The organism is Mycobacterium sp. UM_Kg27, assembly GCF_000972905.1.
Classification (GTDB): domain Bacteria; phylum Actinomycetota; class Actinomycetes; order Mycobacteriales; family Mycobacteriaceae; genus Mycobacterium.
Map to the genome: position 1 here is coordinate 1 of NZ_JRMM01000017.1, position 43,419 is coordinate 43,419.

The 43,419-nt window shown below is 68.5% G+C and carries 40 protein-coding genes and 2 pseudogenes; 13 read left to right on the forward strand and 29 right to left on the reverse strand.

Going from position 1 to position 43,419, the window contains the following annotated elements; all coding sequences use genetic code 11:
- The 5 genes from LI94_RS04825 to LI94_RS04845 all read left to right on the forward strand — a co-directional run.
- Positions 1-412: transaldolase family protein (locus tag LI94_RS04825; RefSeq protein WP_046300489.1), on the forward strand; the 412-nt coding region annotated here is incomplete at its 5' end.
- Between the two features lie 4 nt (positions 413-416).
- On the forward strand, positions 417-1,973 hold the full coding sequence (gene zwf / locus LI94_RS04830; RefSeq protein ID WP_024443523.1) for a glucose-6-phosphate dehydrogenase: 1,557 nt from the start codon (positions 417-419) through the stop codon (positions 1,971-1,973).
- Entirely contained in the window at positions 1,970-2,881 is a 912-nt protein-coding gene (gene opcA / locus LI94_RS04835) for a glucose-6-phosphate dehydrogenase assembly protein OpcA (protein WP_046300490.1), read from the forward strand. Before zwf ends, opcA begins: the two co-directional genes overlap by 4 nt.
- On the forward strand, positions 2,878-3,621 hold the full coding sequence (gene pgl, locus LI94_RS04840; RefSeq protein ID WP_046300465.1) for a 6-phosphogluconolactonase: 744 nt from the start codon (positions 2,878-2,880) through the stop codon (positions 3,619-3,621). Before opcA ends, pgl begins: the two co-directional genes overlap by 4 nt.
- Positions 3,621-4,016, forward strand: coding sequence for an ATPase (locus tag LI94_RS04845; RefSeq protein ID WP_046300466.1), 396 nt, complete (start codon positions 3,621-3,623; stop codon positions 4,014-4,016). Before pgl ends, LI94_RS04845 begins: the two co-directional genes overlap by 1 nt.
- A gap of 236 nt (positions 4,017-4,252) precedes the next feature.
- Here the strand turns inward: LI94_RS04845 and secG are convergent, their stop codons facing one another.
- The 14 genes and pseudogenes from secG to LI94_RS04915 all read right to left on the reverse strand — a co-directional run bounded on the left by secG (position 4,253) and on the right by LI94_RS04915 (position 18,842).
- Complete coding sequence (gene secG / locus LI94_RS04850; protein WP_024443527.1) at positions 4,253-4,486, reverse strand: preprotein translocase subunit SecG; 234 nt, start codon at positions 4,484-4,486, stop codon at positions 4,253-4,255.
- 43 nt (positions 4,487-4,529) lie between these two features.
- The gene (tpiA, locus tag LI94_RS04855) at positions 4,530-5,315 is read right to left on the reverse strand and encodes a triose-phosphate isomerase (RefSeq protein WP_046300467.1); all 786 of its coding nucleotides are present in this window, start codon (positions 5,313-5,315) and stop codon (positions 4,530-4,532) included.
- A complete protein-coding gene (locus LI94_RS04860) occupies positions 5,315-6,547 on the reverse strand; it encodes a phosphoglycerate kinase (RefSeq protein WP_046300468.1) in 1,233 nt (410 codons plus the stop codon). Before LI94_RS04860 ends, tpiA begins: the two co-directional genes overlap by 1 nt.
- A gap of 7 nt (positions 6,548-6,554) precedes the next feature.
- Positions 6,555-7,577: a type I glyceraldehyde-3-phosphate dehydrogenase gene (gap, locus tag LI94_RS04865; RefSeq protein ID WP_024443530.1), complete on the reverse strand. Its 1,023-nt coding sequence runs from the start codon at positions 7,575-7,577 to the stop codon at positions 6,555-6,557.
- A 47-nt stretch (positions 7,578-7,624) separates the two neighbouring features.
- Complete coding sequence (locus LI94_RS04870; RefSeq protein WP_046300469.1) at positions 7,625-9,376, reverse strand: DUF3556 domain-containing protein; 1,752 nt, start codon at positions 9,374-9,376, stop codon at positions 7,625-7,627.
- Positions 9,377-9,438: 62 nt separating this feature from the next.
- A pseudogene (locus tag LI94_RS04875) lies at positions 9,439-10,798 on the reverse strand (DUF222 domain-containing protein).
- 98 nt (positions 10,799-10,896) lie between these two features.
- Positions 10,897-11,874 carry a DNA-binding protein WhiA gene (gene whiA / locus LI94_RS04880; RefSeq protein ID WP_082105658.1) on the reverse strand — a complete coding sequence of 326 codons (978 nt, stop codon included), beginning with the start codon at positions 11,872-11,874 and terminating at the stop codon, positions 10,897-10,899.
- Positions 11,871-12,950: a YvcK family protein gene (locus LI94_RS04885; RefSeq protein ID WP_024443534.1), complete on the reverse strand. Its 1,080-nt coding sequence runs from the start codon at positions 12,948-12,950 to the stop codon at positions 11,871-11,873. Before LI94_RS04885 ends, whiA begins: the two co-directional genes overlap by 4 nt.
- A gap of 49 nt (positions 12,951-12,999) precedes the next feature.
- Positions 13,000-13,935, reverse strand: a complete 936-nt coding sequence (gene rapZ / locus LI94_RS04890) for an RNase adapter RapZ (RefSeq protein WP_024443535.1) — start codon at positions 13,933-13,935, stop codon at positions 13,000-13,002.
- Entirely contained in the window at positions 13,932-15,890 is a 1,959-nt protein-coding gene (gene uvrC, locus LI94_RS04895; RefSeq protein ID WP_046300471.1) for an excinuclease ABC subunit UvrC, read from the reverse strand. Before uvrC ends, rapZ begins: the two co-directional genes overlap by 4 nt.
- A gap of 10 nt (positions 15,891-15,900) precedes the next feature.
- Positions 15,901-16,380, reverse strand: coding sequence for a PH domain-containing protein (locus tag LI94_RS04900; protein ID WP_024443537.1), 480 nt, complete (start codon positions 16,378-16,380; stop codon positions 15,901-15,903).
- Positions 16,377-16,859, reverse strand: coding sequence for a 6,7-dimethyl-8-ribityllumazine synthase (gene ribH / locus LI94_RS04905; RefSeq protein WP_036458529.1), 483 nt, complete (start codon positions 16,857-16,859; stop codon positions 16,377-16,379). Before ribH ends, LI94_RS04900 begins: the two co-directional genes overlap by 4 nt.
- The gene (locus LI94_RS04910) at positions 16,860-18,137 is read right to left on the reverse strand and encodes a bifunctional 3,4-dihydroxy-2-butanone-4-phosphate synthase/GTP cyclohydrolase II (RefSeq protein WP_046300491.1); all 1,278 of its coding nucleotides are present in this window, start codon (positions 18,135-18,137) and stop codon (positions 16,860-16,862) included.
- Positions 18,138-18,233: 96 nt separating this feature from the next.
- A complete protein-coding gene (locus LI94_RS04915; protein WP_024443540.1) occupies positions 18,234-18,842 on the reverse strand; it encodes a riboflavin synthase in 609 nt (202 codons plus the stop codon).
- A gap of 52 nt (positions 18,843-18,894) precedes the next feature.
- Between LI94_RS04915 and LI94_RS04920 the strand changes: the two genes are divergently transcribed.
- Positions 18,895-19,593, forward strand: coding sequence for an LppX_LprAFG lipoprotein (locus LI94_RS04920; RefSeq protein ID WP_046300473.1), 699 nt, complete (start codon positions 18,895-18,897; stop codon positions 19,591-19,593).
- Complete coding sequence (locus LI94_RS04925) at positions 19,593-21,131, forward strand: MFS transporter (RefSeq protein ID WP_046300474.1); 1,539 nt, start codon at positions 19,593-19,595, stop codon at positions 21,129-21,131. Before LI94_RS04920 ends, LI94_RS04925 begins: the two co-directional genes overlap by 1 nt.
- A 13-nt stretch (positions 21,132-21,144) precedes the next feature.
- Here the strand turns inward: LI94_RS04925 and ribD are convergent, their stop codons facing one another.
- The 6 genes from ribD to LI94_RS04955 all read right to left on the reverse strand — a co-directional run bounded on the left by ribD (position 21,145) and on the right by LI94_RS04955 (position 27,713).
- Complete coding sequence (ribD, locus tag LI94_RS04930) at positions 21,145-22,176, reverse strand: bifunctional diaminohydroxyphosphoribosylaminopyrimidine deaminase/5-amino-6-(5-phosphoribosylamino)uracil reductase RibD (RefSeq protein WP_046300475.1); 1,032 nt, start codon at positions 22,174-22,176, stop codon at positions 21,145-21,147.
- Positions 22,177-22,225: 49 nt separating this feature from the next.
- Positions 22,226-22,903 (reverse strand): ribulose-phosphate 3-epimerase, encoded by a 678-nt coding sequence (gene rpe / locus LI94_RS04935; RefSeq protein WP_024443544.1) that lies wholly within the window; start codon positions 22,901-22,903, stop codon positions 22,226-22,228.
- A 4-nt stretch (positions 22,904-22,907) separates the two neighbouring features.
- A complete protein-coding gene (locus LI94_RS04940; RefSeq protein WP_036458531.1) occupies positions 22,908-24,314 on the reverse strand; it encodes an RsmB/NOP family class I SAM-dependent RNA methyltransferase in 1,407 nt (468 codons plus the stop codon).
- Positions 24,311-25,243: a methionyl-tRNA formyltransferase gene (gene fmt / locus LI94_RS04945; protein WP_046300476.1), complete on the reverse strand. Its 933-nt coding sequence runs from the start codon at positions 25,241-25,243 to the stop codon at positions 24,311-24,313. Before fmt ends, LI94_RS04940 begins: the two co-directional genes overlap by 4 nt.
- Positions 25,244-25,252: 9 nt before the next feature.
- A complete protein-coding gene (locus LI94_RS04950) occupies positions 25,253-26,758 on the reverse strand; it encodes a bifunctional aminoglycoside phosphotransferase/ATP-binding protein (RefSeq protein ID WP_046300477.1) in 1,506 nt (501 codons plus the stop codon).
- Between the two features lie 70 nt (positions 26,759-26,828).
- Positions 26,829-27,713, reverse strand: coding sequence for a universal stress protein (locus LI94_RS04955; protein ID WP_046300478.1), 885 nt, complete (start codon positions 27,711-27,713; stop codon positions 26,829-26,831).
- 521 nt (positions 27,714-28,234) lie between these two features.
- Between LI94_RS04955 and LI94_RS04960 the strand changes: the two genes are divergently transcribed.
- Complete coding sequence (locus LI94_RS04960; RefSeq protein ID WP_046300479.1) at positions 28,235-29,122, forward strand: DUF732 domain-containing protein; 888 nt, start codon at positions 28,235-28,237, stop codon at positions 29,120-29,122.
- Positions 29,123-29,141: 19 nt separating this feature from the next.
- Here LI94_RS04960 and LI94_RS04965 read toward each other — a convergent pair whose 3' ends face one another.
- Entirely contained in the window at positions 29,142-31,085 is a 1,944-nt protein-coding gene (locus LI94_RS04965; RefSeq protein WP_046300492.1) for a primosomal protein N', read from the reverse strand.
- Between the two features lie 167 nt (positions 31,086-31,252).
- Here LI94_RS04965 and LI94_RS04970 point away from each other — a divergent pair, with 167 nt between their 5' ends.
- Positions 31,253-32,611, forward strand: coding sequence for an alpha/beta hydrolase (locus LI94_RS04970; RefSeq protein WP_046300480.1), 1,359 nt, complete (start codon positions 31,253-31,255; stop codon positions 32,609-32,611).
- A 23-nt stretch (positions 32,612-32,634) separates the two neighbouring features.
- Here the strand turns inward: LI94_RS04970 and LI94_RS04975 are convergent, their stop codons facing one another.
- Positions 32,635-33,357 carry a lysoplasmalogenase gene (locus tag LI94_RS04975; RefSeq protein WP_192830908.1) on the reverse strand — a complete coding sequence of 241 codons (723 nt, stop codon included), beginning with the start codon at positions 33,355-33,357 and terminating at the stop codon, positions 32,635-32,637.
- Between LI94_RS04975 and LI94_RS04980 the strand changes: the two genes are divergently transcribed.
- The 3 genes from LI94_RS04980 to LI94_RS04990 all read left to right on the forward strand — a co-directional run bounded on the left by LI94_RS04980 (position 33,356) and on the right by LI94_RS04990 (position 36,227).
- Positions 33,356-34,282 carry an alpha/beta hydrolase gene (locus LI94_RS04980; RefSeq protein WP_046300482.1) on the forward strand — a complete coding sequence of 309 codons (927 nt, stop codon included), beginning with the start codon at positions 33,356-33,358 and terminating at the stop codon, positions 34,280-34,282. The genes LI94_RS04975 and LI94_RS04980 overlap by 2 nt on opposite strands.
- Before the next feature lie 4 nt (positions 34,283-34,286).
- Positions 34,287-34,673, forward strand: a complete 387-nt coding sequence (locus tag LI94_RS04985; protein ID WP_046300483.1) for a VOC family protein — start codon at positions 34,287-34,289, stop codon at positions 34,671-34,673.
- Positions 34,674-34,742: 69 nt separating this feature from the next.
- Positions 34,743-36,227, forward strand: coding sequence for an NAD(P)/FAD-dependent oxidoreductase (locus LI94_RS04990; protein ID WP_046300484.1), 1,485 nt, complete (start codon positions 34,743-34,745; stop codon positions 36,225-36,227).
- A 77-nt stretch (positions 36,228-36,304) separates the two neighbouring features.
- Here the strand turns inward: LI94_RS04990 and metK are convergent, their stop codons facing one another.
- From metK to mihF, 7 genes are all read right to left on the reverse strand, one after another.
- On the reverse strand, positions 36,305-37,516 hold the full coding sequence (metK, locus tag LI94_RS04995) for a methionine adenosyltransferase (RefSeq protein ID WP_024443556.1): 1,212 nt from the start codon (positions 37,514-37,516) through the stop codon (positions 36,305-36,307).
- A gap of 200 nt (positions 37,517-37,716) precedes the next feature.
- Entirely contained in the window at positions 37,717-38,331 is a 615-nt protein-coding gene (locus tag LI94_RS05000; protein WP_046300485.1) for a TetR/AcrR family transcriptional regulator, read from the reverse strand.
- Entirely contained in the window at positions 38,328-39,686 is a 1,359-nt protein-coding gene (gene hpnE / locus LI94_RS05005) for a hydroxysqualene dehydroxylase HpnE (protein WP_046300486.1), read from the reverse strand. Before hpnE ends, LI94_RS05000 begins: the two co-directional genes overlap by 4 nt.
- 92 nt (positions 39,687-39,778) lie before the next feature.
- On the reverse strand, positions 39,779-41,026 hold the full coding sequence (coaBC, locus tag LI94_RS05010) for a bifunctional phosphopantothenoylcysteine decarboxylase/phosphopantothenate--cysteine ligase CoaBC (protein WP_046300487.1): 1,248 nt from the start codon (positions 41,024-41,026) through the stop codon (positions 39,779-39,781).
- Between the two features lie 28 nt (positions 41,027-41,054).
- Positions 41,055-41,375 (reverse strand): DNA-directed RNA polymerase subunit omega, encoded by a 321-nt coding sequence (gene rpoZ / locus LI94_RS05015; RefSeq protein WP_024443560.1) that lies wholly within the window; start codon positions 41,373-41,375, stop codon positions 41,055-41,057.
- A 66-nt stretch (positions 41,376-41,441) separates the two neighbouring features.
- Complete coding sequence (gmk, locus tag LI94_RS05020) at positions 41,442-42,044, reverse strand: guanylate kinase (RefSeq protein WP_024443561.1); 603 nt, start codon at positions 42,042-42,044, stop codon at positions 41,442-41,444.
- A 7-nt stretch (positions 42,045-42,051) separates the two neighbouring features.
- On the reverse strand, positions 42,052-42,369 hold the full coding sequence (gene mihF, locus LI94_RS05025) for an integration host factor, actinobacterial type (RefSeq protein WP_003932123.1): 318 nt from the start codon (positions 42,367-42,369) through the stop codon (positions 42,052-42,054).
- Positions 42,370-43,157: 788 nt separating this feature from the next.
- Here mihF and LI94_RS05030 point away from each other — a divergent pair.
- Positions 43,158-43,419 (forward strand): annotated as a pseudogene (locus tag LI94_RS05030) (hypothetical protein); the annotation flags it as partial.

The window sequence follows — 43,419 nt, forward strand, 5'->3', positions numbered from 1 at the left end:
GTGTATAAGAGACAGGGCCTACGCGGCCTACGAGGAGGTGTTCGCCGGCGAGCGCTTCGCCGCGCTGGCGGCCGACGGTGCGCGGGTGCAGCGGCCGTTGTGGGCGTCGACCGGGGTGAAAAACCCCGACTACCCGGACACCCTGTATGTCACCGAGCTGGTCGCGGCGCACACCGTCAACACCATGCCGGAACCGACGCTGGACGCCGTCGCCGACCACGGCGACATCACGGGTGACACCATCGCCGGAACCGCGGCAGCATCCCAGCAGGTCTTCGACGAACTCACCGCAGCAGGCATCGACCTGACCGACGTGTTCTTGGTGCTGGAGAACGAAGGCGTCGAGAAGTTCGAAGCGTCCTGGGGCGAACTGCTGGACGCCACGGCGACGCAGCTCGAAGAGGCCAAGTGATCTGATGGCCGGCGCCGGGGCAGCGCGAAACACCTCCTCGGGGTGGCAGAACCCGCTGCGAGACAAGCGAGACAAACGCTTGCCCCGCATCGCCGGCCCCTGCGGCGTGGTGATTTTCGGGGTCACCGGCGACCTGGCCCGGCGCAAGCTCATGCCGGCCATCTACGACCTGGCCAACCGCGGTCTGCTGCCGGCGACCTTTGCGCTGGTCGGTTTCGCCCGCCGCGACTGGGCCGACGAGGATTTCGCCGAGGTGGTCTACCAGGCCGTCAAAGAGCACGCCCGGACCCCGTTCCGGCAGGTGGTGTGGGACCGGCTGGCGTCCGGCTTCCGGTTCGTCACCGGCACCTTCGATGACGACGAGGCCTTCGCCCGGCTGGCGCAGACCCTCGAGGACCTCGACGCCGAGCGCGGCACCGGCGGCAATCACGCCTTCTACCTGTCGATTCCGCCCCACGCGTTCCCGGTGGTCTGCGAGAAGCTGCACTCGACCGGACTCGCCCGGCCGCGGGATGGCCGGTGGAGCCGGGTGGTGATCGAGAAGCCGTTCGGTCACGACCTGACCAGTGCGGTCGAACTCAACAGCGTGGTCAACAGCGTGTTCCCCGAGGAAGCGGTGTTCCGGATCGACCACTACCTGGGCAAGGAGACCGTCCAGAACATCCTGGCGCTGCGCTTCGCCAACCAGTTGTTCGACCCGATCTGGAACGCCCACTACGTCGACCACGTGCAGATCACCATGGCCGAGGACATCGGTTTGGGTGGGCGAGCCGGCTACTACGACGGCATCGGCGCTGCCCGGGACGTGATCCAGAACCACCTGCTGCAGTTGCTGGCCCTCACGGCGATGGAGGAGCCGGTGAGCTTCTCCCCTGCCGAACTGCAGTCCGAGAAGATCAAGGTGCTCTCGGCCACCAGGCTGGCGCAGCCGCTGGATGAGACCACCTCTCGCGGTCAGTATGCCGCCGGGTGGCAGGGCGGCGAGCGCGTCGTGGGCCTGCTCGACGAGGAGGGGTTCGCTCACGATTCACGGACCGAGACCTTCGCGGCGATCACGCTGGAGGTCGACACGAGGCGCTGGGCCGGCGTCCCGTTCTACCTGCGCACCGGGAAGCGCCTGGGCCGGCGGGTCACTGAGATCGCACTGGTGTTCAAGCGCGCACCGCACCTGCCGTTCGACGACACCATGACCGACGAATTGGGCAAGAACGCGTTGGTGATTCGGGTGCAGCCAGACGAGGGCATCACACTGCGATTCGGGTCCAAGGTGCCCGGCCACCTGATGGAGGTCCGTGACGTCAACATGGACTTCTCCTACGGCTCGACGTTCTCCGAGGATTCACCGGAGGCCTACGAGCGTCTGATCCTGGATGTGCTGCTGGGTGAGCCCTCCCTGTTTCCGGTCAACGCCGAGGTCGAATTGTCTTGGGAGATCCTCGATCCAGTCCTCCAGAACTGGGCTGAGCACGGCAAGCCCGAGCCGTATGTGGCCGGAAGTTGGGGACCGCGGTCGGCGTTCGAGATGCTGACCCGCTCCGGCCGGGAATGGCGGCGCCCATGATTGTCGAGTTGCCGAACACCACCACCACCGCGATCAACAAGAAGCTCAACGCGATCCGCGAGCAAGTCGGTGCGGCGACGACGGGGCGGGTGCTGACGCTGATCATCGCGCTGGAAACCGACGCCCTGCTCGATGAGTCCATCGCGGCGGCCAACATCGCCAGCCAAGAACACCCGAGCCGGGTGATCGCGGTGGTCGGCGGAGACCCCGACACCGGTGAATCGCGCTTGGACGCCGAGGTGCGAATGTTCGGCGATGCCGGCGCCAGCGAGGTGGTGGTGCTGCGGCTCTACGGTCCGCTGGCCGGCCATGCTGACGCGGTCGTGGTGCCCTTCCTGCTGCCCGATATTCCGGTGGTCGCGTGGTGGCCCGACGTCGCGCCCGCAGCCCCGGCCACCGACCCCCTGGGGGCCCTGGCGTTGCGGCGCATCACCGACGCCACCAACGCCCCCGATCCCCGGGCGGCGATCAACAGTCGCCGAGACGGCTACACCGCCGGCGATACCGACCTGTCGTGGAGTCGCATCACCTACTGGCGGGCGTTGCTCGCCTCCGCACTGGATCAGCCACCGTTCGAGCCGATCCGCTCGGCGGTGGTCTCCGGGCTGGCGACCGAACCGGCCCTGGACATCCTGGCCGGCTGGCTGGCCAGTCGCATCGACGGTCCGGTGCGGCGTGCGGTCGGCGAACTGAAGATCGAATTGACCCGCGACAGCGAGACCGTGGCGCTGAGCCGCCCCCAGGACGGGGTCACCGCCACTTTGAGCCGCACCGGGAGGCCGGCGGCGCTGGTGCCGCTGCCCCGCCGGGTGACCGCGGAGTGTCTGGCTGAAGATCAGCGCCGGCTGGATGCGGACGTGATTTACGGTGCCGCGCTGACGGGCCTGGAAGAAGTGGAGTATCTGTGATCGTTGCGACCTACCCCGACACCGACGCACTGGTCGCCGCTGCCGGTGACCGCCTGGCCGATGCCGTCGAATCGGCGATCGCCGCCCGAGGCCGGGCGTTGGTCGTGCTGACCGGCGGCGGTACCGGCATCGGGATCCTCCGCCGGCTCCGCGAGCATGCTGCGCGGATCGACTGGGGTTGCGTGCAGGTGTATTTCGGCGATGACCGGTTCGTGCCGAGCGACGACGACGAACGCAACGAGAAGCAGGCCCGCGAGGCTCTGCTGAACCACGTCGGGATCCCCGCCGGCAATGTTCATGCGATGGCGGCCAGCGACGGCGCGTTCGGCGACGATCTGGATGTGGCCGCGCTGGCCTACGAGCAGGTGTTGGCCGATCATGCCGAACCCGGCGAGCGCACGCCGGACTTCGACGTGCACCTACTGGGCATGGGGGGTGAAGGCCACGTCAACTCCTTGTTCCCGGACACCCCGGCGGTCGCCGAGTCCGCCCGGCTGGTGCTGCCGGTCTACGACTCGCCCAAGCCTCCCCCACGCCGAATCACCCTGACAATTCCTGCGATCCAGCGCTCCCGCGAAGTGTGGCTGGTGGTGGCCGGTGAGCCCAAGGCCGAGGCGGTCGCCGCCGCGGTCGGTGGTGCGGACCCGGTCGCGGTGCCCGCCGCCGGGGCGACGGGGCGCGAACAGACGGTGTGGTTGCTCGATGAAGCAGCCGCCTCGCTGCTGCCCGCCACGTCATAATGAGCGCTATGGCAGACAGAAGCTCAGGATCCGGCACGGAACGTAAGCGACTCAAGACCCTGGCTCAGGCTGCCCTGAACGCCGACGTGACGGTCGGGCAGCTTGAAGATGTGCTGGACGGTCTGGGCGGCACCATGAATGAGCTCAACAGCTCATTGTCCAATCTCAACGCGACGATCGAACGCCTCGGCGGCGGCCTGGATCACCTTGAGGACACCATGTCCAGCCTCGATGACCTGGCCCGCCGCTTAGTCACGCTGATCGAACCGGTGGAGGCCATCGTCAATCGCATCGACTACCTGGTCGAAGTCGGCGAGACGGCGATGTCTCCGTTGACAGCGACCGAAAACGCGGTGCGCGGCATATTCAATGCCATGCGCAACCGGGTGCGCTGAGCCGTCAGGGTTTCATACTCCCTGCCTCCCTGCGCATTCAGAGGCGTCGGAGAATTCGACCCACCAAAGCACCGTGATCGACTGCCCGCCACCGAACCGCGACACCCAACGCGATCTACGAGCAGTTCAAAACAGACCAGGACACCGTTATGCATCGCCCTTCTGCCCCGCTGTCGGCGCCGCCTCCGGGCGGCGACCACCAGCCCCAGCCGGTCTAAGCCGGGCTGGGGGGCAGATCACGCGTACTTGATGAGCAGGCCGACCGCGATGATGCAGGTCAGCCAGATCGCGATGACGAAGTAGGTCAGCCGGTCCAGGTTCTTCTCGACCACGGTCGAGCCGGACAGGCTGGACTGCACACCGCCACCGAACAGAGTCGACAGGCCGCCACCCTTGGCGCGGTGCAGCAGCACCAGCAGAATCACCAGCAGGCTGGTGATCACCAAGAGAATCTGCAGCGTCAAGATCATGGGAGTTACCCTACCGTTCGCCTTGGTGCGTCAAGGCTCTGGGTCAAGGGAGCGGCCCGCCGGCAGCCAGCGCCGCCAGCATCGCGAACTGCTCACCGTCCAGCGACGCTCCGCCGACCAGCCCGCCGTCCACGTCCGGCTGGCCGATGAGTTCTCCGACGTTCTTGGCGTTGACCGACCCGCCGTAGAGCACCCGGACGGTGTCGGCGATCTGGGGCGAGGCGAGCTTGCCCAGCTCGCCGCGCACGGCCGCACACACCTCCTGCGCATCCGCCGCACCGGCCACCCGGCCGGTTCCGATGGCCCACACCGGCTCGTAGGCGATGACGCTGGCACCGATCTGCTCGGCGCTCAGGCCGGCCAGCGAGCCACGCAACTGCTCCAGGCAGTGCTCGACGTGGCTGCCGGCCTCCCGGATCTCCAGGTGCTCGCCGATGCAGATGATCGGGGTGAGGCCGTGCTTGAGGGCGGCGGCGGCCTTCGCGGCGACCAGCGCGTCGTCCTCACCGTGGTAGCTGCGCCGCTCGGAGTGCCCGACGACGACGAAGGTGCAGCCCAGCTTGGCCAGGAACGCCCCGCTGATCTCGCCGGTGTAGGCGCCCGCGTCGTGCTGCGAGACGTCCTGGGCGCCGAAGGTCAGCCGGAGCTTGTCGCCGTCGACCAGGGTCTGCACGCTGCGCAGATCGGTGAACGGCGGCAGCACCGTGACATCGACCTTGTCGAAGTACTTGTCCGGCAGCGCGAAAGCCACCTTCTGCACCAGTGCGATGGCCTCGAAGTGGTTGAGGTTCATCTTCCAGTTGCCGGCGATCAGCGGCTTACGACTCATTACGAACCTCCGGTTTCCAGAACTTGCAGGCCTGGCAGTGGTTTGCCCTCAAGGTATTCCAGGGACGCTCCGCCGCCGGTGGAGATGTGCGAGAAACCGTCCTCCGGCAGACCCAGCGCCCGTACCGCCGCGGCGGAGTCGCCGCCACCCACAACACTGAACGCACCCTTGGCGGTGGCGGCTGCGATCGCCTCAGCCACTCCCCTGGTGCCGGCCTCGAACGCCGGGAACTCGAACACGCCCATCGGCCCGTTCCAGAAGATGGTCTTGGCGTTGCCCAGCAGTGCGGCGAACCGCTCCACCGAACCCGGGCCGACATCCAGGCCCATCTTTGCGTCCGGAATGGCGTCCGCGGCGACGACCTCGCCGGTGGCGGCGGCGTCGAACTTGTCGGCGACGACGATGTCCACCGGCAGCCGCAGCACATCGGCGTAGTCATCGAGCAGTTGCCGGCAGGTGTCCACCATGTCGGCCTCCAGCAGCGACGTCCCCACCGCAAGGCCTTGGGCGGCCAGGAAGGTGAAGCACATCCCGCCGCCGATCACGATGCTGTCGGCCTTGGTCGCCAGCGACTTGATCACGCCCAGCTTGTCGGACACCTTCGAACCGCCCAGCACTACGGCGTAGGGCCGCTCGGTGGACTCGGTCAGCTGCTGCAGCACCTGGATCTCCGCGGCGACCAGCGTCCCGGCGTACGACGGGAGCAGCGTGGCGATGTCGTAGACCGAGGCCTGCTTGCGGTGCACCACACCGAATCCGTCGGAGACGAACGCCCCCGGCGAACCATCCGGCGCGGCCACCAGCTCAGCCAGCGCCCGGGCCAGCGCCAGCCGCTCGCCGTCGTCCTTGCTGGTCTCCCGCGCGTCGAAGCGGATGTTCTCCAGCAGCAGCACGTCACCGTCGGTCAGGCCCTCGGCGCGGGCCAACGCGTCGGTGCCGACCACGTCACCGGCCAACTGGACGTGGCGGCCCAACTGTTCGCCGAGCGCGGCCGCGACCGGCGCCAGCGACAGTTTGGGGTCCGGACCGCCCTTGGGCCGGCCCAGGTGGGCGGTCACCACGACCTTGGCGCCGGCGTCGACCAGCGCGCGCAGTGTGGGCACCGACGCGGTGATCCGGCCCAGGTCGGTGATCTTTCCATCGTCGAGCGGGACGTTCAGGTCGGAGCGCACCAGCACGCCCCGCCCCGCCACACCCTCGGCGATCAGGTCTTCGACTGACTTGACGGCCACGATCGCGTTACAGCGACTTGCCGACGAGAGCGATCAGGTCGACCAGACGGTTGGAGTAGCCCCACTCGTTGTCGTACCAGGAGACCACCTTGGCCTGGTTGTCGATGACCTTGGTCAGCCCGGAGTCGTACAGCGACGAGTGCGGGTCGGTGACGATGTCGCTCGACACGATCGGGGCGTCGTAGTACTTCAGGATGCCCTTCATCGGCCCCTCGGCGGCGGCCTTCATGGCGGCGTTGATGTCTTCCACCGACGCCGACTTGCTCAGCTCGGCGGTCAGGTCGGTGACCGAGCCGGTGGGGATCGGCACCCGCAGTGCGTAGCCGTCCAGCTTGCCCTTCAGCTCGGGCAGCACCAGGCCGATCGCCTTGGCGGCACCGGTACCGGTGGGCACGATGTTGATCGCGGCGGCGCGGGCGCGACGCAGGTCGCTGTGCGGGCCGTCCTGCAGGTTCTGGTCCTGGGTGTAGGCGTGGATGGTGGTCATCAGACCCTTGACGATGCCGAACTCGTCGTTGAGGACCTTGGCCAGCGGGCCGAGGCAGTTCGTGGTGCACGACGCGTTGGAGATGATGTTCTGGCTGCCGTCGTACTTGTCGTCGTTGACGCCCAGCACGATGGTGATGTCCTCATCGGTGGCCGGCGCGGAGATGATGACCTTCTTGGCTCCGGCGTCCAGGTGGCCCTTGGCCTTGGCGGCGTTGGTGAAGATACCGGTGGACTCGACGACGACGTCGACACCCAGGTCACCCCAGGGCAGGGCCGCCGGGCCTTCCTTGACCTCGAGGGCCTTGATCTTGGTGTTGCCGACGACGATGGTGTCGTCGCCTTCGAGGCTGACGTCGTGGGGCAGCCGGCCCAGGATCGAGTCGAACTTCAGCAGGTGCGCCAGGCTGGCGTTGTCGGTCAGGTCGTTGACCGCGACGATCTCGATGTCGGTGTTGTTGCCCAGAGCTTTTTGTGCGTCCAATGCCCTGAAGAAGTTCCGCCCGATGCGGCCGAAGCCGTTCACGCCTACCCGGACCGTCACTGGTCTCTCCTCGTGTTTCTCAGTTTGCTGGTGTAGTGGTAGCCAGCCTAGTGCGTGACGGACCCCACAGAACCTTCGGTACGGCGGACCGGCAACTCGTCGCCGGGTTCGGGCCACGGCTGGCGGCTGAGCAAGTCGGCCACAGCTACGTAACCGGCTTCGATCAGCCCCGATTTGGCGTCGACAATCCGGTAGGCCTGCTCTTTCCGGTGGATGGGTTGGCCTTCGAGCACGATCACCCGCAGCTCGCCCTCGGCGAAGTGGCAGCGGCGCTGCACCGCCGCGAGCAGCTGCTCATTGTGCAGGTGGCCTTCGCCGAAGTTCCACCCGATCAGCGGGCCCGCGATGATCTCGCCGTCGCGGATGTTGTAGTCGGCCACGTTGTCGAGCGCTCGGGCCAGCAAGCCGTTCAGTGCCCGCCCCTGCAGGTGCATGGCACGGAACGCCCCCGGGACTTTGTCGGCGACAAGATCGGCGGTGGACTGGTCGTAGAACTTCGCCAACTGGTTGATGACCAGTGCGGAGCTCTTGACCACGTTGGCCTCCACGATGTCCTCGGTGCCGGCGCGGAAGCACCAGAAGCTGGCCGCCCAGTTTCCGGCGTAATAGCGCATGGCGGGAAGGAACGAAATCTGCTGCGGAAACATGTTCCCGGCCACCGGGATAACGATGAGTCCGGTGAACAGGATGGCCATCAACAGCGGCGACCGCAGTTCGTAGACGCTGACTTCGGGATGCTGTCCGAACAGGAAGAACAGCGAGAATCCGAAGAAAACATTCCATTCCAACGGGACTCCCATCGGGAGGTTGGACAGGATGTTGAGGTGAAAGATCACCATGAACGCGATCAAGAACCACCGCCACGGGTGATCACCGGCGACGAGCACCAATAGCGCCGGCACGACGAATTCGGCTGTGGTGCCGCCGACGTGCGCCATGAGCTGCGGAATCCGGGTGGGGCGCAGGTCGTTGACGTGATCGCGGTACATCAGGTGTTTGAGGCCGGTGAAGATCTTGGAGCGCAGCAGGGCATTGTTGCTCGTCATCACCGCGACCACATAGGGAAAGTGGTGGTTGAGCTTGGAGGTGGCCGCACCCCACCACAGCCCGAGGATGATGAGCTTGAACGCGGCCATCTGGTCGACGTAGGGAAAGAAGAAGACCAGCAGCGTCAGGCCGTAGTGCTCGGCGCGGGCGGCCAGAAAGATCGTCTTGTCCCGCAGGCCCAGCAGCACCAGTGCGACGACCATCGGCGCCACCACCATCGGGTCCAGCAGACCCACCGGGCCGGGATCGCCGTGCCCCGCTGACAGCAATGCCCAGACACCGCAGCCCAGGACGGCGGCATACAAGGCGATGTCGACCACGGTGCGGGTGTCGCCGCGGGTGAGCGGGACCTTGCCGGGCCACGGTGGCAGGCGGATTGTGTTGGGCCGCAACCAGTACAGAACACCGCCGATGGGCGGCCAGAACCGGGCGGTCAGCGGACCGGATCCGCAGCCCAGGCCCAGGATCTCGAACAGCAGGCTGAAGACGACGAGTTTCTGATAGACGATCGGCTGGGTCCACCAGTCGGCGATGCGGCCGAGTTCGCCCAGGCCCGGAGTCAGCGCGATGACCGCTGCGGCGCCTGCGGCGTAGGCCGCGATCTTGATCAGGTAGATCAGGTAGACCCCCGATGGGGTGCCGAAACCCTGTTCGGCCCAGTGCCTGCTGCAGACCTGGATCCGGGTCGCCCACGGGGTGGCGCGCCACGTTTCAGGGTCGACGTCGGGAACCGACGGTTTGATGAACCCCATACTGTCCTCACTCCCTGCCGTGTGCCCGTTCTGTTATAGCGGCAAGTGCAGGCGTGCGACGGTCATTCGGGCGGGTCGGAATCACCGCGCAGGAGTTCTTCTCCGGTGGTGGGCGTGGTTGACCTGTGGTGGGGTGGTGCCGTCGGTCCAGCCGAGGCGTCCGGTGGTGGTGATGATGGTGTTTGGCGGCCGTCGGTGGTGTCGGTGTGGTCGCTTCCGCAGGCGAAGAACAGTTCGTCGGCGTTGGTGCGCCCGCCGTGCGACCAGGGCCGCTGGCCATGGTGCACTTCGCAGTGATAGCCCGGTTCGAGGCAGTTTGGTCGGGTGCAGCCGCGGTCGCGGGCGTAGCAGATCAACCGCTGATCAGCGGTGGCGATTCGTTTTTGGCGGCGGAGGTAGAGCGGGCGTTTGGTGTGGTCGTCGAAGACGGCCAGGTAGTGGATCGCCTGGGCGGCCATGGTGATCAGGTCGCGCCTGGGCAGCCGGGATCCACCGCCGGTCAGGGCTGGTGGTGGGATGGGCAACGAGGGATCGCATGCGGCGTGGGCGGCTTGGTTGAGTTCGGCCAGGGTGGTGGTGACGATGACGGTGACGGGGTGGCCGCGGTGGGTGCCGAGTTTGCCGGAGGCAATGGCGGTGGACATCGCGAGTTTGAACGCGTCGTGGCAGCGCTGCCCGGGGCTGCGGTCATCGCGCCCCGCAATCCCGTCGGGCACATGCCGTCCGGGGCGCACGGCGGCCGCAACCGCTTCGAAGTAGGCACGCGTTTGGGGGTGTGAGTTTGGACATGCCGTCGGGACCTTGGCGGCCCAGCGTCAGGCTGCGCCGTCGTGCCCGGTCGCGGTCACTGAACAGCCCATCGGGGTTGAGGTGATCGGCGATGCGCTGCCCGATCTTGGTGACCACCCCGGCATCGACTCGGGTGGCATGCGAGACCAACGCCGTTTCGGCAGCGGCGACGTCAGCAGGTGGCACCGAGGTGGGCAGCACGTCGACGGCCTGGCAGACCGCGCGGATGTGGTCCTCCCCGACCGCACCCGACTGCACCGTGGTGGCCAGGGCTGGTAGTTCAGGAGGCAGAACCGCCCCGGTCAGGGAGCGGCGGGGCCGGATGCGGGCGGCCACACGGCAGCGGCGGGTGATCTCGCGTGGGGTGATCCGCAGCCGTTTCCATAGGGCGGCCCGTGCTGCGGCGATCGAACCGCAACCATCGGGCGGGTCGGCGAGTTCGCCGAAGATCCGGTACATCAACCCGCGATTCACCCGGTCCTGGGTTTCCAGCCGCTCGGCGATGTCGACCCGAAAGTCGTTGCCCACCAGATCCGTCGAGGTCGCCCGCAACACGTCCTGGGCGGCATCAATGGCATCCAGAGCAGCACAGACCTGCTCCCGCGCCGCCACCACGCCCAGTGCTGTTGCCATACCCCGACGCTAAAAACCAACCCCGACACCGACCCCCAACCGGAGGTCGCCGGCAACCCGGGCTGTGGATCAACCCCCAACTGGGGATAAGCACACCGCTAGGCGTCTTCGAGCAGCTCCGGGGTGACCGCAGACTCGGTGTCGGGAATGCCGTCCTGCTTGGCCTTGCGGTCGGCCATCGACAACAGCCGTCGGATGCGTCCTGCCACCGCGTCTTTGGTCATCGGCGGGTCAGCCAGCCGGCCCAGTTCCTCCAGCGAGGCCTGCCGGTGCTCGACCCGCAGTTTGCCGGCCGAAGCCAGATGATCAGGCACGGTGTCGCCGAGGATCGCCAGTGCGCGTTCTACCCGCGCCGCCGCCGCCACGGCCGCCCGCGCGGAGCGGCGCAGGTTGGCGTCATCGAAGTTGGCCAGCCGGTTGGCCGTTGCCCGTACCTCGCGGCGGATCCGGCGCTCCTCCCAGACCAGCCGGGTGTCTTGGGCACCCATGCGGGTCAGCAGCGCCCCGATCGCCTCGCCGTCGCGCACCACCACCCGGTCCGCTCCACGCACCTCGCGGGCCTTGGCGCCGACCCCGAGCCGGCGCGCCGCGCCGACCAGCGCCAGGGCGGCCTCCGGTCCGGGGCAGCCGACCTCCAGAGCCGATGAGCGTCCCGGTTCGGTGAGGGAACCGTGCGCCAAAAACGCTCCCCGCCAAGCAGCTTCGGCGTCAGCGACACTGCCACCGACGACCTGGGCCGGCAGGCCCCGCACCGGGCGCCCGCGCAGATCCAACAGCCCGGTCTGACGAGCCAGAGCTTCCCCGTCCTTCGTCACGCGCAGCACGTAGCGGGTGCTCTTGCGCATCCCGCTGGCGGTCAGCACGTGCACGATCGCGTTATAGCCGTACAGGTCGAAGATGTCCTTGCGCAGCCGCCGCGCGATGACCCCCAGGTCCACCTCGGCTTCGACTACGACCCGACCGGCCACGATGTGCAGTCCGCCGGCGAAGCGCAGCAGCGCCGCGACCTCGGCGCGGCGAGCACTCACCGAACTGACCACGAGACGGCTCAGCTCGTCCTTGACTTCGGCCGTCATCGCCACGACTTGTCACCTCCCGGCCCGAGCCCGCTCGGTCCACTCACGCCGGATTGCCGGCCCCCGCCCTCGGCATGCGTCGCGACCGGTGTCGGAGCGATCAACGTCGATGCGTCGATGTTCCGAACCCCGTCCAGCGCCGCCGCCAACTTTCCTGGGTCATGTAAAGGTGTACCAGGTCGAGCCACGTCCACGAACCGAACCTCGGCAGCGAACAATGTGGCGGCACGCCGCAGTTGTTCGCGCTCGCGTTCACTGGGCACTCGGCCTGCGTCGATGATGATGTGGTCCACCGTGAAATCGGGTGCGTGTTGCGCCAGTACGTGCAGGTGTCGCTCCACGGAGAATCCCGCGGTCTCCCCCGGCTCGGCCACCAGGTTGAGCACCAGAGCACGACGGGCGGTGGTCTTCTGCAGCGCCCAGGCCAGACCCGGTACCAGCAGGTGTGGGATCACACTGGTGAACCACGAGCCCGGGCCGAGCACCACCAGATCCGCGGACATGATGGCGTCCACCGCTTGGCGGGTAGCCGGCGGATTGCCCGGCAACAGCCGTACCCGGCGTACCTTTCCCGGGGTGGTCGCGATGGCCACCTGCCCCCGGATCACCCGGAACAGTCGCGGGTCGGCCTCCAATCCGGACACATCGGCTTCGATCTGCAGCGCGATCGGGCACATCGGCAGCACCCGCCCCTTGACCCCCAGCATCCGGCCGAGCTCGTCGAGTGCGGCGACCGGGTCGGCCAGCACTTCGTTGAGGCCGGCCAGCAGCAGGTTGCCGATCGGATGCCCGGCAAGGGCGCCGCTGCCACCGAAGCGGTGCTGCAAGATGGTCGCCCACAGCTGGCCGGTCGGGGTATCGGAGGCCAGCGCCGCCAGTGCCATCCGCAGGTCCCCGGGTGGTATCACGTCGAGCTCGCCGCGCAACCGACCCGAGGAGCCACCGTCGTCGGCAACGGTCACCACCGCGGTGACGTGTGGGGTCAGCCGGCGGGCAGCCGACAGCGTCGCGTACAGGCCGTGCCCACCACCGAGCGCGACGATGCTCGGATTGCCTTGCGCGGGCTCAACACTCATTGGCGCCGCTTCTCCTCATCGCTTCGCACTGCACTGCCGCCGGCGCAACTCATTCGCGACCCAGATCCCGGTGCAGCACTCGAACCGACAGTTGGTCGTTGTCGTCTTGGGCATCCAACAGGCGCGCCAACGCCTCGGCGATAGCCACGCTGCGGTGCTTGCCGCCGGTGCACCCGATGGCCAGCGTCATGTACCGCTTTCCCTCTCGCCGATAGCCGCTGACCACCAGGGCCAGAAGCCGGTGGTAGCCGGCCAGGAATTCGTCCGCGCCCGGTTGGCTCAGCACGTAGTCGCGTACCGCCGGGTGCTGCCCGGTGTGCGGGCGTAGTTCGTCGATCCAGTGCGGGTTGGGCAGAAAGCGCACGTCCATGACCATGTCGGCGTCCATCGGCAGGCCGTACTTGAAGCCGAAAGACTCGACCGTGATCGACGTGGGGGCCAGTACGGCGTCACCACCGAACATCCCCTCGATGCTCTCCCGCAGTTCGCGCACGCTGAGCACTGAGGTGTCGATGACGAGGTCGGCCACCGCGCGCACCGGCGCCAGCATGATCCGTTCAGCCGTGATGCCCTCGGTGAGGGTCTGCTGGCCCTGCAGGGGGTGACTGCGGCGGTTGTGCTCGTAGCGCCGGATCAGTACGTCGTCGCTGGCCTCCATGAACAGCACGCGCGGGTTGATGCCGCGGGTGGCCAGTTCGGTGCGCACCGAGTCCAGGTCGCCGGTGAAGCCGGCCGAGCGGACGTCCATCACGACTGCCAGCCGGGTGATCCGGGATCCCGCCGCCAGCCCCAGGTCCACCATGCGGGTGATCAGGTCTGGTGGCAGGTTGTCGGCGACGTACCAGCCCAGGTCCTCCAAGACCTTCGCCGCGGTGCCGCGCCCCGCGCCGGACAGTCCGGTCACCAGCACCACGTCGATACCGGCGCCGTCTGACGGGCCGGCGACATCGCGTTCCCGTACGCCCTTCGGTGATTCCGTGGTCATCCCGACATCCGTTGCTGGTCAGCGGCGCCCGCCGCGCCGTCGGCTCCCAGCGCCTCGAGGACGGCCGCGGCGGTCGCCGCGCCGATCCCCGGGATCGAAGTGAGCTCTTCGACGGTAGCCCCTTTCAGTCGCGCCACCGAACCGAAATGGGAGATCAGCACCTTGCGCCGATGCTCACCCAGCCCAGGCACCGCGTCCAGCACCGACTCCGTCATCCGCTTGGACCGCTTGCTCCGGTGGTAGGTGATGGCGAACCGGTGCGCCTCATCCCGAATTCGCTGCAAGAGGTAGAGCCCTTCGCTCTGCCGGGGCAGGATGATCGGGTCCGGCTCAGAGGGCACCCACACCTCCTCCAGTCGTTTGGCCAGGCCGATGGTCGCGACGTCAGTGATGCCGAGCTCGGCCAGCACCGCGGCCGCAGCGTTGACCTGCGGTGCACCGCCGTCCACCACGTAGAGATTGGGCGGATAGGCGAACTTACGTGATTTCCCTTCGGGGGCAAGCACTTCGGCATCCAAGTGCCGGCGGAACCGACGACGCGTCACTTCGGCGATCGAGGCCACATCGTCCGAGCGCCCCTCGCCGGCGGCTTCCCGAATCGCGAAATGGCGGTAGTCCGACTTGCGGGGCAGTCCGTCCTCGAACACCACCAGCGACCCGACGACATCGGTGCCCTGCACGTGACTGATGTCGACACACTCGATGCGCAGCGGGGCGTCGGACAGGCCCAGAGACTCCTGAATATTCTGCAGCGCAGCCGATCTGGCGGTGAAATCGCCGGCGCGTTTCATCTTGTGTTGCTGCAGCGCATCTTTGGCGTTCCGCTCGACCGTCTCGGCCAGCGCCCGTTTGTCGCCGCGCAGCGGCACCCGCAGCGAGACCCGCGAACCCCGCAGCTCGGAGAGCCAGCTGGTCAGCTCATCGGCGTTGGCCGGCAGACAGGGCACCAGCACCTCACGCGGCACCGGGTTGGTCGGCTCGTCGGCGGCGCCTTCCAATTCGGCCTGGTCACCGTAGAACTGGGTGACAAACTGCTCGACCAGCTGTCCCAGGGAGCTGTCGGCGTCGCCGGGGTCACCGGGCTTCTCGACGATCCAGCCGCGCTGCCCGCGCACCCGCCCGCCGCGCACGTGGAACACCTGAACCGCCGCTTCCAGATCGTCCTCGGCAAACGCCACCACGTCGGCATCGGTCCCGTCGCCGAGCACCACGGCCTGCTTCTCCAGGGCGCGTTTCAGGGCGGCGACGTCGTCGCGCAAACGCGCGGCGCGTTCGAAGTCGAGCTCATCGGAGGCGGCCAGCATCTGCTGCTCGAGGCTGCGGACCAGCCGGTCGGTCTTACCGGCCAGGAAGTCGCAGAAGTCCTCCACGATCCGCCGGTGTTCTTCGGTGCTGACCCGACCGACGCATGGTGCGGAGCACTTGCCGATATAGCCGAGCAGACAAGGCCGGCCGATCTGCTGGTGGCGCTTGAACACACCCGCCGAGCAGGTGCGGGCCGGAAAGACCCGCAGCAGCAGATCCAGGGTCTCGCGAATCGCCCAGGCGTGTGAGTAGGGCCCGAAGTAGCGCACGCCCTTACGGCGCGGCCCGCGGTAGACCATCAGCCGCGGGTACTCTTCGCCTCTGGTGACCGCCAAAACCGGGTAGGTCTTGTCGTCGCGGTAGCGGACGTTGAACCGCGGGTCGAACTCCTTGATCCAGTTGTATTCCAGCTGGAGAGCCTCGACCTCGGTGTTGACCACCGTCCACTCCACCTTGGCGGCGGTGGTCACCATCTGGCGGGTTCGCGGGTGCAGGCCGGCGATGTCGGCGAAGTACGACGTCAGTCGTGACCGCAGGCTTTTCGCCTTGCCCACGTAGATGACCCTGCCGTGCGGGTCGACGAACCGGTAGACGCCGGGCGCGACGGGAATGGACCCGGGCGCCGGACGATAGGTCGCGGGGTCTGGCACGGTAACCAGGCTAGCGACGATCGGGGGGTTGTTGCGCGGGCCGGTAGCGCGACAGCAAGGCCCGCAGCGCCCGCATGGCCTCGACGGCGTGCTCTTTGTCGGCGGACTGGATGGCCACCAGCGGAATGTATTCGTCGTCGGGCAACTCCAGCCGGGCCCAGCGCTTGCCCGGCGGGAACGTGACGCCGACGACCTCCGACCACGGAATCAACCGGTCTGAAAGCGCATTGCGGACCGACACACCGGACTCGCCCGCCCGCACCCGGGCCCGAGTCAACAGCAGCAGCGCGCCGGCGACGATCAGGCCCAGCACCACCACCGCCACCCGGTCATAGGTACGGAAGATCACGCCGCTGGCACGGATGGTCAGCAACACGCTCACCACGACATGGATGGTCACGATCAGGATTGCGACGATCCATACGCCCAGGCGCATCATGCGCGGACGTACCTGAAGATCCCAGCGCGGGGATCCGGCCGGGGGCGTCACAGTGCGGCGCGAAGCTCGCGCAGCCTCAGCGCCGTATCGAGTGCTGCGGCAGCCGCCTGAGCACCCTTGTCCTCGGTCGAATCGGGCAGTCCAGCGCGGTCCAGCGCCTGCGCCTCATCGTTGACGGTGAGCACGCCGTTGGCCACCGGGGTCGCCGCGTCCAGCGAGACCCGGGTCAGGCCCTGCGTCACCGCATCACACACATAGTCGAAATGCGGTGTGGCACCGCGGATCACGACCCCCAGCGCGACGACGGCGTCATGGTTTCGGGAAACTTCCTGCGCCACGACCGGGATCTCGATAGCCCCGAGCACCCGTACCACCGTCGGCTCGGCGATGCCCGCGTCAGCGGCAACCTTGCGGGCTCCGGCCAGCAGGGCATCACAGATACGGGTGTGCCACGTGCTGGCCACGATCGCCAGACGCACATCAGAGGCGTCGAGCGCCGGAATGTCCGGCACTCCTGCAGCGGGACTCATTTACATCGCCCCGCCGAATTCGTCCGGCAACTGCGCGGAGTCGTCGTAGTCCTCCAAGCCGGTCAGTTCATGGCCCATCCGGTCACGCTTGGTCAGCAGGTAGCGGATGTTCTCCGAGTTGGCCCGCACCGGCAGCGGCACCCGCTCGATGATGTGCAGGCCGTAGCCGTCCAGCCCGACGCGCTTGGCCGGGTTGTTGGTGAGCAGCCGCATCGAGCGAACACCGAGGTCCGAGAGGATCTGGGCCCCGATCCCGTAATCGCGGGCGTCGGCCGGCAAGCCCAATTTGAGATTGGCGTCGACAGTGTCGTCGCCGGCGTCCTGCAGCTGATAGGCCTGCAGTTTGTGTAGCAGCCCGATGCCGCGGCCCTCGTGGCCACGCATGTAGAGCACCACGCCGCGGCCCTCCTGGGCGACCATCGCCAGTGCCGCATCCAGCTGCGGACCACAGTCACAGCGCCGGGAGCCGAAAACATCGCCGGTCAGGCACTCCGAGTGCACGCGAACCAGCACGTCGTCGCCGTCGTTGTTCGGCCCGGCGATCTCGCCGCGGACCAGCGCGACATGCTCGACATCCTCGTAGATGCTGGTGTAGCCGACCGCGCGGAACTCGCCGTGCCGGGTCGGGATGCGGGCCTCGGCGACCCGTTCGATGTGCTTTTCGTGCTTGCGCCGCCACTCGATCATGTCGGCGATGGAGATCAGGGCCAGCCCATGCTCGTCGGCAAAGACTCGCAGCTCCTCGGTCTGGGCCATCGCGCCCTCGTCCTTTTGGCTGACGATCTCGCAGATCGCGCCGGCGGGTTGCAGGCCGGCCATCCGGGCCAGGTCGACCGCGGCCTCGGTGTGGCCCGGCCGGCGCAGCACTCCGCCGTCCTTGGCGCGCAGCGGCACCACGTGGCCGGGGCGGGTGAAGTCGTCGGCGACACTGCCCGGCTCTGCCAGCAGACGCATCGTGGTGGCCCGGTCAGATGCCGAAATCCCCGTTCCGACATTGTTCTTGGCATCGACGGTGACGGTGTAGGCGGTGCCGTGCTTGTCCTGGTTCACCGCATACATCGGCAGCAGGCCCAGCCGGTCGCAGATGGCGCCGTCCAGGGGCACACACAGGTAGCCGGAGGTGTACCGGACCATGAACGCCACCAGCTCGGGGGTGGCCTTCTCTGCGGCGAAGATAAGGTCGCCTTCATTCTCGCGGTCTTCGTCGTCGATGACGACGACGGCCTTGCCGGCCGCGATGTCGGCAACCGCCCGCTCGACGGTGTCCAACTTCGTCATCTGTGCCACCTTGGTTTCGCCGTCGGAAAGCGCCCCGTCGGCGCAACCCGCCCATCCAGTATGAACCACCCCGGACCCACGGTTTGCCCCGCGGAGTCATTCCGTGGGCTTTGTCACCAACCGCTCGACATACTTGGCGATCACGTCCACCTCGAGATTGACCACCGCGCCGACCGGCGCCCGGCCCAGGGTGGTCAGTTCCAAGGTGGTCGGAATCAGCGAGACTTCAAAGAAGTCGTCGGGGTCGGCGCCCAGCCCGGACACCGTCAGCGAGGTTCCGTCCACGGTGATCGAGCCCTTCTCCACCACGTAGCGCGCCAGCGACGCCGGCAGCTCGATCCGCACCACTTCCCAGTGCTGCCCCGGGGTGCGGGACAGCACCCGCCCGGTGCCGTCGACGTGGCCCTGCACGATGTGGCCGCCCAGTCTGCTGTTCAGAGCGGCCGCACGTTCCAGGTTCACCGGGCTTCCTACCTGCAACGATCCCAGGCTGGACCGCTCCAGCGTCTCAAGCATCACGTCGGCGCTGAAGCGGCCGCCGGGCTCGACATCGACAACGGTCAGGCACACGCCGTTGACGGCGATCGAGTCGCCGTGGCGGGCGTCGGAGGTGACCGTGGGGCCCTGGATGACCAGGCGCGCAGCGTCGGCGAGGTCCTCGCGGCCGACCAGCTCGCCCAGCTCCTCGACGATTCCGGTGAACATCACACCAGGCTATGTCTACGCTGCCCTACCCCGACCAGGCGGCCTCTATACGATGTCCCCCATGCGCAGACTTCTCATCGCCCTGGCCACCGCGACCACTGCCGCCGCGCTGTTCGCCGGCTGTTCTTCCAAGGATGCCGGCGGGCCGCTGCCCGACGCTTCGACGCTGGTCAAGGAATCGGCCACCACCACCGCCAACCTCAAGAGCGCGCACCTGGCACTCTCGGTGACCGGCCAGATCAAGAACCTGCCGGTCAAGACCCTTGAGGGCGACCTGACCACCCAGCCGACCACCGCAGCCAAGGGCAGCGCGACCATCATGATGCTGGGCTCGGACGTCGACGCCAAGTTCGTCGTGATCGATGGCGACCTCTACGCGGCGATCACCGGCGATGACTACGACAACTACGGCTCCGCCGACAAGATCTACGACGTGGCCGCGATTCTGAGCCCGGAGAAGGGCTTGGCCAACATGCTGTCCAACCTGACCGACGCCAAGTCCGCCGGCCGCGACACCATCAACGGCCAGAAGACCGTTCGGGTCACCGGCAACGCGCCCGCCGACGCGGTGAACTCCCTGGCGCCGCAGCTCAAGGCCACCGCTCCGACGCCGGCCACGGTGTGGATCTCCGAGGATGGTGACCACCAGCTGGTTCAGGCCCAGCTCAACCCCAGCGCGGGCAACGCCATCCAGATGACCCTGTCGAACTGGAACGCAGCCGTCACGATTGAGAAGCCGGCGGGAGCGTAATGCGGGTCAACCGCACGCTGGCGATCAGCGCAGGTAGCCTCGCCGTCCTGCTCGGGGCACTCGACACCTATGTCGTGGTCACGATCATGCGCGACATCATGGCTCCGCAGCCGGCGGGTGTCGGCATCCCGATCAACAAGATCCAGCAACTGACCCCGATCATCACCTGTTATCTGCTCGGCTACATCGCTGCGATGCCGCTGTTGGGCCGGGCGTCTGACCGGTTCGGCCGCAAGCTGTTGCTGCAGCTCAGCCTGGGCACCTTCGCCATCGGATCGGTGGTGACCGCACTGTCGACCGACCTGTCGATGCTGGTGGTCGGCCGCACCATCCAGGGCGTCGCGGCCGGGGCGCTGTTGCCGGTGACGTTCGCCCTCGGCGCTGACCTGTGGGCGCAGCGCCGCCGGTCGGCGGTGTTGGGCTGGATCGCCGGCGCCCAGGAACTGGGCAGTGTGCTGGGTCCGCTGTACGGCATCTTCATCGTCTGGGCGCTGACCAGCTGGCGAGACGTGTTCTGGATCAACGTGCCGCTGACCGTGCTGGCCATGGTGTTGATCCACTTCAGTCTACCTCCGCAATCTCAGGACGCCGCACGGGAGCGGGTCGATGTGGTCGGCGGGCTGCTGCTGGCGGTGATCCTGGGCCTGCTGACGATCGGCCTGTACAACCCCGACCCCAGCGCCAAGCAGGCGCTTCCCGACCACGGTGCGGCCTACCTGTTGTTTGCCGCGATCGCGCTGGTGGCGTTCGTGGTCTGGGAGATCAAGTCGCCGACGAAGCTGCTCGACCCGGCCGGCGCCCGGATCGGCCCGTTTCTGGCCGCGTTGGGCTCCTCGCTCTGCGCCGGCGCCGCGTTGATGGTCACCCTGGTTGACGTCGAGCTGTTCGGCCAGGGCGTGCTCGGCAAGACCCAGAACGAGGCGGCGATGCTGCTGCTGTGGTTCCTGGCCGCGCTGCCCATCGGCGCCGTGGTGGGCGGGGCGATAGCCACCGTGGCCGGTGACCGGCTGGTGACGTTCGTCGGGCTGCTCATCGCCGCCGGGGGCTACTGGCTGATCTCGAAGTGGCCGGTCGACCTGATGGCCTATCACCACGATGTACTCGGCTTGAGCCTTCCGGCGGCACATACCGACCAGGTGCTGGCCGGCTTCGGTCTGGGCCTGGTGATCGGCCCGCTGACCTCAGCGGTGATGCGCGTGGTGCCGCCACGGGAGCACGGTATTGCCGCGGCGGGTGTGGTGGTGGCCCGGATGACGGGAATGCTGGTCGGCATGGCGGCGCTGTCGGCGTGGGGCCTGTACCGGTTCAACCAGATCCTGGCCGGCCTGCCCAAGATGCCCGGCGGCAGCCTGGCCGAGAAGATGGCCGCAACTGCGGCCAACTCCAAGCTGGCCTTCGCCATGATGTACGGCGAGATCTTCGGAATCACCGCCCTCATCTGTGTGGTGGGCGCGGTGCTGGGATTGTTCATCGGCAGCAACGACGTACACGCCGAAGATCCGGAAGTGCCCGAGCCGGAGGCCGCCATCTCACGGTGAGCGGTGCCAGGCGCTAGTGCGGGACCAGCGATAGCAGCAGGTCGGGGCCGATCTGCTCCAGGGTGTCGAACCGCCAGCGCAATGCCCGGGCAATGTTGGGCACGCCGACGTCGTCGACGGCGGTGACCGGCCCGCCCAGCAGGATCGGTGCCACGTAGGCCAGGATGCGGTCGATCGCTCCCGCTCGCAGGAATGCCCCGGCCAACGTGGGGCCGCCCTCGAGCAGCACATCGGTGCGGTCGGCGAGGGCCCGCAGTACCTCGGCCGGGTCGTGGGTGCGGATCACCATGGTGCGTGAGTCGTCATTGAGCACGTGCGCGTCCGCGGAGATCTCCCGCTGGCCCACCACCACCCGCAGTGGTTGACGTTCGGCCAGGGTGCCGTCGGGCAGCCGGGCGGTCAATGTGGGGTCGTCGACGAGCACGGTGCCGGTGCCGACCACGATGGCGTCGGCTGCCGCCCGACGGCGGTGCAGATCGGCCCGGGCCGCCTCGCTGGTGATCCACTGGCTGGAACCGTCGGCGGCCGCGCTGCGGCCGTCGATGCTGGTGGCGTATTTCCAGGTGACGTGCGGGCGGCCCGTGCGTTGCTTGTGCAGCCATTCCCGCAACGGCCCGGTGCTCACGGCCGCGGCCTGGACCCCGGAGAGCACCTGCACGCCCGCACCGGCCAGCCGCGCCGCCCCGCCGCCCGCATCCGGGTTGGGGTCGTCCACGGCGTAGACCACCTGCGCCACCCCGGCGGCCAGCAGCGCATCCACGCACGGCGGGGTCTTGCCGTGGTGATTGCACGGCTCGAGGGTGACGACCGCCGTACCGCCGACACTCAGCTCACCGGCCCGGCGCAACGCCACCACTTCGGCGTGCGCCTCGCCGGTCGGCCGGGTCCCCCCGACGCCGGCCACCCGGCCGTCGCGATCCAGAATGACCGCGCCCACCGGCGGGTTGGGATAGGTGTTGCCCTTGACCCGCTGCGCCTGTTCGACCGCCAACAGCATGGCGGCGTCATGGTCGACGCCATGCTCGGCGGCCGACGCAGCGCTCATGCCTCGACTCCTTGCTCGCTCGTTCCTCTCTCGCCGTCGCCTTCGATAGTCATGCGCGCAGGTGCGGTGACGCCGCCAGAGCCTGACGCCGCAGTGACTCGACGGCGGCGCCCGGGTCAGCGGCGCTGTAGACGGCCGAACCGGCGACGAAGCAGTCGACGCCGGCTTCCGCGGCCTGCTCGACGGTGTCGGCGTTGATGCCGCCGTCGATCTCCACCAGGATGCTCAGCTCCCCGGAATCGACCAGCTTGCGCACGGTGCGCACCTTGCTCAGCACCTCGGGGATGAAGGACTGCCCGCCGAACCCGGGCTCCACCGACATCACCAGCAGGGTGTCGAAGTCCCGCAGGATCTCCAGGTAGGGCTCCAGCGGCGTGCCGGGCTTGATGCTGAGTCCGGCTTTGGCACCCGCGGCGCGGATGTCGCGTGCCACGGCGACGGGATTGTCGGTGGCCTCGGCGTGGAACGTGACGTTGTACGCGCCGGCTTCGGCGTAGGGCGGCGCCCAGCGTCCCGGGTCCTCGATCATCAGATGGCAGTCCATCGGGATGTCGGTGGCCGCCAGCAGGCTCTGCACCACCGGCAGACCCAGGGTCAGGTTCGGGACGAAATGGGCGTCCATCACGTCGACGTGCAGCCAGTCCGCACCCTTGACAGCGGCGACCTCATCGGCGAGGCGGGCAAAATCGGCCGACAGGATCGACGGCGCGATCATGGCTCGTGACATGCGCTCAGATTACTTGTAGCGCCGCAGCGAACATGGCGTCGGTCCCGTGCCGGTGTGGCCACAGCTGCACGTGCGGTCCGTCGCCCAGCGCGTCAACCGGGGCGAACAGTTCCCGGGTGTCCAACGCCCGCACCGGATGCCGGCGTAGCGCATCGGCCACCACACCGACCGTCTCGGCCAGGTGCGGCGAGCATGTCGCGTATAACACCACTCCCCCCGGCCGGGTCAGCCCGATCGCGGCGGCCAGCAACTCGCGCTGCAGTTTGGCCAGTACCGGGATATCGGCGGGCAGGCGGCGCCAACGGGCTTCGGGTCTGCGCCGCAGGGCGCCCAATCCGGTGCAGGGCGCGTCGACCAGCACCCGGTCGAAGCCGGGTTCCAAACCTGAGTCGCGGCCGTCGGCCGTCAGCACCTGCACGTCCAGACCGCGGGTGTTATCGGCGACCAGCGCGGCCCGGTGCGGGGCCTGCTCCACCGCGGTCACCCGCGCCCCGGTCTGGGCGCCGAGGGCGGCTAGCAGCGCGGTCTTGCCGCCGGGTCCGGCGCACAGGTCCAGCCACCGCCCGGTGTCACCGTCGACTGGAGCCAGCGTGAGGGCGCGGGCCACCAACTGGCTGCCCTCGTCCTGAACCAGCGCCTGACCGGCACGTACGGCGTCGAGCTTGCCGGGGTCACCACCGGGCAGATAGACGGCGTAGGGCGAATACCGGCCGACTTCGCCGTCCACCGCGGCGGCCAGCTCGGCCGCGGTCAAGGCGCCCGGCCGGGCCGCGAGATGCACGCGGGGCCGCTCGTCGTCACCGGCCAGCACCGCGTCGAGTTCGCCGGCGGCGGCGCCCAGCGCGTCGGCGAACGCCTGCGCGATCCAGCGCGGGTGGGCGCGGACGAAGGCGGCGTGGCCGATCGGATCGCTGTCGGCGTTCGGTGCCAGTTCCGCGGTCCAGGACTGCTCATCACGGGTGCTGATGGTGCGCAGCACGCCGTTGACGAAACCGCCTCGTGCGGAGTCGAATTCGAGGACAGCCTGATCGACGGTGGTCGATACCGCGGCGTGCGGCTCGACTCGGGTGCGCAGGAGTTGATAGCTGCCCAGCCGCAGCAGATCCAGCAGCACCGGGTGGATCGTCTCGGGTTGGCGCTGCGCTGCCGCGCCGATGATGGCGTCGAGCAGGCCCCGCACCCGGCAGGTGCCGTAGGTCAGTTCCGTGGCGAAAGCGGCGTCACGGCCGGTGATTCCACGTTCGGCCAGCAGCGCCGGCAGCGCGAGGTTGGCGTAGGCATCACGCTGGGAGACTGCCTGCAGCACATCGAATGCGGCGCGACGAGCCGGGTCCAGGGGCTTGCGGCGGGGTTTGCGTGAGCCGTCCTGGGGGCGCTGCGGCCGGCGCTGGCCGCGTTGGGGTCCGGTCATGACGCCCGCACCTCGGGGTCGAGCCGAGCGCCGCGCGCCCAGTCTGCGGCGTCCATCAGTTTCTTTCCCTGCGGCTGGATCTGACCCAATCGCACCGGATCCGTGCCGGTGCCGACCCACACCTGCCGGCGGTCGACATGTAGGGCGCCGGGTGGCAGTCCTGCCGGCCCGTCCGCGGCGAGGCTGACGGGCCCGACTCTGACTCGCAGGTCGCCGATCATGGTCCAGGAGCCCGGGTTCGGGGTGACGGCGCGGATCCGGCGGTCGATCACCGTGGCCGGCAGCTCCCAGTGCACCCGCGCGTCCTCCACGCTGATCTTCGGTGCATAGCTGACCCCGTCGTGCGGTTGCGGCACTGCGTGCAGCGCTCCGTCATCGATGCCGTCGAGGGTGGCCGCCAACAGCTCGGCGCCCGAGACCGCCAGCCGCGCCAGCAGTTCGCCGGCGGTGTCATCGGCCCGGATGGTCTCGGTCGTGACCCCGTAGACCGGCCCGGAATCCAGTTCCGGCTCGATGCGAAACGTCGTCGCTCCGGTCACCTCGTCGCCGGCGGCGATGGCCGCCTGCACCGGAGCCGCGCCCCGCCAGGCCGGCAGCAGGGAGAAGTGCAGGTTGACCCAACCGTGTGTCGGCACCGCCAACAACGCGTCGCGCAGTAGCGCCCCGTAGGCGACCACCGGGCAGCACTCCGGCGCCAGTGCGGCCAGCTCCGCGACCGACTCGGGCGCATTGGGCTGGGTCGGCCGCAGCACCGGAATGCCGTGGTCAAGAGCCAGGCGGGCCACCGGGGACGGCTGCGGGCTCCCCCGCCGGCCGGACGCCGCGTCGGGCCGGGTCAGTACCGCCACCACCTCGTGGCGCGGCGAATCGATCAGCCGTTGCAACGACGGCAACGCGGTGTCCGGGGTGCCGGCGAAGACAATGCGCACCGGGACAGTTTAGGGAAGTCGGGTCCGCTGGATCGCGGCGCGCCACAGCTCCTGAGCCTTTCGCACGCAATCATCGAGCGGTTGCGACGTGTCGACGCGATGGGCGGTATCCCACTCGAAGTCGTGAGCTGCCAGCGCTTCGGCGATCTGTGGTGTCGCATCGGAGTTGCCCGGGGCCCTGCTTCTGATTCGGTCGGCGGCGACCTCAACCGGCACCACGCACTGGATCTCGGTGGTCGCCGCGTGCTTGTGGGCGGCCAGGCGGCGGGCCGCGGCACGGACCTGCCCATCGCGCCAGGTTCCATCGAGGATCACCGACTGACCGCTGGCCAGATACCGGCCCGCCCGATGCAGGATCGCCTGGTAGACGGCAGCCACATTGGCCGGTGCATACAAACCGGCGCCCAGGGAGCCGGCCTCTCCGCTCAGCTGCCCCGACTCGTGCAGTTCTTTGCGCACGTCGTCGGTGGACAGCACCACCGCCCCGATCTGTTCGGCGAGCTTTCGGGCCAGCGTCGACTTACCGGTTCCGGGACCGCCCCCGACCAGCGCCAGCCGGATCGCGCCGCGCTCGAGGTGGCTCACCGCGATCGCCAGGTGGCGCGCCGCGGCGGCGTCAGCCCCGGCCTTGCCCTGGGTCAGCCGCACGCAGTCCACTTTCGCCCGCACCGTGGCGCGGTAGGCGATATAGAAATCCCGCAACGAGGACGGCGCCGTGTCGCCCGCATAGGTGGCGTAGCGGTTCAGGAAGTGGTCGCCGAGATCCTTGCGGCCCAGGAATTCCAGGTCCATGGCAAGGAAGGCGGCGTCGTCGATGCGGTCGATGAAACGCAAGTCGTCACTGAACTCCAGGCAGTCGAGCAGCACCGGCCGGTTCTCCGCCCAGAAGATGTCATCGGCGAGCAGGTCGGCATGGCCGTCGACAATGCAGCCCGCGTCGATCCGCTGAGCGAACAGATCCGCTCGACCGGCAAGGTATGCGCCGGCGAGATCCTCAACAAGGCGCACCGTCTCGCCGGGCACCACGGTGTCAGCGTGACGGCGCAGGGTGGGGAAGTTGTCGAACCACCGTTGGTGGATAGCCTCGGGCTTGCCCTGCAGGCTGATTCGCGGGCCGCGCTCGGCACGGTCGTGGAAGTCTGCCAGTGTCCGGGCGATGCTGTCGAGCACGCCTTCTACCGGGGCACCACTGCTGACCATCGAAGCCAACCGCTGGTCGTCCTGATAGCGGCGCATGACGACGATCGGTTCGGGCGCCCCGGCGGACGGACCGCTGAGATGGGCCACCCCGAAGTAACTGTCGGGGGCGATTCGGCTGTTGAGGCGGACTTCCCGCGCGCACGCCTCTTCGCGCTGCTCGACGGTACGGAAGTCCAGGAAGTCGGTCTGCACCGGCTTCTTGGCCTTGTAGGCACGATCGCCGGCCAAGATCACCACGCCGGAGTGCGTTTCGTGGGCCGCGACGTAGGGCGCCGCTTTCGGCGCACCCACGTCGCCGTGTGTCGTGGACTCCATGACATCCAGTGTTACCAGCGCGGCCCGGGGCGGGGGCGAGCAACGGACCGCCCCCGAGCGTGGCCGACGGTCATCTTCCGTCCGGGCGGACCACGATCACCGGAATGCCTGCGGCCTGAACCACCGCGGAGCTGACCGACCCCAAGAGCTGACTGGCGAATCCGCCACGGCCGCGACTACCGACCACCACCAGCTGAGCCTGCTCGGCCGCCTTGACCAACCAGCGAGCCGGGTGGTCACGGACGACCCGTCGCTCGACGGCGACATCCGGATATTGCTCCTGGTAGCCCGCCAGGCGTTCGGCGAGGATCTCGTGGCCCTGGACTTCGTAGTCGTGCTGGTCCACGTTGAGGATGGGCATGACCCCGACGTCACTCCAGGCGTGCAATGCCACCAGCGATACTCCGCGGTGGGAGGCCTCCTCAAAGGCCAGCGCCGTAGCCCGCTCCGACGCGGGTGAACCGTCGATGCCCACCACCACGGGCGCATCTGTCGCGCAAGCCCGATCGGTGCGAATGACCGCAACCGGACCCTGTGCGTGGTGAATCAGGCTGGTGCTCACCGAGCCCAGCAGCAGGCGGCCGATCGCACCCAATCCCGTTGAGCCCACGACGGTCAGCCAACAATTCTTGGTGACACCGATCAGCGTCGAGACCACCGGGGCGTAGGCCATCTCGGTGCGCACCTCCGGTGACGCGGCGTCGCCCCGGCTGGCGTCGACGACGTTGCGGGCCCGCGCCAGGATCTTGTTCGCCTCGTCGGCCTGCCAGCTGGGGATTCCCTCGGACATCGGCCCGGGTGGCCAGCCGGTCTCCAGGGGCGTCACCACATGCAGCAGCGTGAGCGGCAACTGGCGCATGATCGCCTCATGCGTCGCCCAGGCCACTGCCGCGTCGGATTCAGGCGATCCGTCCACACCCACCACGATTCCGGGTGTCGTTCTCACTTGTGACATCGCAGGCCTCCAACCATATTGATCAGCCGGCTAGCCGACTTACCTTTGAAACTACTGCGGCCCGGGATGATTCGGCAGGGGCCGTTGGACCTCAATTGCCGATCCAGCTGCCCTTTGTCCTGACGTGACGGCCTGCAAACTCTTGCGGCGGCACCGATTCCGATGATGAAATATCGGTATACGATCTATTATGGCAGCTGCCGAATCGACAGCCACCGCCCATCAAACGGAGGCGCAACATATGTTCAATAGCAGCTAGCACAGGTAGCGACGCGCAGGTTCTCGCGAGTACCGCGACCCTTTGGCTATCGCCGCTGCGTATTCCCGCGAGTTGCCCATGCTGCTCTCCGGTACGGACGGGGAACCACGCGTAGAAGCGACAAACAACTCCGGCGGAGACAACATCCACCGCCCCGCCCGTTTCTGATTGGGTCAATTGTCAATGCAGGCAACGGTGGCGGCCTCCCCCACCTCACGGCCGACGACGGGCACGGTCCGGAAAAGAAACGGAGAGCCGTGCCATGTTCAACCCGGCGTACCACTGCGTCACCACCGCCGCGATCACCGCGCTCGCTGCTGCCATGTTGCCGTGCGGCGCGGCAGCGGCAGACCCGAATCAAGACGACCAGTTTCTGGCGGTACTGCAAGAGAAGCAGATTCCCGCCATGGAAAACATCTCGACCGTTGTCGCCGCCGGCCACACCGTGTGCCGCAAACTCGACGACGGTATACCGGCGCGCACCGTCCTGGACGGATTGGACAACGATGCCTTCGGAATGAACCCCGCATTGCGCGAGCAGTCAGATCGGCTGGCGGCCACCATGAGCCGATTCATAGCGGCAGCAGTCGAGGTCTACTGTCCGGGCGACCAGGGCAAGATCGCTTCACTGGCGGCCGCTCGCACGTCCACCGCGCCCGCCGGCCGGTTCGTGGCAGCGCATCACCGTCTCCGGACCGGCACCGGTGGCGCGGTGCTCGGCTCACCGGTCGACACCATAGCCACCGGCGACGCGTCGCAACCGAAACCGCCGAAGATTCCACCGCCGAAGGCACCCAAGGCCAAGATCCCCCGGTCGCCCGGGACCGCCACGAAACCACCGCCACAACAAAAGCCGCCGCCACCGCCCAAACTGCCCCCACCGCCCCAAGCGCCACCCGAGCAGCTCCCGCCGCCGCCTCCGCCGGAGCAGATGCTGCCCCCGCCACCGCAGCAGCCGCCACCGCCGCCGCAAAACCTGCCGGCCCCCGGCGGTCCACCGTCCGGCAGTGCCACCGACCGCAGCGGCTCAGAAAACGGCGGCGGCGACAACGGCGGCGCAGGCGGCGGGGGCTCCGACATCGGCACGCCTGCCGAGCCGCCGCCGGCGCAACCCAGGGCGCCCGGCATGATCCAACTCGTGCCGTGGTGAGGCGGGGCCGGCCGACTGGCTAACCGATGTGCAAGGGATCGATCTGGACCCGCACCGGGTGAGTCGAGCCGCGTGCGCTGAGCACTCCGATGCCGTGACGCAACGCTGAAGCCAACGGCAAGCCGTGGTCGCGACCCACCCTGACCAGCATCCGGATCACATTCAGCTCGTCGGGCACCCCGGCCGGACGCCGTACTCCCGGCGGCAACGGCACCGGCCCCAGCAGGTCGGCGCCGTCGGGCAGCCGCGCCTGCTCCAGCAGCGTCGTCACCGACTCCGGATCACCGTCGAGGGCCGCCATGTGCACCGCGGGCGGCAGCCCCACCTCGGCCCGGGTGGCCAACTCGGCGTCGGCATGGCCGACCGGATCCCACCGGATCAGCGCCTGCACCGTCGGGATCGACGATTCGGCGACCACCGTCACCAGCCCGCCGGACGCATGGTCACGCACCAGCGCCGCCGCGCCCATCCAGCGCCGCAGGGTGTCCTCGGCGGCACGCAGATCCTGGCGGCCCAGCAGCGCCCAACTGTCCAGCAACAACGCTGCCCCGTAGCCGTGCGGGGCGCGGGGTTCGGCGCCGGGAGTGGCGATCACCAGGGCCGCACCGTCCTCGATGCGGTCGACGATGGTGTCACCGGCGGAGGTCACGACCGGGGTGCCCGGGAAGGCGCGGCCAAGTTCTTCGGCGGTGCGCCGGGCGCCGATGACCACCGCCCGCACGGCATCCGACCCGCAGCACGCGCACCGCAGCGCCGGGTCGACCCGGCCGCACCAGCGGCACTGGGCGGCCCCGCCACGCTCGGGCAGCGACAACGGCCCGGTGCAGTGCCGACAGCGCGCGATCGTGCGGCAGCGCCCACAGGCCAGCGACGGAACATAACCGCGCCGGGGCACCTGCACCAGTACCGGCGCCCCGGCAGCCAGTGCGCTGCGCGCGCTCTGCAGCGCCACCGTGGGCAAGCGAGCGCTGCGCGCCGCGGCGTCGCGCTCCTCGGCATAGCCGGTGTCGTCCAGGGCGACCACCCGCGGCACGGCCGCCCGCAACACCGCCCGCGGGGCCACCACGTCGTGCGCCCACCCGGTGCCCACCAGAGCGTGCGCTTCGGCGGTGCGGGCGTGCCCGCCGATCAGGGCGGCGCAGCCCGCCAGATGCGCCCGCAGCATCGCCACCTCGCGGGCATGGGGATAGGGCGCCCGCGGCTCCGCAAGGGAGTCGTCACCGTCATCCCAGACCATCACCAGGCCCAGATCAGCCAGCGGGGCGAATACCGCACTGCGCGTACCGATCACCAGCCGCGCCCCGCCCCGCAACACCGACAGCCAGCGCCGGTAACGGGTGGCCGGGCCCAATCCGGCGGACAGCGCCACCACCGACGGCTCATCGATGCGGGCCGTCGCGGCCCGATACAGTGCGTCGACGTCTCGCTGATCGGGCACGATCGCCAGGGCGGTGCGGCCGGCGCGGATCGTCTGGGCGGCGGCGTCGACGAACCGGTCGGTCCAGGAGTCCCCGGGCAGCACCTGCCACACCGCACGCGCCGCCCGGCCTTCGCCCAGCGCGGCCAGAAACGATCCGCCCGCTCCGTAGCGCCGCCAGCCCGCGGGGTCGACCGGGCCGATGACGGGGGGTTCGGTTGGCGGCATCGCTTCGCGTTCCACCCGGGCGTGCCGGGGCGGCACCGCCAACCGCAGCACGTCGGCCCTGCTGCCGGCATAACGTGCGGCCACCGCCTCCACCAGCCGGCGGACCTCGTCGGTGAGCACCGGTTCGGCCGAGACCACCCGCTCCAGCCGGCCCAGCCTGCCGACATGGTCGGTGTCGGCACGACGCTCCCAGACGAAGGCGTCCACCAGCCGGCCGTGAAAGCGCACCCGCACCCGGGCCCCGGGCCGGGCATCCTCGTCCTGCTCCGAGGTGACGAGATAGTCGAATTCCCGGTCTAGGTGCGGCACCGACAGCATCGGCAGCACCCGAGCGATGGGCTCGCTGCGGCCGCCGGGTTCGCTGTCGACACTCACCACGCAGGTCTAGCAGACGGCGCCGACCGCGGCAGACGGCGGATCACAGCCATGACGGGCTGTGTATCGGCGGGCACGTGCCCAACTGAGCTGAATTACGTTGCTGCGGTATGCCCGAACAGCGCGGGGCCCACGCGGCCGCGGTGCGACGTCGCGAGGCGGACCTCGCCACGCGGATGCGGACTGCGGGGCTGACCGATCACCTGCTGGCCGCCACAGTGCACGATGCCGCCGCGCACGCCCGTGCCGGCGGTCGCCACCTGCACGCCATCCACGGCGAGATCCGCGACACCCTGGCTTCTCCGTGGGCGCCGGTCTGGGACACCCCGGCCGGTGCCCGCCACTTCCAGCTCTTCCTGGCCGCCAAGCTGCGAGAGATCTGCCGGGTGGTCGCTGACGGCATCGCCGACAATCGGTTCCAGACAGGCCGGTTGCGCTCGAGCGGTTCCGGCTACGGTGTGCCGGCCCGGCTGCGCGACCGGATCAACCGGCAGGCGCTGGCCGACGACATTCGCCGGGTGGCCAACCCGACGTCGGCGATCAGTCCCGCCGAGCTGGCGCGCTACCAGAACGCGCTACGGGTCCGCGACGGGCTCGCGGTCAACGCCGGTGACGGCGCCGCCCCGGTGCTGCTGCTCACCTATGAACCGGCAGCGTTCGGCGGACGCGGGCGGGCTGCGATCGCGATCGGCGATCCGGACACCGCTGACAACGTCACCGTGCTAGTGCCCGGCGCACACAGCAGCGTCCGCGACGGCTACCTGTCGCACCCGGACGGGCGCAATGTCTATCGCGAGGTGGTCCGCTCCGATCCCGACCGCACCAATTCGGTCGTGGTATGGATGGGTTATCGCGCACCGGACAGCCTGTTCGATCCGGCGGTGACCCAACCGGCTGCCGCACGGGCCGGGGGCAGGCTGCTGGCCGCCGACGTCAACTCCCTGATGGCGTCGCATGTCGGCGGATCACACGTCACCGTTGTGGGTCACTCCTACGGCTCGACGGCGGTGGCCGACGCGGCGGCCTCGGCGGGGTTGCGCGCTGATGACGTGGTGCTCGTCGGGTCACCGGGAACCGACCTGGCCCACAGCGCCAACGACTTTCACCTGCCGGCCGGTGGTCACGTGTATGTGGGGGCGGCGTCGTCGGATCCGATCACCGGCTTCGGTGGCGAGCCGCAATTACCGCTGCACCCAACATCGGCCACGCTCGGGCTGGGCGTCGACCCGGCCGCCGACGGGTACGGGTCCACTCGCTTCAAAGCCGAAACCCACGGTGTGACATTGCCGATGAGCGGCCACAGCTCCTACTTCGATCCCGGCGGGGAGTCCCTGTTCAGCATCGGCGACATCGCTTCGGGACACGGCGATGCGTTGGCGAACCACCACATGACCGCCCTGCACCGCCGTCGGCTGCCCGCCTTCGATCCGGAACGACTGCGTCCCGGGACCGGGAATCACCGGCATTGACCGACCGAGCCCGGCGGCGGATGTCAGTCCGTGGCCGCCGCTTCGGTGCCGGTGGGCCGGCCGAAGAAGAACCCGGCGGTGATCAGCAGCTGTGCGGCCGCGTAGGCCCACCAGATCGGCACCGCCAGCAGTTCATTGCCCAACACGAACTGGCTGGCTCCGATCATGGCGTCCGACACCGCGAAGCACACCGCGCCGATCGCGGTCCAGGGGGTGGGCAGCTTCGCCAGCAGCGCGGCGCACACCATCGCGCCGAGCACCCCGACGTACACCGTCACCGGCAGGGTCATGCCTTCGCGGGCCATGCCGGGCCAGAACCACGCCAACAGCACCAGGCAGCTCACCGCCACCACGCCCGCCCCGACCAGCCGGGCCCGCGACACCACCACCAGCGGCAGCAGCGCGCCCAAAAAGCACAGGTGGGCCACGAGGAACGCGGCAAGACCTGCGACGAAGGACGGTTCCCACCACGGGATGGCCAGCAACCAGTCGCCGGTAGCCGAGAAGATCAGGGCCGGGATCAGCCAGCGCGCCTCCCGCAGTATCGGGTGGGCGGCCGCGGCGAACACCAGCAGCACCGCCATCGCCGCCTTGAAGGCCGGCTGCCCGACCCACTGCCCGGTCAGCGCCTCTCCCGGCGCTGAGCGCAACGCCACCACCGTCAGGAAGATGCCGTAAGCCACTCCCAGCCATCCCGCAGCTGCCCAGCCGGTGAATACTCGTTTGGTTGCGTACGGTGTTTTTATGCCAGCAATCGACCCCATAGTGCTGAAGGTACTGGAAGCCGTCCCGTTCCGACTGACACTGGACGACGGCGCCGAAGCAGCGCGTCGCGCTATGCGCAACCTGCCCCATCGGCCGGTGCACCCGGAGCTTCCCAGCGAGGACCGGGTGATCGATGGACCCGGGGGCGCCCTGCCGATACGCATCTACCGGCCGGCGGGCACCGAATCGGGTGGCGCGCCGGTGGTGGTGTTCTTTCACGGCGGCGGCTTCGTCGCCGGCGACCTCGATACCCACGACGGCACCGCGCGCATGCACGCAGTCGACGCGGGTGCGGTGGTGGTGTCTGTGGACTACCGTCTGGCCCCGGAGAACCTGTTCCCGGCCGCTGTCGAGGACGCGATGGCGGCCACCGAGTGGGTGGCGGATCACGCCACCGAGCTGGGCGTAGACCCGTCGAAGCTGGCGGTGGCCGGGGATTCGGCGGGCGGGAACCTGGCCGCGGTGGTGTGCCAGCTGGCCCGTGACGCCGGCGGTCCGGCGATCGCCTTCCAGCTGCTGTGGTACCCGGCCACCACCTACGACGGCAGCCTGCCGTCATTCACCGAGAACGCCAACGCGCCGATCATCGACAGCGCCGCGATCGCCGCGTTGACGCGCGCCTACGCCGGGGACCTCGACCTGACCAGCCCACCGGCGAATCTGGCTCCGGCACGCGCCGAGAATCTCGCCGGCCTGCCGCCGGCCTACATCGCGGTCGCCGGGCACGATCCGCTGCGCGACGACGGGATCCGGTACGGGGAGCTACTGGCCGCTGCCGGGGTTCCGGTGCAAGTCCACAACGCCGAGACGCTGGTGCACGGCTATCTGGGCTACGCCGGCGTGATCCCGGTGGCCACTGAGGCCGCCGACCTCGGCCTGGCCGCGTTGCGGGCTGCCCTGGCGTGATGCGATGCGGCTGAACCAGGTAACCGTCGGCAGCACCGACCTGGACCGCGCCGAGACGTTCTACGGCCTGCTCGGACTGCGGCTGATCGTCAAGACGGACGACTACCTACGGTTCGAGTGCCCGGACGGGGACAGCACCTTCTCGGTCGAGCGCAGCAGCGAGATCGCGTCCGATGAGCGGGTGACGATCTATTTCGAAGCCGACGATCTTGACGAGCAATACCAGCGGTTGCGCGGTTCGGTTGAGTTCACCCAACCACCCACCGACATGGCGTGGCTGTGGCGAGAGGCCCGGCTGTTCGATCCCGACGGCCACCGATTGTGCCTGTTTCACGCCGGCGAAACCCGCCGCAATCCACCGTGGCGTCTGCCGCCGCAGGATTTGCCGTAACACCGCCCCGGTCGCCCGGCGTGCGCGCTACCGTCGACCTCGATCGACACCGGCGATGAGGAGCGCATCGTGAGCGAGGAACCCGACCACGAGATTCTGATCGTCGGCGCCGGCTTCTCCGGCATCGGAGCAGCCATCAATCTGGACCGTGCCGGGATGTCGGACTTCTCGATCATCGAAGCCGGCGACGGGGTCGGCGGCACCTGGCACTGGAACACCTATCCGGGTATCGCCGTGGACATCCCGTCGTTCTCCTACCAGTTCTCGTTCGAGCAGAGCCCGGACTGGTCGCGCACCTACGCGCCTGGCGGGGAGCTGAAGGCCTACGCCGAGCACTGCGTGGACAAGTACGGTCTGCGCTCGCGAATCCGGTTCGCCACCAAGGTGGTTGCCGCGGAGTTCGACGACGAACGCGGCTGGTGGCGCGTTCAGACGGATCAACTCGGTGAGCTCAGCGCGCGATTCCTGATCAACGCCAGCGGGGTGCTGACCACCCCCAACCTTCCTGACATCGCCGGTGTCGACACCTTCGCCGGGGTGACGATCCATACCGCGCGTTGGGACCATTCGCAGGACCTGACCGGCAAGCGCGTGGCGGTGATCGGCACCGGCGCCTCTGCGGTGCAGGTGATCCCGGAGATCGCGCCGAAGGTTTCCGCACTGACCGTATTCCAGCGGACACCGATCTGGTGCTTCCCGAAATTCGATGTGCCGCTGCCCACTCCGATCCGCTGGGCGATGCGGATTCCCGGCGGCAAGTCCCTGCAGCGGCTGGTCAGTCAGGCCTACGTCGAGGCGACCTTCCCCATCGCGGCGCAGTACTTCACGGTGTTTCCGCTGGCCAAGCAGATGGAGTCGGCGGGACGGGCGTATCTGCGGCGCCAGGTGCGCGATCCAGAACTGCGTAAGCAGCTCACCCCGCACTACGCCGTCGGCTGCAAGCGCCCCGGCTTCCACAACACCTACCTGTCGACGTTCAACCGCGACAACGTGCACCTGGTGGTCGACCCCATCGACCGGATCGCTCCCACCGGGGTCATCACCGCCGACGGGACGTCCCACGAGGTCGACGTGCTGATCTTGGCCACCGGTTTCAAGGTGATGGACAGCGACAACATTCCCACCTTCGGCGTCACCGGGGCCGGAGGCCAGACCCTGGCCAGCTTCTGGGACGAGCACCGACTGCAGGCCTACGAGGGGGTCAGCATCCCAGGATTCCCCAATCTGTTCAGTGTCTTCGGCCCGTACGGCTACGTCGGGTCATCGTATTTCGCACTCGTGGAAGCACAGACGCATCACATCGTGCGGTGCCTGAAGAGCGCCCGTGGCCGTGGGGCGACCCGGATCGAGATATCGGAGGCGGCCAATACCCGCTATTTCGACGAGATGATGAGCAAACGGCACCGCCAGGTGTTCTGGCAGGACAGCTGCAAATCGGCCAACAGCTACTACTTCGACAAGCACGGGGATGTCCCGCTGCGGCCCACCACCACCGTGGAGGCCTACTGGCGCAGCCGCCGCTTCGACATGGACGACTACCTGTTCAGCGCCTGACTGCCGTAGGCCGAAAGACGCGAAAGCCCCCAATTCGAGGCCGAAATGGGGGCTTTCGCGACTGCTGGCGCAAGCAACTAGATGGCGCGCTTGAGGTCGTCGACCTTGTCCAGCTGCTCCCACGGCAGTTCGATGTCGGTACGGCCGAAGTGACCGTAAGCCGCGGTCGGTGCGTAGATCGGACGCAGCAGGTCCAGGTCACGCACGATCGCGCCCGGGCGTAGGTCGAACACCTCCGGGACGATCTTCTCGATCTTGACCGGGTCGACGGTGGCGGTGCCGAAGGTCTCGATGAACAGACCGACCGGCGCGGCTTTGCCGATGGCGTAGGCCACCTGGACCTCGACGCGCTGGGCCAGGCCCGCGGCGACGATGTTCTTGGCCACCCAGCGCATCGCGTAGGCGGCCGAGCGGTCCACCTTCGACGGGTCCTTGCCGGAGAAGGCGCCGCCGCCGTGGCGAGCCCAGCCGCCGTAGGTGTCGACGATGATCTTGCGGCCGGTCAGGCCGGCGTCACCCATCGGTCCGCCGACGACGAACTTGCCGGTCGGGTTGATCAGGATGCGGGTCGACGACGAGTCCAGCGTCTCGTGAGCGAGCTCGGCGAGCACGGTGGAGATGACGTGCTCGCGCAGGTCGGGGTCCAGGGTGTTGACCAGGTCGATGCCCTCGGCGTGCTGGGTGGAGATCACCACGGTGTCCAGCCGGGTCGGGACGTCGTCCTCGTACTCGATGGTGACCTGGGTCTTACCGTCGGGGCGCAGGTAGTCCAGCGTGCCGTTTTTGCGAACCTCGGTTAGCCGCCGCGACAGGCGGTGAGCCAGCGCGATGGGCAGCGGCATCAGCTCCGGGGTGTCGGCGATCGCGTAGCCGAACATCAGGCCCTGGTCGCCGGCGCCCTGGGAGTCCAGCGGGTCGGCCGCACCCTCGACGCGGGCCTCGTGGGCGGTGTCGACGCCCTGGGCGATGTCGGGCGACTGCGCGCCGATCCCGATGTTGACCCCGCAGGTCTCACCGTCGAAGCCTTTGGCCGAGGAGTCGTAGCCGATCTCCAGGATGCGCTCGCGCACCGTGTTGGTGATGTTGGCGAAGGCTTCGCGGGCGTTGGTGGTCACCTCACCGACCACGTGCACCTGGCCGGTGGTGACCAGGGTTTCCACCGCAACACGCGAACGGGGGTCATCGGCGAGCAGTGCGTCGAGCACCGAGTCGCTGATGGCGTCACAGATCTTGTCGGGGTGGCCCTCGGTCACCGACTCACTGGTGAACAGCCGTCCCTTTTCGCTCACAATGTCGCCTTCCGGGTAATCGTTCAAGAAGTTAGCTCGGGCTAATATAGCCGTGTGGTCCTCGGGAGAGCCTGGCAGCCCGGTGCCCATCCCCCGTGCCACGGGCCGGGTAATGGCGGTGCTGCCCTCCGTCCAGAAAATCCTCGACAACATCCCCCACGACGAGGATCCTGAACGACTCGGCCCTGCGAGCGCCTACTCTACCGTCCGGTCGCCGCCGTCGCCTGTTCGACCCGGACCGCCCAGGCGACCAGTGACCGCAGATAACTGAGCACCAATTCGTCCGGGTGAGTTCGCGGATCGGTGAGGTGGAGCAGGGCCAGTTCCTCCAACGCCGACAGCAACAGCCGGGTCGTCACGCCGTCGGCGTCGACTGGGTGGCCCACGATCCGGGACAGCCGCCCCGCGGCGATGGTTCGGGCATAGCGACGGCCCGCCTCGGTGCGGGCCCCCAACTGGGGCGGAGCACCGGCGGGCGAGCTCAGGATGATGCGCCAGCTGGTCGGCGCCGCATGCAGATACGCCAGAATGCCGCGGCCGAGCGCGTCCGGGTCCTCGTCGGGCGGACCGTCTACGCTGCGCATTCCAGCGAAGGCAATCGCCGATTCGCGGTCCAGTAGTGCGGTCATCAGGCCGGCCAGATCACCGAAGTTCTGATACAGCACCGTCCGGGTGACCTGCGCGGCGCGGGCCACCCGTTCGATGGTCACCGCGGCGTAGCCCTCGGCGGCGACGATGTCGCGGGCGTGGTCGAGCAACTGCGTCCGCCGCGCTTGTGCCGACATCCGCCGCTTCGGCTCTGATTGCGGGCTCATGGCGAGGGCGGCAGCTCGAGCAGTAATTCCACGGCGCGGGCCGCGCTCTGGGCGGCGCTTTCCATGGTCGCCGACCAATCGGTTCGGGTCCAGTCCCCGGCGAGCACCAGGCTCGGCACCGACGTGCGTTGATCCGGGCGCAGCCCGTCGGTGCCCACCACCTGCGAAAAGGTGGCTTTGGGCATCTTCACCACCTGCGCGGCCACCACGTTCGCCTCGGCCGCGGCCGGATAGTAGCGGCGCAGCATGTCCATCTGCTCGGCCACGATCTGTTCGTTGGACCGGTGAATCTGCTCGTAGGCTCCGCTGGTGGTCAGGCAATACAGCCACGCACCATCGGGATCGCGGCGCTGCATCCGCTGCCGGTCGAACACCTCGTCGATGACGCCCGTGCCGCCGATCACCGACTCCATCGCCGCCTCGGTGCCCAACGGACGGTCGAGGTAGAGGTTGGTGCTCACGATCGGTGTGTAGTGCAGCTTTTCTGCTGCGGCGTAAATGTCGGCGTGCTCGGGCAGATCGTCGAGCAGGCCGGCGATATTCGGGTTGGGCACCGCACACACCACCGCGTCCGCCGCGACCTCGGTGCCATCCGCCAGTTGGACGGCACGAACGGCATTGTCTTGCACCACGATTCGCCGCGCCACGGTGCGGTAGCGCACCTCCACGCCGAGCCGGTCGAAAACGGCGAGCGCGCCGGAGATGTACAGCGTGTCGAGGTCGGTGGTGGGGTAACCGATGGTCACCGCAGCGCGGTGGCGTAGGCCGAGTCGGATTCCGGTGGCCAGGACGTCGGCAAAGACCTTCGCCGAACCCCGCTCCACCGGCTCGGCCGCGATGCCCAGTGCCAGCCAGTCCCACACCGCCTCCCGGGCCTTGGCGGGCATCCCGACGCGGCGCAGCCACTGGTCGGTGGTCAGATCGGGCAGATCGGCGGGTTGAAACAGTGCTTCACCGGTCAGGCGCACCGTGGCCGCAGCGGTCCGCAGCCGGTCGAGCAGGCTCGCATCGGGGTGCGGCCCGAACAGCGTTCGCACCGCGCCCAGTCCGCGGGTCACCAGGGTGGTGGTGGCCCCGCCGGGCCAGCGCAGCGTTCCGCCGGTCGGAAACTCGACCATCGATCGGGTTCCGACGCTGGTCAGGTAGCGAAACAGGTGGTCGTAGCCGCTGGCGATCACGTGCTGGCCGTTGTCGGCGAGGTCCGCTATGCCCTGCACCTGCATCGCCTGGGTACGTCCGCCGAGCCGGCCGCGCCGCTCCAGCAGCGTCACCTTCTTGCCGGCCTCGGCCAGCCAGACCGCGGCTGCCAGACCGGCCAGACCGCCTCCGATCACCACGTAGCGACGGTCGTCCATTTCCGGCCCCTCTCGGCTAACTTACGTTCTGCAAGTTAGCCGAGTGACGACGAGCGGTCAATGCTGCGATGGCCACGCGGTGGCGGGCCGTGTCAGGCGCGGTTGCTGCCGAGGAACGCCGCAATCGCGTCCACGACGCGGCTGGCCATCAACGTCTTGGAGCCCGACTCCAGGGCGGACTCGGTTCCGTCCGCGGCCAACAGCCAGCCGTCGTTGTGGTCGACCTCGAAGGCCCGGCCGTCCCCGACGGCGTTGACCACCAACAGGTCACAACCCTTGCGGCGTAGCTTCGCCCGAGCGTGGAACAGCACGTCGCCGTTCTCATCGCCGGTCTCCGCGGCAAACCCGACAATGGCCCGCATATTCGGCAGCTGCCCGTCGGCACGGGCACGCACCGCGCCGGCCAGCACGTCGTCGTTGCGGACCAACTCGATGGTCGGCTCCCCCGCGCTGTCGGGGCCCTTCTTGATCTTGGCCTGAGCCACCCGCACCGGGCGGAAGTCGGCGACGGCAGCGGCCATCACCAGGACGTGCGCCTCGGGGGCGTGCTTGGACACCGCGTCATGCAGTTGCTGCGCGGAGCTGACGTGCACCACGTGGACTCCGGCCGGATCGATCAGCCCCGCGGTGTGTGCGGCGATCAGGGTGACCTCGGCGCCACGCTGGGCGGCCACCCGGGCGACGGCGTAGCCCTGCTTGCCCGAACTGCGGTTGCCGATGAAGCGAACCGGGTCGATCGGCTCGCGGGTGCCGCCCGCGGTCACCAGGATCTTCTGCCCGGCCAGGTCGTGCGGCAACGCGTCGGCGCGCTCCAGCAGCAGCGACGCGAAGGTGTTGATCTCCTCGGCCTCGGGCAGCCGGCCGGGGCCGGTGTCGGCGCCGGTCAGCCGGCCCGATGCAGGTTCGAGGACCACTGCGCCGCGTTCCCGCAGCGTCGCCACGTTGGCGACGGTGGCCGGATGCTGCCACATCTCGGTGTGCATGGCCGGAGCGAACAGCACCGGACAGCGCGCGGTGAGCAAGGTGGCGGTCAGCAGGTCGTCGGCGCGACCGGCCACTGCGCGCGCCAACAGGTCAGCGGTCGCCGGTGCAACCACCACCAAGTCGGCCTGCTGGCCGATTGCCACATGGGGGACCTGAGGGACATCGTCGAACACCCCGGTGTCGACCGGCTGGCCCGAGAGCGCCTCGAAGGTGGCTGCCCCGACAAACCGCAGGGCGGACTCGGTCGGGACGACGCGAACCGAATGACCGGCCTCGGCCAGCTGTCGGACCACGGTGCACGCCTTGTATGCGGCGATGCCCCCGGAGACACCGACGACGACCCGTTTCTGGCCCACCGGTACGACCCGTCCTGCCCGGCTCCGGCTACTCGCCTTCGGTGTATTCGAGCAGGTCGCCGTGGATCTCGCGCAGCGCGATCGACAGCGGCTTCTCCTGCAGGCCGGGCTCGACCAGCGGCCCGACGTATTCGAGGATGCCCTCACCGAGCTGGTTGTAGTAGTCGTTGATCTGGCGTGCCCGCTTGGCCGCGTAGATCACCAGCGCGTACTTGCTCGACGCCCGCTGCAGCAGCTCGTCGATGGGCGGATTGGTGATGCCGAGGGGCGTGTCATAACCACCGATCGACGCCGGGTCGAACTCGTCGGCGTCGGTCAGCACGGCCGAGTCGGTCTGCGAGGTACTCACTTAAGACAATCTCCTGAAGCTCTTTGGCTGGGGCGGGTCACGCCTGCTGGTTGTCGTCCGGGTAAATCAGACCGCGCCCGGTGCGGTATCCACCAGCAAGGATACCAATTCTGAGCAGGCTGTTTCCAATCGACTGTTGACCACGACGGCGTCGAAGTCGCCCTGCGCCGCCAACTCGGTGCGTGCGGTGGCCAACCGGCGTTGCATGACCTCGGTGGATTCGGTGCCGCGGCCGGCCAGTCTGGCCTGCAGTGTGTCCCAGTCCGGCGGGGCCAGAAACACCGTGACCGCCTCCGGAAGGGCCTTCTTGATGGCCCGGGCCCCGGCCAGGTCGACCTCGATCAGAACGGGTCGGCCGGAGCGGGTGGCGTCTATGACGGGGGCCGCCGGAGTACCTGAGCGCTGCAGGCCACCGTGAATGTCGGCCCACTCCAGCAGCTCGTTTTTCTCAACCAGCCGGTCGAACTCGGCCGGCGAAACAAATCGGTAGTCGACGCCGTCCACCTCCCCGGGCCTGGGCGCCCGGGTGGTGGCCGACACACTGAAATACAGGTCCGGTACCCGCTCCCGCAGGCACCGGACCACACTCGACTTACCGACCGCGGATGGACCGGACAGCACTACGACGCGTCCCGCGTTCCCGCTGTCCGGTCCTCCACCGGTATTCACTGCCGGGTCAGGAGAAGTCGAACTTTTCCAGCAGCGCCTTGCGCTGCCGGTCGCCCAGGCCGCGCAGCCGGCGGGTGGGGGCGATCTCCAGCTCGGTCATGATCTCCTGCGCCTTGACCTTGCCGACCTTCGGCAACGCTTCCAGCAGCGCAGACACCTTCATCTTGCCAAGGACCTCGTCGGTCTCGGCGTCCTTGAGCACCTGCTTGAGATTGGTGCCGCCACGCTTCAGCCGGTCCTTGAGCTCCGCTCGGGCCCGACGCGCGGCCGCCGCCTTCTCCAACGCGGCGGCGCGCTGCTCGTCGGTCAACTGGGGAAGGGCCACGATTCCTCCGTCTCGTCATCATCGACAACGTCGATGTTTTCCTTGTCCCGGCCAGGTACTTCGGCCAGAGACGACGACCGTACCCACGCCGTCTGACGAAATCTAACCCCACCCCCCCGTTTCCGGCTACAAATGCCCAGCGTATGGGGTCTGGGCGCGGCACCGTCCCACCCGAGTCGGCCACCGTCGCTCGACCCGCTCCGGGGGAACCGTCATCTTCGGTGCCCCGGCCCGAAAAACCGCTCTGAACTAGCCTTTTGCTACATATTCTCGGTCAGATGGGACGCCGCGCCGTGGCCGCGGGGGGTGGTCTTCGGGATGTGACCGGACCTTCACGCCATTGACTTCCCGCCGCGCGGCGTGTCGGGCGTGTCGAGGGCGGTTCCGGCCACCCGGGGGCCATCGGCTGCCGGGGTCCATCGCAACGGACGCCGGCACCTCGACGAGGTGGGCGACCACGGTGTTCGGCACCCTTTGCGGCCCCGGCCAACCCCTGGCAGCCAGGGTCGTCGTCCCGGCCTGCGGATGCGCCGGCGGCAACCCCGGTAAGCCCCCAACGCCCGTTATTTCCGCGCGGAGGCGCTCGATCTCACGGCAAAAAACACGAAACCAGATACCCGCTGGACTGACAGCAACTATTCAGGGAGTTTTTACATTTGCCCAGCCGAAGCCGCGGATTAGCCGCCTAATGTTCCGGCCAGGTGGACGGTCCACCCGGGGGTGTTTATGGGGGGTATGACTATGAACATTTCCGCTGAATACCGTTTCGGTAGAGAAAGTGGGAATTGATGGCGATGACGACAGTCGGCCGTGCTGGCCGGTGGGCTCTTGCGGCGTCCGCGGTGGTGGCACTCGGCGCTTTCGGGATCGGCGCGGCCGGCGCCGAACCCAATGACGGAATCACCGGTGGGGCCGGCAACAACGGCGGGGTGAATGTCAACATGGGGCCCTTCGGGGGCGGTATGAATGTCGGCAGAAACGGCGGCTTCAACTTCGGCCCTAACGGAATCGGCGCCGGCGGCGGACAGAACAACAGCGCCAACGTCAACA

Excerpts from the sequence above, each read along its gene's own strand:
- LI94_RS04845 (WP_046300466.1), top strand. The coding sequence starts at position 3,621 with ATGAGCGCTATGGCAGACAGAAGCTCAGGATCCGGCACGGAACGTAAG.
- ribD (WP_046300475.1), bottom strand. The coding sequence starts at position 22,176 with ATGAGCGCTGCGTCGGCCGCCGAGCATGGCGTCGACCATGACGCCGCC.
- LI94_RS04970 (WP_046300480.1), top strand. The coding sequence starts at position 31,253 with ATGCCCGAACAGCGCGGGGCCCACGCGGCCGCGGTGCGACGTCGCGAG.
- tpiA (WP_046300467.1), bottom strand. The coding sequence starts at position 5,315 with ATGAGTCGTAAGCCGCTGATCGCCGGCAACTGGAAGATGAACCTCAAC.
- LI94_RS04960 (WP_046300479.1), top strand. The coding sequence starts at position 28,235 with ATGTTCAACCCGGCGTACCACTGCGTCACCACCGCCGCGATCACCGCG.
- LI94_RS04985 (WP_046300483.1), top strand. The coding sequence starts at position 34,287 with ATGCGGCTGAACCAGGTAACCGTCGGCAGCACCGACCTGGACCGCGCC.
- LI94_RS04870 (WP_046300469.1), bottom strand. The coding sequence starts at position 9,376 with ATGGGGTTCATCAAACCGTCGGTTCCCGACGTCGACCCTGAAACGTGG.
- LI94_RS04910 (WP_046300491.1), bottom strand. The coding sequence starts at position 18,137 with ATGACGAAGTTGGACACCGTCGAGCGGGCGGTTGCCGACATCGCGGCC.
- LI94_RS04925 (WP_046300474.1), top strand. The coding sequence starts at position 19,593 with ATGCGGGTCAACCGCACGCTGGCGATCAGCGCAGGTAGCCTCGCCGTC.
- LI94_RS04940 (WP_036458531.1), bottom strand. The coding sequence starts at position 24,314 with ATGACCGGACCCCAACGCGGCCAGCGCCGGCCGCAGCGCCCCCAGGAC.
- LI94_RS04980 (WP_046300482.1), top strand. The coding sequence starts at position 33,356 with ATGCCAGCAATCGACCCCATAGTGCTGAAGGTACTGGAAGCCGTCCCG.
- LI94_RS04965 (WP_046300492.1), bottom strand. The coding sequence starts at position 31,085 with ATGCTGTCGGTGCCGCACCTAGACCGGGAATTCGACTATCTCGTCACC.
- LI94_RS04950 (WP_046300477.1), bottom strand. The coding sequence starts at position 26,758 with ATGGAGTCCACGACACACGGCGACGTGGGTGCGCCGAAAGCGGCGCCC.
- whiA (WP_082105658.1), bottom strand. The coding sequence starts at position 11,874 with ATGACGGCCGAAGTCAAGGACGAGCTGAGCCGTCTCGTGGTCAGTTCG.
- secG (WP_024443527.1), bottom strand. The coding sequence starts at position 4,486 with ATGATCTTGACGCTGCAGATTCTCTTGGTGATCACCAGCCTGCTGGTG.
- LI94_RS04915 (WP_024443540.1), bottom strand. The coding sequence starts at position 18,842 with ATGTTCACCGGAATCGTCGAGGAGCTGGGCGAGCTGGTCGGCCGCGAG.
- opcA (WP_046300490.1), top strand. The coding sequence starts at position 1,970 with ATGATTGTCGAGTTGCCGAACACCACCACCACCGCGATCAACAAGAAG.
- LI94_RS04885 (WP_024443534.1), bottom strand. The coding sequence starts at position 12,950 with ATGAGTGTTGAGCCCGCGCAAGGCAATCCGAGCATCGTCGCGCTCGGT.
- rpe (WP_024443544.1), bottom strand. The coding sequence starts at position 22,903 with ATGTCACGAGCCATGATCGCGCCGTCGATCCTGTCGGCCGATTTTGCC.
- ribH (WP_036458529.1), bottom strand. The coding sequence starts at position 16,859 with ATGAGTCCCGCTGCAGGAGTGCCGGACATTCCGGCGCTCGACGCCTCT.
- hpnE (WP_046300486.1), bottom strand. The coding sequence starts at position 39,686 with ATGGACGACCGTCGCTACGTGGTGATCGGAGGCGGTCTGGCCGGTCTG.
- zwf (WP_024443523.1), top strand. The coding sequence starts at position 417 with ATGGCCGGCGCCGGGGCAGCGCGAAACACCTCCTCGGGGTGGCAGAAC.
- LI94_RS04920 (WP_046300473.1), top strand. The coding sequence starts at position 18,895 with ATGTCCCCCATGCGCAGACTTCTCATCGCCCTGGCCACCGCGACCACT.
- LI94_RS05000 (WP_046300485.1), bottom strand. The coding sequence starts at position 38,331 with ATGAGCCCGCAATCAGAGCCGAAGCGGCGGATGTCGGCACAAGCGCGG.
- rapZ (WP_024443535.1), bottom strand. The coding sequence starts at position 13,935 with ATGACCACGGAATCACCGAAGGGCGTACGGGAACGCGATGTCGCCGGC.
- LI94_RS04955 (WP_046300478.1), bottom strand. The coding sequence starts at position 27,713 with ATGTCACAAGTGAGAACGACACCCGGAATCGTGGTGGGTGTGGACGGA.